We start from the raw sequence: 45596 nt of genomic DNA, 5'->3' as shown, positions 1-45596 counted from the left end.
GCCATGCTTCTGACTCAACTCCAGTACTTCGTCGCTCTCGCGCGCGAAGAGCACTTCGGCCGGGCGGCCGCGGCGTGTTTCGTCTCGCCGTCCACGCTCTCCGAAGCGGTGCGGAAGCTGGAAGTGGAACTCGGGGTGCCGCTGGTGCGTCGCGGACACGCCTTTGAGGGGCTCACTCCTGAGGGCGAGATGGCGCTGACCTGGGCCCGCCGGGTGGTCTCGGACCAGGAGGCGCTGTCCGCCGAGATCGCCGCGGCCCGTGGTCAGCTGACCGGGGTGGCACGGATCGGCACCATCCCGGCAGGTATCGCCCTGGCCACGGGGGTGGTGTCGGCCCTGGCCGATGCGCATCCGCTGGTGCGGGCCACCGTGCAGTCGGGCCTGAACAGCGAGGACGTGGTGGCGCGGCTGAGGGCCTTTGAGCTGGATGCCGGGATCATCCACCCGTCCGCGGCGGATGGTCCGGATCTGGTGACGGTTCCGTTGGGGGAAGTCACCAATGTGGTGGCGGCCGCCCCGGGCATGTTCCCCGAGGATCTGGAAGCGGTGACCGGCCGGATGCTCTCCGAGGTTCCTCTGGGCCTGCTCGCCACCGAGATGCGGGCCCGGCAGATCGCCGATGAGGTCTGGCGGGCCGCCGGGCTGCAGATCAAGGCCCGTATGGAGGCCGACTCCAACGAAGCGCTGCTCAGCCTGGTCACTTCCGGGCTGTGGGCCGCCGTCGTGCCGGAGACCGCGGTCGCAGCCCGCCGTGACGATCCCTCCATCCATGTGCTGCCGCTGATCGAACCGACGGTCTCCACCCCGCTGGCCGTGGTGCGCCTGGCCGGCAAACCCGCCCCCGTGCTGGTCAGGGCCCTGGGCGCCGCGGCGCAGGCCGTGCTCAAGGATCCACGCCGCGCCGCCCAAGCACGCCGCGGCGGTCGAGTGGTAGAGCGCATCAAGGAGGGATAAGGCGGCAGGTTCTACACGTCCGTCATCAGCTCGACCCCGGCATTGAACGTCAGTAACGGGTGCCTTCAATCGCTGGACAGCGTGGACTTAGGAGGTGATCAGCTGTGGTGTGCAGCGAAACGAAGCAGCAGAAGATCCGCGATGACGTCGGAGACGCCCTGCTGGTCCTGATCGGTCAGCCCATCTGGAACTCCATCGAACGGGCCGTTCAGAGCCCAAATGCCTCATAAAACGACATCGCCATGTGGGACTCGAACCAGTTCCTCTCAGCACTCACCAAGAACCAGCACTCACCTACCAAGCCCGAACCGCCCAGCAACTCCGCGATGCCCCCAGCACCACCACTGCAGCAGAAGGCGCCTTGGTGTTCATCGAGGCATTCATCTCGCGTCGCGACGTCCTACCGCTGCTGTCGGAACTTGTTTCCTGCCTCCAGTAAAGTCCTCACCACTCCGCCACAGAACTTTGCGACGGAGTGGTGAGCCGTCTATACGATCACCTCTTGAACGCACCAGCATGGGGACAACACCTGATCTCCGTTTCCCCATGCTGAAATTGAGGCGCCGTTGCGTCTACTCCCGCTGCAGGCGGTCCAGCGCCCGCGTGTCCGTCCGGTCACTGGTCTGCATTCGTTCCTCCAACATCGCACCTCCGACCGCGTACTTGTCGTATGTAACTTCGTCGATCAGCACGTGGACAGATTCGTTCGGAGCTCCCGTGCTGGACGCGAGCACTTCGGTAACTCCCTCCGCGATCTGCTTGTACTGCTCGGCCCGGTCGCCCGACATGAGGTCAGGGACGATAGCGATGTTGACGATGGGCATGTTTCCTCCTCGTGGATGGTTCAACCTTTCAAGGGTGTCGCGATCAGCGTTCCAGCGGAAGACGGCACTTTATGGTTAGGTACGAACCCAGAGGTCGGTAATGGTAAAAACAGACATGCCTGCAGGTAGGTACTGCGCAAAGACAGTGCGACAGAGGTTCGATCTCAGATCAAACTGACGTAGTCAGGCGAGGGTGCCGCAGACATCCCTCAGTCGATCGTGAGCGGCGCCGGCGGTGTACTGGGCAACGTGGGCATCACCCTCGCCTTGGGGGCTATGCTCGCGCGCCTGCTTTCGGCCTCGGGCGCAACCGATCGCCTGGCTGATCTGATCGTGTCCAGGAGCACGAGCCGTTCCCTGCCGTGGATGATGACCCTGGCTGCTTTCGCGATTGGCATTCCGATGTTCTTCGAGGTCGAGCTCATCATCCTTTTGCCCTTCATCTTCGGGGTCGCTGAACGCATCAAGCGCTCATCCCCTGGCAAGAACACATATATCGTCGTGGTCGCTCCGGCGATCGCCGCCTTAGCCACTCTGCACGGTATGGTGCCACCACGCCGGGGACCTCTCACCTCGGTTGCTGGCTTGCATGCAGGTCTGGGCAAGACGATTCTCGTGGGGTTCCTCTGTGCTGTGCCGACCGTGATCCTTGCCGGCCCGTTCTTTGCCCGGTGACTCTCCCGCCGGATGGTCATCGATCCCGAGTCTTCCCTCATCGCTCAATTCACCCAGCCAGAGAAGCCCGTGGCTTCGGGAGCAGGGGCCGGAGTTGCCGTCTCCGGGTTCCGGGGAAACTCCGGCTCCTCCCCCGCTCGCGCGCCCATCACCTGGGCTCTGGCGTGCATCCTGCTGCCGACTGTGCTGATGCTCCTGCAGTCCCTCGGCCAGATCTTCCTCGAGAAGAAGAGTCCAGCCCTCCAGGTCTTCGAGCTGCTGGGAAACCCTATCATCGCGATGCTGTGCGGTGTTCGCGTGGCACTGGCGACCCTGACCCGGACCACCTCGGGTGAGCACGTCCGCAACGCCGTCGGCGAGCGCCTCAAACCGGTCGTCGGGATCCTCATGATCATCGGCGCCGGTGGGGCCTTCAACAAGGTCCTGATTGATACCCACATCGGAGAAGCACTCGCACAGGCAGCCCAGCACTGGCAACTGAACGTACTGATTCTCGGCTGGCTTCTCTCCTTGATCCTCTCTACCGCTACCGGCTCCGCGACGGTCGGCATCGTCTCTGCCACCGGAATGGTCACTCAAATGACCGCCGCAGGCGCAGACCCCTGGCAGACGGCCCTTCTGGTCGTTGCCATCGGCGCCGGATCCATCGGCCTGAACTACGTCAACCACGCCGGATTCTGGCTCGTCAAAGAGTCTTTCGGAATGAACCTGGGCCAGGCAACAAAACTCCACACCGCGGTCCAAACACTCGTCAGTGTCATCGCGCTCGTCACAGTCCTACTACTTTCGGCGTCCTCCGACGAACAACCCAGTCCCGACCAACTTCCCGGTGACATAGGAATGCCCCCGACCAGCTATGGTCGGGTTTTGGCATTCCTATATCACCGGAAGGCGCTATCTATGGAGTGGCTTGGGGTGTTGTTCTGCACGGTACTTGCATCCACTTAGATTCAGGGTGCCCAAGTAAAGGGACGGTCCACGATCGGTTCAAATACAGATGCAGGGAGCAAGTGTTGCGTGAGATAGCTATGCCCAGTTCCAGCACCGACCGATCTCCACGCAGCCGAGGGCTACAGGGTCGCTGCTCCTCACTCTCGAGAAACCGCTCGATACTAAGCGTCCCGGCCATGAATATTCCGCCGCCCAGATTCGGGGACAAACCATGCAGAAAGAGAACCAACTGCTAAACCCATCAGCAGGAACGGGAAACCATCCGGAAGCGCGGCCATCGTAAACATAGATGCGCTCCAAATCTGGACGGCATAGAACATCAGATCAAGGACCCGTCGGATTATCGAATACCGTCTCATCCTAAGAAGTCGCCGCCCGAATAAAGCATGAACAGCCCATGCCGCTGCATTCAGGACGACCAAACCCACAAGCGCGAGGCTTCCCCCAAAACCAAAAGTCCGGCCGAAAGAGTTAGAAAGGCTAGAAGAATCGGAAAATGACAAAACTATGGTAGATAAGACGATGGTCGAAAGATAGACAAAAGATGCCATGATCAACCAAAGTAGCGGCTTGCTCAATCTCGTCCTACACTGCCTTTTCATACCCATCAACTCACGATACCTCAGGATCCAGGAATCAGTTGACCCATGACCAGAATTGCCCCTCACCACCAGGCACACCAGTCACTGCGCTAGTATAGTTGCTCAGCAACTTTGCCCAAGTATTCTTGGCTCCGATAAGGTAGACCGGCTGCGGCACTCCTCCTGGTGATTCATTTGTAATGTTTGCAAAGACCACAAATTTCATCTTCAGAAGCGACGCTTTTGGATCCCCTGGAGCCTTCTTATCACCGTAGAAATCGAAACTGATCATGGAGCCTGGGCCGTCGATGTGGCCGGGTCCGGAATTGAAGTTGAAGGCAAAGTCACCGTCAATGGTATTCCCAGCGGGTCCGTATTCTCCGGGAATGAAGTTCTCCGCACCGAAGATGCACGTAAAATTGTTTGTCGGAAAACCAGGCGCCAGCCTGACAACAAGAGGAAGAAGCTGCCCAGGACGAGGGAATGCCGCCGGTGCGCCTTCGACAGGGAAATAACAGTTGAAGCACGTGTGCATGCGTCCGTGAATATCGCGAGTGCTTCCTGCATAGATCTTAGCTGTCCATGTGTAGTTCCAGGCAGGATCTGCTACTACCGGGAAATTCGCAGAGGCCGGAACATCGACCTTTTGAACGAGGGTATTTCGTTCCCAGCGGTAGGTCGTGGGCAATGAAGTTCCGGATGAGTCACGAGCCCACGGAGCCATGATCGCCCCGTGTATATCTCCCTTGGAGTCCTCGATGTAGAAACTACCGTTGGCGCCAGAGACCGGATGTTCTCCAGACTTGAAGGAGAACGTAGTCCTACTTTCATAGGCTTGTTGGGGGCTCCCATAAGCCGTAACGATACGAATGCCGGCTGCCGACTCCACAACATATCGTGCGATATTAGGGTCTTTGCCCTTTGCGAGAATTATGGCGTCGTTTCTAGAGGATGCCTGGCTGGTTCCATCTAAGGCGACGGAGACCGATTGTGGGAGCGAAGAATCATCAGGCGAGACTTTGGCATTCACTTCGGGGGTGTCCGCCCGACCTTCTTCCGGTCCCACGCTCTGAGTCATGCTTGCAGCACTGTGCAGGTTCGTTTCTACGCTAGGCGTATCTCCCATCAGGATCTCGGGCGCCGTTGCAGAAAGAGTCGAGACCGGGTCATCAATAGACGGTTTTGAAACCGGAGTCGCGTACGCAGCAGAAGCCGCACCGCTGGCTAACATAAAGACTGCCAAACCTGATGCCACTGAAGTTCTCCAGGCCCTCAAACGGTGAATCACTCTTAATTCCTCTCACACTCTTGTAACGCGCATTCGGGTGCGCGATATATCGATACCCTACATGGAAACGACATTGCTTTTTCCAAATAGCATTGGTGCACCCAGGAAAAAAATGTCTTGATGACCGCACGGATGAATTAGCGCAGTAGGGTCTAATGCAGCAACTTCGTCCAAGAACAAAGACGCTTCACCTTGGATAGCATCAATATTTCCTAGTAACAGGCCAGCCATTCCAGTATTGCACAAATGTCCAACATATGCATGTCGCGCCTGTGGAAGGCAGCAAGGGCAACGCAGAACACACGCGTATCCCGAAACCCGGCAATCGACAACCCTCTCCGACCGGCCAACAAAACGAACCGGACATCGGGCGGCTTGCGGCCGTCGCCTCTCTATAGGCGGCCGCAAACACCCACTCCCCCGGCACCCGCGTGGCGGGACAGACTTCCCGCGGAGTTTTCGATCACGTGGTGCTGAATGGGGCTACGGCGGGAACGAGCGCTGGCGACTGTTCCTCTCCTGGGCGGGCGCCAGCATTTCACCTTCCTACGGTGCCGCCGTCGACGCGGCGAGATCTCACCTGCGAGATCCGGTTGCTCTGCAACCGGTCAGGAAGTGCCGGCTGTCGCGTGGACCCGGTGCCGACGCTTCCCGGATCCGTCGCGTGCGGCCGTGGTGGACACGTCGACTGCGCCAGGTAACGGTTCCCTGTATGCCGCCGTCCGGTGCTGGCGGCCACACCGGGCTATGGTTGTCCGGCGCTGCACTTGCGCTGGATGCGCTTGAGCCGCACCGTGCCCTGCAGCTTTGGCCTGCCGTCTCGCCCCCTCTACGTGACGGTCACTGCAGGCGCTGCCTCTGCCGAGGGCAAGTGCGTTGGCATCATCGGATACCCGTCACCGTTCCCAACCCGGTGTCTCCTGGAACACCTTCATCTACCCTGTGAGTCAGTGCCACTAGAAGGGAGTCGTAGTCACGAAGAAAAAGCTGCCTGACATCTTCAAGGCCATCGTGGGGGGTCGCCTCCGCCGCATTCGTCGGAGTGTTCGGCGCACCGCTTTTTTGCGCACCCCACGCTGGAGAACATCATCTTCATCCCTCTCATCGCCGTGCTCGGGCACCTCATCTGCCGCGAGGCCAACCGCACCATCGATTACTTCGCCAAGAGAGAATACCTCCAGAGCTAACGCATCCTCAGAGACGGCGGTGCCTGTCGACCACACCAGCCGCTCGAAGGACTGGGCACGCCGGAAGCGGGTTGCATACGGCGCCGCTCATTCCTGGGATTAGGGGACCGTTGCCCGTTCTGTTTACAGGAGTGGCCTCAGCATCGGGGAATTATGCTGAGGCCACAGGGAGATCGCAATCTCGTGTCCCCCCGCTCAAGGGACTCCACAAATGTGGGACAGGTTCCTAGGAGTTCCCTGGGGACCATTCACAGCAGTCTGCCCTGGCTGAGCTCTACACTGGCTCTTTGGAATGATGTAGGTGGCGGCCCCTCACCTTGCGCGGGGACAACTTGCGCGGGGATAACTTGCGCGGGGATAAGCGGGGCCACCACGAGATCCCTCGTTTCGACCTCAGGAATGCGTCAGGGGTTGAACTGGCATGCCGGAACAGCCCGACTTCTGGGGCCCACGTCAGATTCGTCCGTTCCGCAGCCATTCTGAATGGTTCCTCGTCAGGGTGGTCAGTTCTCTCCGGGTCGTTCGGTCCTTTCGTTTGGCTTCACTTTGACGCTGTCGGCGTGGATGCGATGTCGCTCTGTCACTTGCTGCCCTCGAAGCGGGCTTGGGAGAAAGAAGAACGTGTGAAGAAGCCCTTGGCCATCCTTGTCTGCGCTGCTGCGCTTGGCACTCTGAGCGGATGTTCCGTACCGACGGTAGCAAGCACGCAAGATAATACCGTCGCCCCGCAGACAAGCCAGTCTGCCCCTCCTCAAAACAACGAATCATCGTTTAAGTCCGAGGTTCTAACAACCCCGGAGCTGAAGATCTCGATCACCGATCACCGATCACAAGATTATCCAGCCCGGGGCTGCAGGGAACGAGTATGGGAAGAAGCCGGTCATCGCGTTCTGGTACAAGATCACGAACCTGACCGGCCAGAAGGTCAGCCCGATGACCTTCATCATGGATATCACCGCATATCAAGACAACGATCCGAACCGCGAAAACTAACTGAATGTGGCGGGCCTGCCGGACAATCGGTTCCTGCAGACGCAGTCTGAAAACATCAAGAAGGGTGGGACCGTCGAGAGCGCTGTCGCCTACGAACTTGATGACCTGAAGACCCCAGTAGACCTCGTAGCATCAGTGAATCTCGGCCTGGACACGATCGGGAAGGTCACGTATCTCCTGAAGTAGAGGTCGAGCACCGTTGCCAGCTTGTTGCCGTGGGGGTCACGGTAATGAGCGGCTGGTGACAAGTTGCCAGAACCGGGAGTCGACTGGCCACAACCGAACCGGATGCTCAGCCGAGCGACCTGCCTCACGAGACGAAAGCCCCGATCCGGACCCTACATAGGGCCAGATCGGGGCTTTCAGCGTCTGAGGATCAGGCGTGGGCCTTCTCGTAGGCCTCCACGATGTCCGCATGAATACGGCCGCGAGAGCTGACCTTGTAGCCGTTATTCTGGGCCCACTCACGGATCTGAGCCGTCTGGCCGTTCCGACTTGTCGGGCGGCCGGTAACCGACCTGCGAGTCGAGGCCCTCACCCGGCGGGCCGGACCAACATACAGCTCGAAAGCTTCGCGGAACTTCTTCGCGTTCTTCTCGGAGAGGTCGATTTCATAAGAGATTCCGTCCAGGGCGAACGGGACGGTCTCGGAAGCCTCGGTGCCGTCAATATCATCAATCAACTGAAGTTGAAGCCGCTGTGCCATGTGATTTCCTCTTTCCGGTTTCCAGTGCCCCCTGGTGTTGTACCGTCACCCATCCAATCACGGACCATGTTGACAACCTGGGTTCAATCCGCGATCCGCGGTATCTGAAAGATCAGACCTCCATCAATTCACCCAGCTCAAAGCACACACCACGATCGACACGGACGAAGAACTCGAATCTACAACTTGGCACCTGATCTACCACTGGTTCGAGTAGCGGCCGCCTAAAGCGCTCGAGGAATCTTTCCGACGTCGTCGCGTTCCGTGCGTCTGAGGCCCATCCACCCGTTCCAGAAGCTGGAAGGACCGCCGACCCGAGTCCTGAGCTGAGGTCGCGTTTCTCCCGGATCTGCCGAATCGAAAAGCAACGTTCCCCTGCAGAAGATCCCGACGGGGCCTATCCGGGGCGCCGTTGATCGCCTCAGCTGGCCAGACGGGTGGTCAGGCTCCGATGAAGGTGGGGGTGCCGTCTTTCCAGGTGTGCAGGATGTCGGTGGTGATGAGCTCGTCCGCTGGAACGGTCACGGGATCTTGTGCCCAGATCGCGAAGTCGGCGCGCGCCCCATGCCCGAGGTGCCCGGTGTCCAATTCACCCTGCGCCAGAGCGGGGGCGCGGGTGAACGCCCGCAGTGTCTCCTCTCCTGTGAGCCGCTGGGCAGGTTCGAAGACTTCGGCGTCGGGGTTCCCGGGGGTGCGACGCAGGCGTGCCCAGGCCATGCCGATGCGGGTGTCGTACTGGGCCACGGGCCAGTCCGAGCCGAAGACCAGGAGGGCGCCTGCGTTCAGGACGTCGCGGGTGCGCCAGGCTCGGTCTTGGCGGGCCGGGTCAAGACGCCGTGACCAGGAGTCCTGGCGGTCCGCGGTGCGCCATTGCATGTGGAGGGGCTGCATGGACGCGGTGATCCCGTGGGTCGCCAGACGGGGCAGGTCGACGTCGGCGAGGCATTCGAGGTGCTCGATCCGGTGTGGTCCGCGGCCGGGGGCAGCGACGCCCGCGGCCGAGTAGGCGTCGATGGCCGCTCCGATGGCTTTGTCTCCGATGGCGTGGGTGGCGATCTGGAATCCGGCATCGCTGTATCGTCGCACCGTCTCCGTGTACTCCCCGGGAGTGGTGTAGAACGAGTTCCCGCCGGCGCCTTCCAGATCGGGTTCGTACAACCAGGCGGTGCCGGTGTCGATCACGCCGTCCAGGAACAGCTTGATGAGGCCACCTTGCCAGTCCCGACCTCTCCGGGCCCCGGTGGTGATGATCGAGGCGAAGTCCTCGGGGGTCATACCAGGGCGGTGGTCTATGCCGACGACCAGTCGGACGGGCAACTCGCCGGTTTCTTCCATGGCCTGCAGGAGGTCGAGCTGGTGGTGGTCGCCGTTCATGATGGTCCCCCCGGTGATGCCCTTGGCGGCCAACGATCCGAGCAGTTCCCGTCCCAGGGTTACCCGTTGCTGCAGGGAACGAGGCGGGAGAGCTTGGTAGATCGGTTCGAACGCTGAGTCCTCTCGGAGTTCCCCGGTCGGTGTTCCCGTCTTGTCCACGACGATCACGGAGGCGTCAGGAAAGTGACGTGTGCCGGTGATTCCGGCGATCTCCAGGGCTTTCCGGCTGGTCAAGACGGTGTGTCCGTCGAACATCGTCAAGCACACAGGAAGGCCGAGGGCGGCCTCGTTGATGAGGTCGGCGTGGAGGGGTTGTCCTTCGAAGGCTGTGTAGTCCAGGTTCCAGCCCTGGAGCCACGGGACGTCGTTGCTGGACTCGGCGATCAGGCGAGTGGCCTCCCGGTGCAAGGCCCGGCGTAGCTGCTCCAGGGTGGTGATCCCACCGAGGTCCAGACTCGCGGCACGGTCCAGGCCCGAGATCGGGTGGATGTGACCGTCGATGAGACCCGGGGTGATGGTTGCTCCCTTCGCGTCAATGAGCCGGGTGCTGCTCCCGCGGAGTTCCTGAAGGTCTCTGGGGTCGGAGGCAAGTGCGATGACACGTCCGCCCTTGATCGCCATGGCTCGTGCGACGGGGGTCCTCGGGTGCATCGTGCGGATCAGCTCGGCGGAGACGATGGTGTCGGCGAACATGGAAAGTCCCTATCTCTAGATGGCGTGATGAAGAAGTCGTTCGGGCACGGGGTGAGTTGCGGGCCGGCTGGTGGTGGTCAGGATGCCCGGGCTGAGATGATGGCTACCGGTTCCTCGGTGAAGTCCAGGGCCTTGGGCCGGCGGCGGAATCCACGGGTCTGGACCAGGAGCAGCAGGACTCCGACTCCGGTCCAGATCAGTCCGGTGGTCAGGGCAGTCGACGTCAGGGAAGTCCAGAGCCAGACTGTCAACGCCAACCCGATCAGAGGTGTGATGCCGTAGGCGACGATCTCCCAGGCGGACCGGCGGCCCGGGCGGAAGAGCTTGGTTTTGATGACGGCGGCATTGACCATGGAGAACGCGGTCAAGGCACCGAAGTTGATCACCGAGATCGCGGTGTCCAGGTCAATGAACAGGGCGATCAGGGACACTGCGGCGACCACGGTCGCAGCCACAACCGGGGTGCGGGACTTGGGGTGCACGTAGGCGAAGACCCCGGGAAGGACCCGATCGCGTCCCATCGCGAAGAGCACTCGTGAGACCGAAGCTTGGGCCGCAGATCCGCCGAAGACCGAGCCGGCGACGTAGACGAACACGAAGAAGCTGGACATGAGCGTTCCTCCGACCATGGTCATCATTTCGATGCCGGCAGCGTCCAGGTTAGTCAGGGTCTTCCAGTCCGGCACGATCAACGATCCCGCCCAGGCGATGAGCATGAACACGCATCCGCCGATCGCCACGGTCGCGATGATCGCACGCGGCACGTCCTTGGTGGGTCGCTTCGCCTCCTCAGACATCGCCGACACCGCGTCGAAGCCTAGGAACGACAGCGCCAGCACGGAAGCGCCGGCCATGATGGGCCCGAAGCCGTGATTGGGGATGAACCCGGCCATGGGGTTCACGCCCGTGGGATGGTTCAGAGAGTAGATGATCGACAGGACCGCGAACGACAGAGCAGTGATCGAGCTGAGAGCCACGGCGATGATGTTCAGCCGCGCGTTGGCCGTGACGCCGATCAGGTTGAGCACCCACACGAACAGCAGAGACGCCAGGGTCCAAGCCCACTGCGGCAGGATCGGCCACTGCTCAGCGGCATAGATCCCTATCAGGAGGAAATTGATCATCGGGATCAGGATGTAGTCAATCAGCATCGCCCAGCCCGTCAGGAACCCGATGTGCGGACCGAAAGCCTCCGTAGCGTAAGAATACGCAGAACCGGCTTTAGGGTTCTCCCGCGCCATCACCGCATAAGCGACCGCCGTGAACAGCATCGCCACCGTTGCGACCAGAAACGCTGCGGGCAGGCGTCCATCCGTGATCTCCACACCCGACCCGTACACGGTGAACGCCGCACCCAACCCCAGATAGGTCAGCCCAAAAATGATCAGCACCGGCAAGGACAGACTGCGCGAGAGGGCCACGCGTCCCAGCTGGCTTTTCCGTTCCGACTTCATCGTCATCCCATTTCCCCGTTCATCGGCCACTACCTCAGCGCCCATACAGTGCCCAGCAGCCCCTCCCCCAACTTCCATGGGGTCTGTCACCACAGCGTTTAATTAATGGCGTTAATTAATTTGGGTTGAGTTTGGCACATGACCTGGAGAGCTGTCCATACTTGGACCATGTCTGCCTCGAAGAAGGATCCCGCAGTCACGGCCAGCGCTCGAACACCGCCCAGGACCATCAGTGGCGACGCGGCGCAAGGAGGCCGAGGCAGGGGGCGTCCGCGAAAAGCAGTGCTCGACCTCGACATGATCGTCAATGCCGCGCTGGAGGTCCTGTCGGAATCAGGTCTTGCCGAGTTCTCCCTCGGACGCATCGCGGCGAAGCTCGGCGTGAAGACCCCTGCGCTCTACAACCACGTCGATTCCAGGGCCGAGCTCATCGCACAGATGCGGAATCGAACCTCCTCCAACATCGACACCGCACCGTTCCTCGAGCTGCCCTGGGATGAGGCACTCGTGCCGTGGGCCTGGTCCTATCGGGCAGCGTTCACCATCGAACCGCATCTGACGGCGCTACTCGCCGTCGCTCCCCTTGGACCGGCGGACCGCTCGGTGATCAACAACGAACGCATGATCGACAGCCTTGACCGCGGAGGATGGCCGCTCGACGAGCAGATCTCCGTCATGGTCGCCTGCGAATCCTTCATCATCGGATCCGCACTGGACTCCCTCGCCGGCCCAGACAACCTCGCACTCCCCCACCACCCCACAGCGACCAATCCAGCGGAGGAAACAGCCCAGCGGCACTTCCCCGCGACACCGAAATACCTTGCAGCACTACAAGCGAGGGACGCTCGGGGAACTGTCGAAAACACCTTGCCGGCCGATACGGCATTCGAACTGGGACTGGAAGTCTTCATCGACGGACTCAGGGCAAGGCTCCAACGGCTCCGCGCCTGACCAGCACCGGCTGCTGGGCCACAACCTCTACACGGCCTGCGCCAGATTCCGCGTAATGGGAGCCTCGAGCACCACCTGGAGCCTGACCCCGAGGAGATTCGCCACTTCGAGCCTTACCGGCGGCGGGCCGCCTCCGAGCGTCTCGATGGCCACCGGCAAAGACTGAACCTGGCTGGTAACCCTGCGGCGCGCAGGCGTAGAGCGCGCACAATTATACCTCTCGATATTGGCAGTTTTGTCAAGTCGTTGCCCTGGCGAACCATCGTCTGATCTGCTTAGTCTGGGAAAAGTCCCGACAGGGGCTGACGTTCACGTACGTAACTTGAGTTGAGAGAATCGCTAGTGAAAAAGAACTGCTTCCCTGCCCTGATCACGCTCGCCGCGTTGGGGCTCTCGGCACTCGCCGGAACTCCTGCCGCACATGCCTACGCCCCACACAAAGGTCTCAAGCAGCCGCAGGCGTCAGAGAGCCAGGAGCACCTCCCGCCCACCGCCGCCTCGTCCGGGGATAAGCAGCTGCGTGTTGATGCGGCGTATCTCACCCCCGGCTCCTTCCAGGAAGCGGCGAGCGCCAACGTCAGGGGCGGCAGCACACAGTCCATGGAATCTGTGGTCTCGGCGCCGTCTTCACAGCCGCCAGACGAGATGAACCAGCTTGCCCAAAACCTGGCAGGATTCCATGACCTGCTCGAAGCGCACCAGGTCGAACACACGCAAGCAGCCAACGGAGACACAACGTACACGCTCGCCCCGGGGATCAGGCTGACCTACCTTCACGGATCAGAGTCCAGACAATCCACGGTCCAGCCCCAGGTCGGTGGCGGAGGGGATCCTTGGCCCTACTTCGAATTTGATTCAAACGAACAGCAGGCCCTCATTTCCGGATCAGCAGCAACCTTGGCCGGAGCGATTTGCGCTATAGCCGGCCCTGAAAGCGCCGGAGTCGGCTGCGCGGTGGGAGGAGGAATCGTGCTGACAATCGTTGGCATCGCAACAGCACACGGAGCCTGCCCGAACAACCAAATCATGCGCGTCTACCCCCTCCTGGGAGTTGCCGGCGTCAGCTGCCACTAACGACACCAAGGAATGAGGTACAGGCGATGAAACGACCCATCAAACCAGGACTGTTCGCAATCATCCTCACACTGCCACTGATCGGGGTCGAAATAGGCTCCCTGATCCGAGATGGCGGCAATCTTGCCCAGCATCTGGCGTTCTACATTGTTCTTGATGCTGCGGTGTTCACCGTGGCGTATTTTCTCTGGAGCAGAGCCCGGACGAGCAAGAACCACCATCGTCCATAGACCATAGGAAGGGCTTCACTTAGCCCGTGGGACGCTACCCCGATAGCTTTCCAAATGCTCTTCCCGGATGAGCACCTGGGTATGACTGTGGAGCACTCCACGCCAGAGTGCCCCACAGTCATCCGCCACATGGAAATCACCGGCACAATCAAGAGCAGCTTCGGACCAACTGAAACAGGTCTCGTCCGTCTCGCGGCAGGGCGTGACTCTGAGCTGCTGCTCCCAGAGCTCACGGTTCACTTCAGTGACGCCGTCGGGGATGGTACAGCCGCGACGGCGGCGGAACTCATCAAGAAGTTCAGCACCCCCGAGGTGGCGGCAAAGAACCTCGTCGAAATATCCGTTGTCCATGCGGAGAGCTACCGCAGCGCCTGGGCGAGACTGGGCAGGCAGCGAGCCTCAAGTTCTCCAGAACGCGATGCACGGCGGGCACCAGGGCGGAGCCGCCCAAGGTCAGGTGGTTGATTCGTCGTAGCCCTTCGTAGGCCTCTCGGCTTCTTGCGTGACGGCGGGCATCGAGTTGGCGTTGCCTCGCCGCATCAGGCAATCTGAGATCCATGATCCGTCCCGAGCTCACTGTCGCCGCCGTTCAGTTCGCCGCGGTCACCGGCGATGTCGCCGCGAACGTGCAGCAGACCCTCAGCAGCGCCCGGACAGCGCTGGAACACGGTGCGCGTCTGATCGTCTTCCCCGAACTGTCGCTGACGGGCTATGACCTGGGGCTCCTCAAGGACAGCGAATACTGGTTCGTCCCTGAAGATGTCCGGCTCGACCTGGTGCGCACACTTGCCGGGAATACCGGCGCCACCATCGTCGTCGGTGCGCCCGTGATTTCTGAAGGTGGGAAGAACATCGCGTCGGTCATGCTCTCCGGCGAAGGACCGGACGTGATCGCACCCAAAACGCATCTGCACGGCGCGGAACCCACCGTCGCCGAACCCGGACAAGGCCCGACAGTGATCGACTGCGGCGGGTGGCGGGTCGCCCTCGCTGTCTGCTACGACACTGCATTCGCCGAACATGCCGCCTCGGCGCGCTCCCAGGGAGCCGACATCTACGCGGCTTCAGTGCTCTACACGGAGGGCGAGGAGGAGGTGCTCGCGGAGCGTATGGCGGATCGCGCACGACACAACGGCCTGTGGTCCATCGCAGCCAACCTCGGCGGATATCCACTGGGGACGCGATCCGCAGGTGGTTCCGGAATCTGGTCCCCCGCTGGTCAGCCGATCGTCGCGGCAACTGGCCGCGACGCCGAACTCGTGATCGGCACGGTCACCTCACCGGCCGATCGCTGAGGATCCGCCCGGATCAGGCGCGGATGTCCTGCCTCACCGGCGGGGCCTGGTCCCGCATGGCGCGGCGGTAGAGGACCTCGAAGCCCACCCCGAGCACGACCACGGCCACCCCGATGCCCCACAGCACCGGGGCCAGCGCCTGCGTGTACACGTCGCCGTGACCCGGCTGCCCGGCCGCGACCTGATCCGCGATCCCCGCTGCGCCCGGCTGGGCACGGACCCCTGAGCTGAGCACCGCCGCGTAGAGCGCGACGAACAGCGCCTCACTCCCGATCCGGAAGAAGTTCAGGAGCCCAGCCGCCGTTCCGCTCCGCTCGGACGGGACGAAGCTCAACGCACTCCCATCGACGATCCCAAGGGGCAAACCGAAGCCGGCGCCGGCCAGGATCATCGGCAGCACGACCCACCACACCGGCACCTCGGGACGCAACGCAAGGAACCCGACCGCCGCGAGCGCGAGGCACACCAACGCCGCAAGACTGACCGCTCCGGCGTCGATCCGTGGATGTCTGGCCATGATCCAGTGGACGACCGGCGGGGCGAGCAGCACCGGAAGAGTCATCACCAGCATCAGCGCTCCCGCGCCCCCGGCCGTGAAGCCGTGGATCGCCTGTAGCGCCGCGGGCAAATAGGTCAGGAACGTCACGAACCCGACGGCACCCGCCACCGGGATCAGAACCATCGCGAGGAAGCCGGGATTGCGCAGCAGCCCTACGTCGAACAGTGGGCCTCCGGCGACCGGCGCCTTCCGGGGCAGCCGTCGGAGCGCGCGGCTGCCCGCCAGCGCTGCGAGGAGCACGACGGTGTGGACGACGAACACGGCACGCCAGCCCAGCAGCCCGATCAGGACACCGGAGAGACTGGGACCGGCTGCCAGTCCCAGTCCGTTGACCATGCCGAACGCAGCGAACGCCTTGGCCCGGGAAGGCCCTTCGTACGCCGAGTGGATCGTGGCGGTCGCTCCGGTGATGACGGCGGCCGATCCGACGCCGGCGAGGACGCGGGCGACGTCGAGCACCAGGAGCGTGGGACTGACCGCACTCAGGATCGACCCGAGGGCCACGGCGAGCACGCCGAGCGAGAACGCCCGCCCGGACCCGATCCGGTCGGCGATCGCACCCCACAGCAGCGTGCTCAGCGCGAACGCGATATTGAACCCGTTCACGATGCCCTGAAGGAGCAGGGGTTCGGCCCCCAGCTCGACCGAGATCGAAGGCAGGCCCACCGCCGTGCCCGCGATGGACAGCGGGATGACGAATTGGGCCAGCAGGATGACGGCAAGGACGGCCCGGCGGGGCGCCGTCGTGGTCGGTTCCGACTCTTCATTCACGGTCATAGAGGTAAGCCTTTGAACGGAGGTACGAGATATTACGAACCTATGATGCACGGCGCCGAAGGTATGATGCAAGTAGAACCTTGAGGAGGCGACAGCATGGCAGACGCAGAGGGACACCCTGAAACCGCAGAGATCGAGCTCGGTCATGTCCTCAGCGCACTCAGCGACCCGCTCCGGCGCCAGGTGATCCATGACCTGCTCCACAGCGAGCCGGGAGTGGAGCGGACGTGCACCAGCTTCGGACTGCCCGTCAGCAAGTCGACCCGCACCCACCACTTCCGGGTGCTTCGCGAAGCCGGGCTGGTCCGGCAGGTCGACCGCGGGAACATGCGCGGCGTCACTCTTCGCCACGAGGACATCGAGGAACGCTTCCCCGGGCTCCTCGGCATCATCGCCCAGGACAACGGCTAGCCGGCGCCGGCGGCCTCCCGAAACGAAATCTAATTCTCCGCACTTCACGTTGCGGTCCGTGCGAACATCACGTCCGCTCAATTTCCCCGTGCTCCGGCCAGTTCCTCATGGTCCGGCCAGCGCGCTGACAGTGGGGGTTATCCGGCATCCGTCAGCGCGATAGGGTCGAATGACCAGGCTTTCCCGATCACCGCCAGGCTTCTCGATCAGGAGCCGGAGAGGGTTTGATGAACAGTCACATCGGACTGCACCAAGACACGACCCCGAAGCATGCTGACTCTGAATTCCCGGCGCGCGAGTGGGGAGCCCGCCTGCGCGGCCCTTTCGAAGGTGACCACCCTGGAGCGTTCCAGGAGCCGTCAACGCGCCCGACGCCGCTGCGGATCCACGATGCGTTCGTGCCCTCCCCCATCACCTCCCTGGACGGACTTTTCGGACCGCAGCAGCAGGTGCGGGTCATGGCGAAGCTGGACCTTCTGCAGGTCTCCGGCAGCACCAAGGAACGCACGGCCGCGTCCCTCCTGGCGGGACTGATGGAGCGGGGCGAGCTGCAGCCCGGTGGCACGGTGGTGGAGTCCACGTCCGGGAACCTCGGCAGTGCCCTGGCACGCCAGTGTGCGCTGCTCGGTGTGCGCATGATCGCCGTCGTCGACGAGTTCGCCAATGTCGCGGCCCTTCAGGCGATGAAGGCCTACGGTGCGCGCGTGGTGCGCGTTCCCACTCCCGAGGACGGGAATCGCCTGCGCGCCCGCGTTCTGAAGGTCGCCGAGCTGCTGGAGGAGATCCCCGGAGCGGTGACCACCAATCAGTACGGGAATCCCGACAACGCGCGGGCCCACGATCTGACCACCATGCCCGAGTTCGTCTCCGCGCTGGGCGCGCCACCGGACCGGATGTACGTGGCCGTGAGCACCACCGGCACACTGCTCGGGTGCCAGAACGCGATCGAACGGGCCGGCTGGCCGACGGTCCTGGTGGCAGTCGACGCCGCGGGATCCGTGCTGTTCGACGGCGAGCGCGGTGAGCGCCGCCTGCCCGGCCTGGGCGCGGGGTTCGTCACCGAGCTGTCCAGGCACACCCGACCGGGAGCGGTGCGCCGGATCACCGAAGCGGACATGGTGAGGGGATGCCGGATGCTGGCCCGCCGCGAGGGCATCCTCTCGGGGGCGTCGACGGGAGCGATCGTCGCCGCCATCGGCCAGGACCTCGACGCGATGGAGGCCGGCACCACGGTGGGCATGCTGGTCCACGACGGAGGCCTGCCGTACCTGCCCACGGTGTACGACGACGATTGGGTGTCCGCGAACATCGGCGACGTCGATGCTCTGGACACGTCACTGGACCTGGCGAACCCCTTCACCGCTCGATGACGGTTGCTCCCCCTCTTCCTCTTCACGAAGCGCAGTGGTGCGACATTCTTCTCGTGGGAGCCGGGCCCAGGGCCATGGCGGCGCTGGCGGACCTGGACACGCGGCTGGCCGGCCTCGGCTCGCCCGCGCCGCGCCTCCGCGTCACCCTGTGCGATCCTGCCGCGCCCGGGCCGGGTGCGGTCTGGGATCCGGAGCAGCCTGCGCACCTGCGGATGAATGTCGACGCGCGGATCGTCGACCTGAGCTGCCCGTCGGTGCCCGACTCGTACCGGGCGTGGGAACAACGCCTGAGGCCCGGGACCGCCGGTGAGACCTTCCCGCCCCGTGCCTCCGTCGGGCGGTACCTGGCCTGGGCGTACGAACGGCTCCGTTCGTCTCCACGGCTGGACCTGCGGCACTGCGAAGGCCGCGTCACGGAGGTCACGCGCCGGGGCGACTACTGGCTCATCACCGCCGCCGCACCGGAGGGAAGCAGCGTTCACCGCGCGCCCGTCGTGCTCCTCTGCACCGGGCACGCGGACTCCGGCGGTCCGGATCATCGGCGGATCGCCGCCGGGGTCGGCGCCGATGCGTCCGCCCCGCTGACGGTGACCGGCGCCGCGCTGACGGCCATCGACGTCGTCCTCGACCTCACCGAAGGCCGCGGCGGAGAATGGAGCCTCACGCCGGCCCACGAACCGGAGTACGTTGCGTCCGGACGTGAGCCCCGGCTCATCACGCTGAATTCCCGGACCGAGGAGATGATGCTTCCGAAGCCGGCCACCGACCAGAGCCGGGTGATCGACGCCGTGCACCAGATCACCTCCGCTCTTCCCACGGCGGGGGAAGCCGACGACGCCTGGTGGATGACCCTCGCCGAGGGCGCGGTCGCCGCAGCACGGACCGCGGGAGTCGGGCTCGACCGCTCCGAACTGATGCACCACCTCGACCACGGATCCGTGACGGACCCCGCGGAGGAGCAATGGGCGCGGGGCCTGGCACGGGCGCACGGACAGCTCGACGGCGACCTCGCCTGGTGGTGGGGCCGTGCCTGGTCCGGAGCGTACCGGGACGTCGTCCGTTCCTTGGAGCGCGGCGAGCGCACGCCGGAGCTGTGGTCGCGATGGCGCCGGCGGGCCGCACGCCTGGAGAAGTGGGCGTTCGGCCCTCCCCCGGCCACCGTGGCGAAGCTGCTCGCCTTGCACCGTGCCGGCCTTCTGCGCGTCCGCATGACGCCGGCCGGATCGGAGACCCCGGCCACTGCGATCAGCGCGGTGACCGCGGGCCCCGGCATCCTCACGCTCCCCGCCGGATCGATCGAACCGCACGTCACCCACGACGAGCTCTGGGCCTCCTTGCTGGCCCGTGGCGAGGTCTCCGTCCGTCCGGGCGAACGGGGCGTCTTCACGCGCTCCGACGGCGTATGCGTGACGCTCACGGGACGCCCGTCGGTGGGACTGGCGGTCCTCGGCCGGCCCACGGAGGATCCTGTGATCGGCCACGACACGCTCAACCGCGCGCTCCACGAGGACAGCGGGCGCTGGGCCCAGGCGGTGGCAGACTGGACCACCGGCGGGTGGACCCCCGTAGCCACACTCCCCTTCCCCGACCATGAACGGAATTCACGATGACCACCTTGTGCCATGGCCGGCCACCGTTGACGGGGCGGACCGAGCCCTGGATGGAGGATCTGCTCGCGGACCCCGGGACGTGCGCGGCTCTGCTGGCCGAGCACGGCTCGCCGCTCAATCTGCTCGACTTCGGGCCGCTGCGCGCCAACATCGACGAGCTCTCTCAGGCGGGCGCGGCCCTCGGCGTCGACGTCGAGGTGTTCGTCGCCCGGAAGGCGAACAAGGCACTGTCCCTCATCCCCGCCGCCGTCGACGCGGGGGCCGGCCTCGACGTCGCATCCTATGCCGAGCTTCACCAGTGCCTCGAACGGGCCGTCGACCCCGACCGCATCATCGTCACCGCCGCAGTGAAGGACAAGGCTCTGCTGACGCTGGCCATCACCTCGGGCGTCATCCTCAGTCTCGATAATGTCGACGAGGTGGCCGATGTCCAGGCGATCGCGGCCGCTCAGGGCCGACGCGCCCGTGTGGCGCTGCGCCTGGCCGTGAGCCACCCGCAGGTCCCCGCCACCCGGTTCGGGCTCACCGCGCGGGCCTGGGCGGAGCAACTGGACGGATTCGGTGCGCTGCTGAGCATCGAAGGCCTTCACTTCCATCTCAACGGGTACGACCGGGACCATCGGGTGCTCGCGCTCGGTGAAGCGTGCTCGTTCGTCGACCGGCTCCGGGAGGCGGGGCATCCCGTCGGGTTCATCGACATGGGAGGCGGGATCCCCATGAGCTACCTCGAGGACGAGGCTTCCTGGCGGGCCTTCTGGAAGGCCCTCGCCGCGGACCCGGACGGCGCGATGACGTGGCGAGGCGACCGTCTCGGCCTCATCGATCCGGCGCTGGACCGCCCATCCAACGCCCTGTACCCGTACTGGCAGGAGGAGACCCGCGGGAACTGGCTGACCGCGCTGCTGACCACCCCGGTCGACGGCGGCACTCCGGCGGAGCTGCTGACGTCGCGGGCGCTCCGGCTGCGCTGCGAGCCGGGCCGTTCCGTCCTGGACGGGTGCGGCATGACTCTCGCGGAGGTCGTCTTCCGGAAGACCACGAGCGACGGCGTGCCGCTCGTCGGCTTGCAGATGAACAGGACCCAGATGCGCTCGACGTCGGCCGATGTCCTGATCGACCCCCGCTGGCTCCGTCCGGCCTCGGCAGCTGTCCCCTCCGACCCCTGCGAAGCCTTCCTGGTCGGCGCGTACTGCATCGAAGAGGAGCTCATCCTCCGGCGGCGTCTGAGTTTCCCCGAGGGCGTGGCGCGGGGCGACATCGCCGCATTCGTCAACACCGGCGGCTACCTCATGCACATTCTCGAGAGCCCCTCGCACCAGCTGCCGCTGGCGGAGAACCTCGTGCATCAGGACGGCGGATGGATCCTCGACGGCGACGCTTGACGCCGCGGGCGGACCCGTCGGCATGGGTCAGTGATCGCGGACCTCGTGGGCGCCGCTTTCCGTTCCGCGGCCGGACGGAGTTTGCGGGATCCGGCGAATCCCGCTCCTCCCGGCCGACAGGCTTTCGGCAAACCGCGAACAGGACTCACATCTGGTGAGCAGGTCATGCTCACACGCGACGACGTGCTCCAGAAAGCGTTCCGTGGCCTCCAGCTGGACCCGCTGCCGCCGGATGAGCTCGAGATGCCGTTCGATCGCGCCGAGCCTCTCCGGTTCCCGGCGATGCAGCACCTTCCGGATGTCGGCCAGGCTCATGCCGGCCTCCTGACACGCCTGGAGCACCCGTAACCGGTGGAGGTGTTCCTCGCCGTACTCGCGCTGTCCGGACGGGGCCCGGTCCGGGACCACCGCGCCGACGTCGTCCCAATGCCTGAGCACATGCACTTCCACGCCGAGCAGGCGGGCCACTTCCCCGATCCTCATAAGGGGATTGTCCCATCTTGACCTCAGGTCGACCTGAGGTTTTAGCCTCAAGACATGACGACGGAACTGCAGCTGCCGGAACCGCTCCACGTGCGACTGGACGGCGCGGACATCGCCACCTATGTGTGGGGGCCGCCCGAAGGCCGGGAATGCCTGGGAGACGTGGTGTTCTGCCACGGCACGCCCTGGTCCGCGCTCGTCTGGTCGGGGCTCGCCACACATCTCGGCAGCGCCTATCGGGTGCACCTCTGGGACCTGCCCGGATACGGCCGGTCCACCCAGGATCCGTCGGTGCCGGTCGACCTGGAGTCACAGATGTCGCGGTTCGCGCGATTGCTCAGGCATTGGGGGCTGGACAGGCCCCACGTCCTCGCTCACGACATCGGCGGAGCGGTCGCACTGGGCGCACACCTTTCCCACGGCAGCGAGTTCGCGAGCCTGTGTCTCTGGGACATCGTCACACTCGACCCCTGGGGCTCGCCGTTCTTCCGCCTCGTGGCGGACCATGCCGAGGTCTTCGAGGAGCTCCCTCCCGCTCTTCACGCGGCACTCGTCAAGGAGTACATCGCCGGCGCGGCGTACGCTCCCCTGTCTGCCGGGACGCTGGACGCTTTGAGCCGTCCCTGGCTCGGGACCCGGGGCCAACGGGCGTTCTACCGGCAGATCGCGTCGCTTCGTCCTGAGCACACCCGGCCCGTCGCGGACCGCCTGAGCGAAGTCCGCTGCGCCGTACATCTCGGCTGGGGCGAACGGGATCCCTGGATACCGGTCGAGCAGGCGGCACGGCTGAAAGAGTCGCTGCCCGGGACGGTGACGCTCCTCACCCTGCCCGACGTCGGTCATCTCGCCCCTGTCGAGGCTCCGTCGCTCGTGACTGGCGCCGTGAGTGCCTGGCTCGGACTCGGCATACCGGCCGATACCCTGGGACGATCACTTCGATCCCCCGAATGCCTGGAAACATCAGACGGGCGATCCGGACCGATGACCGGGTGCCCGCCGATCAATCACCGCCTTCGACGGTGATAACCCGTTCACGGTGATGACGGGAATTGCTGCGCCGTCACGTCGAGCAATGCCGAAGACCTCCGGATCAATCCTCGCGAGTCTTCGATTCCATGATCCGAGGAAAGGCCCGGGCAGGAGCCCGGCACCGCCTGTTTCCCCAGGACACCGCGGGTTTCTCCCGGATGGGATGACAGAAACAGCCAGGTTCACCTTGCGCCGTCGGCCCGGGAACGAAGAAATCGGATATTTCAGAAATTTCGGTATTCCAAGTACGTATGCGGGACCTTCTCGGCCCGAGGTTAGGCGACCTTTGATAATTGGCAGAAATAGCTGGCCTGCCCCTATAGTTCACACGAGTATTGTGAGAACTTTTGCCGCGCTTCGTGACGTTACCGCCGTGAGCGCCGCGGGTTCATTGAAGGGCCGCACGGAATGCCGCCCGTTTCTTGGAGGAAATCTTGAAGTCTGATTCGATCACCCCTGCCCGCAAGGGGCGCCTGCGCCGTCATCTGCCGATCGTGATCGCCGGCGCCGTCGGCTCGGTGGCGCTGGCACTCAGCATGTCCCCGACCCTGGCCGCCTTCACCGCCTCGATCACCAACAGCACCGACACGGCCGGCCTCGGCAGCCTGTCGATGCAGGAGGCGAACCAGGCCGGGACGATTCTGTGCAACAGCACGGACGGCGGTTCGATCTCCACGAACACGGCGACGTGCGCGACCATCAACAAGTACGGCGGAAACCTCGCGATGGTGCCCGGACAGACCGTCTCGACGCAGATCACCATCAAGAACACCGGCACCGTCCCGGCGTCGGCCTTCAACCTGAGCCCGGCCGCCTGCGCCCAGAGCAACAACGGCCCCGTCAACGGCACCGCGACCGATCTCTGCTCCAAGGTGACCGTCGTGGTGACCTCCGGATCCAGCACGATCTACAGCGGCACGCTGGCCGCCTTCAATGCTCCGGTGGACATCCTGGCCAAGACGGCGGCCGCCTCGGTTCCGGCCGGCAGCACCGTGCCGTTCACGTTCGCCGTGACGGTTCCCGCCGCCACGGGGAACACCTACTCGGGACTGCAGCTGAGCCAGCCGCTGACCTGGACGTTCTCCTCCTGAGGTCCGTCCCTTGAGCGTTTTGGTTCCCAGACGCCCGGCTCTCGCCCTCTGGGGGGCGGGGGCCGGGATTCTTTTGGTGCTCGGCGTCGCAATGTTCCTCCTGAGCGGGTACCGCGTCTTCGCGGTCACCACGCCCAGCATGGGGACCACGCTTCCGGTCGGTTCGCTGGTGGTGGTTCACCCCCAGCCCGCCTACGACGTCGGGGAGATCGCGACGTTCCGCGTGGACAGCCGCGTGTACACGCACCGGATCATCGCCGAGACGCCGCAGCGCTTGACCACCAAAGGTGATCTGAACGGGGCGGTCGACGGCTGGCGCGTGCCCACCACGGACGTCGTCGGCTCCGTGGTCTGGAGCGCTCGTGGTCTCGGCTGGGCCGTGCGGGCCCTTCCGTGGCTGCTCGGCGGCGGCCTGATCGTCGAGGTACTCGCCCGCTCACGCCGGGACAACCCGGTCTGGAAGCAGAGCGTGCGGCTCGGCGGCGGCTCGCTCGTGGTCGCGGCAATCTCCTTGTGGCTCCGTCCGTGGACCAATATGCAGCTGCTCGGCTACCGCCCGGCCGACTCCCGTGACGGCGTGCTGATGCACGTCGTCAACACCGGGCTCTTCCCCATGAGCGCCGGATCCCGGAGACTGAGCAGCGGTCAGGACGCCGTCACCCAGGTGACCACCACCAACGCGTCCGGCCACTACGTGATCAATCCCCTGCCGGCCCTGGAATGGTGGCAGCAGGTGCTGGTGTTCGGGGTCTGTCTCGTCCCGCTCGTCGTCGCCCTGCTGATACGCCCAGCGGCCGCCGGCGCCCCCGCACCGGCGAAGAACAGGCGTGGGGCGCTGCCGATCATCCTGATCGCCGCGTCGGCCGCGATCGCCGTCGCTCTCCTGAATGCGATGAGCACCCACGGAGCCTTCGGGGCGAGCGTGCGGAACAGCGCCGACGTCGCGGGAACCCGGACCTTCTTCACCTGCAAACAGGCGGAGGCGAACCTGGGTGCCGCGTCCACCTACGGCGCCTACGCTCTCGCCGCGGGAACGGCACGGAACGAGACGGACTTCTCCGGCAGCGGCCGAACCGGGAACTATCTGACGACGCCCACGACGACGGCGTCAACCGGATGCGCGCGCGACACCCCTGCCGTCTCGGTGTCCTTCCCCGGAAACCAGTGTCTCTCCCTCCCCGGCCTCAATGCCGGTCCGAACACCTTCTCCCTGGAGGCCTGGTTCCGGACGACCACCACGAGCAACGGCAAGATCATCGGCTTCGGCACCGCCGCCAACAGCAGCGCCGACGCCAACAACGACCGCCATCTCTACCTGGACAGCGCCGGAAGAATCGTCTTCGGTGTGTACCCGAACGCCGTGAGGACGCTCTCGACGGCCGCCGGGAAGAGCTACGCCGACGGCGCGTGGCACCACACCGTGGCGGTACTCTCGTCGTCGGGCATGCGGCTGTACGTGGACGGAGCACTCGTCGGGTCCAACACGGCGGTCACCACCGGGGAACCCTACTCGGGGTACTGGAAGATCGGATGCGGCACCCTCGCGGGGTGGGCCAACGGGGACGGGACGGGCTACAACGGACCGTCCTATTTCACGGGCTCGATCCAGTACGCGGCCGTCTACACCACGGCGCTGACCGCCGCCCAGGTCACCAGCCACTACGACGCCGGCAAATAGCCTGCGGCCTCCGGACGGAACCTGGCCACAGAGGGTCAGCCGAGCGCCCGAGGATGGGCCGCGGCATACACCTCGCGCAAGGTGTCGGCGGTGACCAGCGTGTAGATCTGCGTGGTGGTCACGGAGGCGTGCCCCAGCAGTTCCTGGACCACCCGCACATCGGCGCCGCCTTCCAGCAAGTGGGTGGCGAACGAATGGCGCAGAGTGTGCGGCGAGATGTCCCGTTCGATCCCGGCCCGCTCCCCTGCGGCCTTCAGGATCGCCCAGGCGCTCTGCCTGCTGATGCGGCTTCCCCGCACGTTCAAGAACAGAGCGGGAGTCCCCTTGCCCTTGGCCGCGAGCGTCGGCCGGCCGCGCACCAGATACGCCTCCAGGGCCCGCGCCGCATAACTGCCCAGAGGCACGACCCGTTCCTTCGATCCCTTGCCGAAGAGCCGCACCAGCGCCGGCCCGTCGGAGTCCTCACCTGCGAGCGCCAGGTCGTCCACGTCCAGACCCACTGCTTCGCTGATCCGCGCGCCGGTGGAGTAGAGGAACTCCAGCAGCGCGGCATCGCGCAGACCGGCCGGGGTGTCGGTCACCGCGGCTTCCAGGATCCGCTCGACCTCGGAGAACGGGATCGCCTTGGGCAGGCGCTTGCCGGGCATCGGCGGGCGGACCTCGTGGGCGGGATCGTTCACGGTGATCCCCTCCAGAGCCCAGAACTTGTGCAGCCCCCGGACCGCGACGATGGTCCGCGCCGCCGACCGGACGCCGAGCGCCGTGCCGCCGTCCGCGCCGTCGTGCAGCGCCTGGGCGAAGGCGCTCACATGGCGTCGCTCCACGTCATGCGGTCCGGCAAGACCTTCTGAGGCCAGGAAACGGGCGTAGCGGTTGAGGTCACGCTCGTAGGACTGCAGCGTGTTGCGGGCCAGGCCCCGTTCGACGGAGAGATGCTGAAGATACTGCCGGATGCCGCGTTCGACGGCGCTCGGCGGCGCAGCGGGCTCCGCGGCCGGAGCGGTGCTCTCCGCCGCGTCGGGGCCGGCGCTCGGGGCGCTCACCGGAAGTGGGGATGCGCGGTCCAGGACGCCTCGGCGGGACGGAGCCCGGCACCGCGCAGCGCCTCACCGGTCAGCCTCCCACCGCTCCGGGCCACTGCGGCTTGCAGCGCAAGGACGCCCACCACCGTGGAGACGTTGTGGATGTCCCCCGCCAGGATCGCGGAGACGACCTCGTCCAGCGGAACCCAGGCGTATTCGAACTCGGACTCCTCATCCGTGCGCACGTGGCGTTCGTCCTCGGGAACGGCGCTCAGGCCCGTCGCGACGAAGACCCGGAGCGCCTCCGAGGAGCCTCCCGGGGAATTGAAGAAGTCCACCAGAACATGCCACTCGGCGGCGCGGAGGTCCGCCTCCTCGGCCAGTTCGCGGGCGGCGGCATCGAGCGGCGACTCACCCTGCACGTCCAGCAGCCCGGCCGGAACCTCCCACAGGTCCATGCCCACCGGGTGGCGGTACTGCTTCAGGAGCAGGATCCGCCCCTTCTCATCGATGGGGATGATCGCCACGGCGCCCGTGTGGTCCACGTAGTCGCGCACCATGGTGGGGCCGCCGTCCGTAAGGGAGAAGGTGTCCGAGACGACGTCCCAGATCCGGCCGGAGAACACGGTCTTCCGGCCCTCCAGAGGCCGTGCGTGGACGGCATCGGCCAGCGTGCCACCGGCGTTCCCCTCGAGGTGTCCGTGCTGCTCGGCGCCGGGTGCCTGGGTCATGGTTCTCCTTCGTTCACCGGAGGTGCGCGACCGGCGCACCACCACTATCGACAATAGCCGCGCCCACGCCCCGGTGCCGCCATTGAGAACTGGGGAGTCCTGAACCGGGTGGCCGGCTTGGTGGGCTCAGGCCGCGAGATGGCCCGCCGTCGTCGAACGCTCAGTGGTCGCACTCCCCCGCGGCACGATGAGGAGGAGCGAGGCCGCGGTGCACAGCACCGCGCCGATGGCCAGCGGCAGGTCCAGCCCGTAGGCCGAGATGCCGATGGACGGCAGGACGAACAGCACGACGGCGACGACGGTCGCGACCGGGCTGACCCGGGTTCCCGCCGGTTCAGGCATCGGCTTCTCCAGCCGCGCCGTCCACAGTGAGATGACCCAGACCAGCGCGAAGACCGCGACCATCAGGATCGGGCGGGTCAGCCACCAGACGGCGGATCCCGGAGCGGGCATGGGAAGCGGCAGGAGAAGCTGGATACCGGTGAGGACGACGATGGCCGTGACGTGCCACAGATAGATCGTCATGAGCCGGGATCCCGCGGCGAATACCACGGCCTGCATCCAGCCCAGCCGCATGAGGGCGGTCAACGGTCGGCGCAGGAGGGTGAACAAGGCCGCCTGGATGGGGGCGAGGATGGCGATCGGCGTGGTGGGCGGCCATTGATTGCTCAGCATGCTGGTGGAGTAGGAGCCGAAGCCCACCAAGGCGCCGATGGCCAGGAAACCGAGAGCGATCACGCCCAGCAGCTGCCACCAGGCCAGCCGCGAGAACCAGCCGTCCTTCAGACAGAAGCCGATCTGCTGGGCGAAGAGCCAGACGAACGCCACATTGGGGATGCCGAAGAGCTCATCCCCGGTGCCGTAGCCGTTCAGGTCGATCTTGCCCAGGCCCAGGAACCAGATGCCGACCACCAGACGGATGACATCCACCACCAGCGCCGCCGCGAGGAGCAGTGCCAGCGTGAGCCAGGGCGCACGTTCATGCCACCGGATCATCCACGGCGCCAGGGACTGCACCAGAAGATAGGCGCCCAGGAACCACAGGACGGAACCGACGGGGACCTCGACCGCGCTCACCAGCGCCGGGTCCAGACCGATCACCTTGACCACCAGGAGCGCCGCGGCCAGGAAGCAGTAGAGCGGCATCGCCGGGCGGGCCAGCCGGGCCAGCCGCGAGCGGACGAAACGGCCCGGACTCTCGCCCCGGGCCTGCGCCGATTCCCAGCCTGTCCGGGCGGCGAACCCTCCCACCACGAAGAACAGAGGCATGATCTCCGCGACCCAGGAGACCGGCGCCACCCAGCGGGAGCCCGTCACCGGACTGTCGATGAGGGGCGAACCATCAGGATTGCGCCCCACGCCCACCAGGACGAGATGCACGAAGACGACCACCAGGACACAGGCCACGCGGGCGAGGTCGAGGGTGAGGTCACGCCCGGCTGGAATCACGGGCCGGGCTGCTGGGACTGAAGACTGACTCATGGGCCATAGCCTAATAGTCCAGTCGTTGGATTAACAAGTGCCGGAGAAGTGTTGATCACAAAAAGGGCGGGGGCCCGGTCCTTCGACCGAGCCCCCGCCCTTCGTGCGGAAGCCGTGATTACTTGGCTGCGGTCTCCAGAGCACCGGAGTGGACCAGCGCGGCCTGCACCAGACCCGCGAAGAGCGGGTGCGGACGCGTCGGGCGCGAGCTCAGTTCCGGGTGGGCCTGAGTGGCCACGTAGTACGGGTGGACGTCACGCGGCAGCTCGACGAACTCCACGAGCTTGCCGTCCGGGGACGTGCCGGAGAACACCAGGCCGGCCTCGGCGATCTGAGGACGGAACTTGTTGTTCACCTCGTACCGGTGGCGGTGACGCTCCCCCACCTCGGTGGCGCCGTAGGTCTCCGCGACCACGGATCCCTCGGCCAGCACGGCCGGGTACAGGCCCAGGCGCATGGTGCCGCCCAGATCGCCCTTGCCGTCCACGATGTCGACCTGCTCTTCCATCGTGGCGATGACCGGGTACTTGGAGTCCGGCTCGAACTCCGAGGAGGATGCGCCTTCCAGTCCGACGACGTTGCGGGCGTACTCGATGACCATGCACTGCAGGCCGAGGCACAGGCCCAGGGCCGGCAGGCCGGACTCACGGGCGAACTTGAGCGCGCCGAGCTTGCCCTCCAGGCCGCGGATGCCGAAGCCACCCGGGACGCAGATGGCGTCCACGCCGGCCAGGGCCGCCTTGGCGCCGGCCTCGGTCTCGCAGGTGTCCGAGGGGACCCAGCGGATCTTGACCTTGGCGTTGTTCGCGAAGCCGCCGGCACGCAGGGCCTCGGTCACGGACAGGTAGGCGTCCGGCAGGTCGATGTACTTGCCGACCAGGGCGACCTCGACCTCGTGACGCGGGTTGTGGACCGCTTCGAGCAGGGTGTCCCACTTGCTCCAGTCGACGTCCTTGAACGGGAGGTCCAGGGCACGCACGATGTAGGAGTCCAGGCCCTGGGCGTGCAGGGTCTTCGGGATGTCGTAGATGCTCGGGGCGTCCGCGGCGTTGATGACGGCGTCGCTGTCCACGTCACACATGCGGCCGATCTTCTCGCGCATGGCCATGGGGACCTCGCGGTCGGAACGGATCACGATCGCCTCGGGCTGGATGCCGATGGAACGCAGGGCCGCCACGGAGTGCTGCGTCGGCTTGGTCTTCAGCTCCTGGGAGGGGCCGATGTACGGGACCAGGGAGACGTGCAGGAAGAACACGTTGCCGCGCCCCACGTCCTGCCGGACCTGGCGCGCCGCCTCGAGGAACGGCTGGGATTCGATGTCGCCGACCGTGCCGCCGATCTCGGTGATGATGACATCGGGAACCTCGTGCCCGGCCTTCGGCTCGGCGGGCAGGCGCATACGGCGCTTGATCTCGTCCGTGATGTGAGGGATGACCTGGACCGTGTCACCGAGGTACTCGCCGCGGCGTTCCTTGGCGATGACGGTGGAGTACACCTGACCGGTGGTCACGTTGGCGGATCCGTCCAGATTCTCATCCAGGAAGCGCTCGTAGTGTCCGATGTCCAGATCGGTCTCGGCGCCATCATCCGTGACGAAGACCTCGCCGTGCTGGAACGGATTCATCGTTCCAGGATCGACGTTCAGATAAGGATCGAGCTTCTGCATGGTGACCGAAAGGCCACGAGCCCGAAGAAGATGGCCAAGACTTGAAGCAGTCAGGCCCTTGCCGAGGGAGGAGGCCACGCCGCCGGTCACGAAGATCTGTTTGGTGACCTTGCCGGAGTCCTGGAAGCGGGAATTTACACGGGAATTGGATCGCTGCACCACGGAGTTCAAGCCTATCACCCTTTGTCTTTCTCAGGCCATGGTCGATGCTGTGAACTGACGCGCATCGTCCAGAAGTTCCTGCGCGTGAGCACGCGCGGATTCGGATTCCTCCTGGCCCGCGAGCATGCGGGCCAGTTCCACCACACGGGTATCATCGTCGAGCACTTCCACATCGCTCGAGGTGAAGCCGCTGTCCAGATCGCCGTCGGCGCCCCGGACACTGTTCTTGATGACTCTGACATGCTGATTGGCGAAGGCCGCCACCTGAGGAAGGTGTGTGACCACCAGCACCTGGACATGACGGGCCAGCATGGCCAGCCGACGTCCGATCTCGACGGCGGCCCGGCCGCCGACCCCCGCATCCACCTCATCGAACACGAAGGTCGGCACCGGATCGACCTCGGCGAGCACCACCTCGATCGCCAGCATGACCCGGGAAAGCTCACCGCCGGAGGCACCCTTGCCGACGGGACGTGCCGGAGCGCCGGCGTGGGGCTGCAGGAGGATGGCGATCTGGTCCTGACCGTGCGGACCCGGCTCGGGCGCCTCCTCGACCTGGACGTGCAGCCGCGCGTCCCTCATGGCCAGCGCCGCCAGCTCCGCGCTGACACGCTCGGCGAGTTCGCCGGCCGCCCGCACCCGGAGGTCGTGAAGGTCAGCGGCCAGCCGGCTCAGCTCGGCCCGCAGGTTCTCGACCTGGACCTGCAGACCTTCGATGCGCTCCGAGTCGCCCTGCAGCTCGTCCAGCCGGACCCGCGACGCCTCCGCCCACTCCAGCACCTCATCGATGCTCGGCGCATACTTGCGGACGAGCTTGGACAGCTCGGCACGCCGGGCCTCCAGACCCGCCAGATGTTCCGGCCCCTCCGTTTCCAGCCCGGCCGAATAGTGGGCGAGTTCGGAGGCGATGTCCTCCAGGACCACTGCGGTCTCCGCGACGCGCGAGGCCAGGGTCTCCAGGGTGGGGTCGTGCTGGGCGACCTGTTCCAGCGTCCGCTGCGCGGCGGTGAGCAGTTGCAGCGCGTCACCGCTTTCGGCGTAGTCGTCGCCACTGAGCGTGCTCTGGGCGGTTCCGGCCGCGATCCGCAGCTGCTCCACGTGCGCCAGCTTCACCGATTCGGCTTTGAGCCGTTCGTCCTCCCCCGGTTCCGGAGCCACGGCGTCGATCTCGGCAAGTGCGGCCTGCAGCGATTCCGCTTCCCGGAGGCGTTCCCGTTCCGCGGCCTGCAGCTCCGCCAGGTCCTTCTCCGCCGCGCGGAAGGCGCGGTAGCAGTCCTGATAGGCGGTCAAAGCCTCGGCCAGGGCCGAGCCGCCGAACTTGTCCAGCGCTTCACGCTGGGCGGCTGCGCTCTTGAGACGGATCTGGTCCGTCTGCCCGTGGATCACCAGCAGGCGTTCGCCCACCTCAGCCAGCGCTCCGACCGGCGCGGAGCGGCCTCCCAGATAGGCCCGGGAGCGCCCCTCCATGCTGACGCTGCGGGCCAGGAGCAGTTCCGTTCCCTGGGCTCCGTTCTCGACCTCGGCGCCTGCCTCCTCCGCACGTTCCAGCGCGGCATGGCCCTCCGGCAGCAGCGCCGTCGCCTCCACACTGGCCGCCTTGGCACCCACCCGCACCGCTCCGGCGTCGGCCCGCGCGCCGAGCAGGAGCCCGACGGCGGTGACCACCATGGTCTTTCCGGCGCCGGTCTCACCGGTCACCACACTGAGGCCGGGGCCCAGCGGGAGCCTCGCCTCCGTGATGACGCCGAGGTCCCTGATGCGGATTTCTTCAATCATGCTGTGCTTTCGTCTCGTCTCCCCTGTGCGGCCATCCGGTCAGGACGGTTCACAGGTGTTTCGGGCTGGGCACCGGGGTGCTGGTCCGTGGTCCGTCCTGTGGTCCGTCCGGAGCCACGGGCCCTGAAGCCTCCCCCGGCCTGAGGACCGAATGGCCCAGGACGGGCTGTTCCACCAGCGGGACCTGGCCGGTGGGCATCGTGTGAGCCTGGTGCATGGGTCCGCGCCAGCCGCTGGTGGGCAGTTCGAACTTGCTCACGAGCCGCGCGGAGAACGGAGTCTGGTGCGTGCGTGCGAGCCGGACGGGGGTGTCCGAACGCGTCACCTCGATCCGGGCGCCGGGCGGCAGGTCCAAGGAGCGGCGGCCGTCGCACCAGAGGACTCCGTGGGCGTCGGTCCGGGTGAGGACCTCCACCGCGAGCCGGGAACGGGGCGAGACCACCAGCGGTTTGGCGAAGAGGGCGTGGGCGCTGATGGGCACCATGAGGAGAGCCTCCACCTCCGGCCATACCACCGGGCCGCCCGCGGAGAACGCGTAGGCGGTGGATCCGGTGGGGGTGGCCATGACCACGCCGTCGCAGCCGAAGGACGTCAGGGGGCGTTCATCCACCTCCATCACCACCTCCAGCATGCGCTCCCGGTTGCCCTTCTCCAGCGATGCCTCGTTGAGGGCCCAGGTGTGCCAGATGCGCTCACCCTTGACCCAGACCTGCACGTCGATGGTCATCCGCTCTTCGACCACGTAGTCCTTCCGGGCGATCCACCGGACGGTGTCCTTCAGATCCGCCCGCTCGCTCTCGGCCAGGAATCCGACGTGGCCCAGATTGACGCCCAGGAGCGGGATGTTGATCTCCCGCACCATCTCGGCGGCACGCAGGATGGTGCCGTCGCCACCCAGGACCATGCCGAGTTCGATCCCGTCGAGCTCACAGTCCTGGCCCAGGATCTCCGTGGGCGTGTCCCGGTCCCCGAAGTAGTCCTCCATGTCCTGGCGTTCGACAGGATTCATGACGGCGATCAGGCCGCTGGACGTCAGTTCCAGACAGGCTTCGCGGGCAGCCTTGAGGGACTCTTCGCGCCCCGTGTGGGCGAAGACGAGGATTCGCCGGCTCATACCCGCTCCTAGTGTGTCGGCCGGGCTAACGCGCCGGCCAGATGGTCGTCAGGAGTTCCGTCACCGTGGTCCGCGGGCTGGCCGGATCGATGACATCACCTGGGTCGATCTTAGGCATGTCGGTTCCGGCAGGCACAGCTTCGGTTCCGGCCGGGCGTGCCAGCCAGAGGAAGTATTCGTGATTGCCGTCCTGACCAGGGAGTGGGCTCTCCGCCAGGCCACGGAGCGCCAGCCCCGCGTCGACGGCGCTCTGGGCCACGCGGCCCACCGCCTCCCGGCGCTGCTCGGTGCTGTTCACCACGCCGGTGCGGGACAGCCGTTCCCTGCCGACCTCGAACTGCGGCTTGACCATGAGCACCAGATCGCCACCCGGCAGCGTGCACGCCGCCAGGGGCTTCATGACGAGGGTCAGCGAGATAAAGGACAGATCGGCGACGGTGAGTGCGGCCTCTCCCCCGATCTCGGCGGGCTTCAGGTACCGCACGTTCACGCCTTCGAAGACGTGCACCCGAGGGTCCCGGCGGAGCTGTTCGACCAACTGCCCGTGCCCGACGTCCACCGCCGCGACCTCACGGGCACCCGCCCGCAGGAGGACGTCCGTGAACCCGCCGGTCGAGGCGCCCGCGTCCAGGCAGCGCTTGCCGTCCACCGAGACCGCAGGGAACGCGTCCAGGGCGCCGCGCAGCTTATGGCCGGCTCGGGAGACGAATTCGGTGATGCCGCTCTCGGCGACCCTCAGCTCGGTCTCCTCCGTCACGTGCACGGAGGCCTTGCCGAGCATCTGACCCGCGCTGCTCACAAGTCCCGCGGAGATGAGCCGCGCCGCCTCCGTGCGGGACCGGGCCAGTCCACGACGGGTGAGCTCCTGATCAAGCCGGGTCATCGCGGCTGGATCCCGGGCACCAGAGGACCGTCCAGGAGGGAGCTGAGCGCATCGTGGATGCGGTCCAGCCCGGCGGGATGTTCCTCCACAGGCGCGTTCTCCAGTTCTTCCAGGGACGACAGCACCTGATCCACGGCCGGATCCTGCACCGGGCTCATCTCCTCGTCCGCGCGGTCATCCACTGCGGTCTCCTCGGCTTCCATCAGTCCCCATGGTAGCGACGTCACGGGTCGGACCGACACGTCACGGGCCGCGTCGTGCGGCCGTGGATCTCCGGGCTTCAGGAAGCCCGCCAGACCACTTCAGGATCGGTGGCGGTCTCCGTGTGGGGCACGGCGGACCACCAGGCGGCACATGCGGCACGCCAGCCGTCCAGCGAGTCCTCTGCGGCGGTGACCACCACCCGGTCGCCTTCCACGACGGCGACCGCCGCGCCGACGCGCCACACGCCGTCGTCGTTCACCGTCTCCGGATACGGGAGGTACAGCGCTCCCAGTTCCGCGATCAGATGGGTGGGGCGTTCCAGCGTGAGCGCGTTCAGGGCGTCGCGCGCCGTGTTGACGCCGGTCAGCACCTGGATCGTGGCGAAGCCGGCGCGGTTGCCGCCCAGGATGTCCGTGTCCAGGCGATCGCCGACGACGGCGGGACGCGAGGACGACAGCCGGGCCGCGGCCGCGTGGAACAGCGGAACCTCGGGCTTGCCCGCGACGACGGGCGTCACACCCGTGGCCGCCTGGACGGCAGCGACGAGGGTCCCGTTGCCGGGAGCGATGCCCCTGGCCTGCGGGATGGACAGATCGGTGTTGGTGGCCACCCAGAGGATGCCAGTGGCGACCGCGTAGGAAGCCTCCGCGAGATCCTTCCAGCCGAGTCCGGGGTCGAACCCCTGGACCACGGCCTGCGGATCATCCGTGGCCTGCCAGACCGGCTCAAGACCGACGGCGGTCACCTCCGCCGCCAGCGCGGTGCTGCCGGTGATGAGGACTCGGGAACCGGGTGCCAACCTTTCGGCCAGCAACCTCGCCGCAGCCTGCGGCGAGGTGACCACCTGGTCGGCCGTGGCCGGAGCGCCGAGCTCCCGCAGGTGCTCCGCGACCTGCTCCGGGGAGCGGGAGGCGTTGTTGGTCACATACGCCAGGCCCACCCCCCGGCCCGCGAGCTGGGAGAGGGCCTCGACGGCGCCCGGGATGGCGGACGGGCCGGCATAGACCACCCCGTCCAGATCCGAGAGAATCGCGTCGAAACCGTCGATCAGGGCGGAGGAACTCGGCTGAGTCATGCTCAGCGGTCCTGAGCGGCGCCCTCGGAACCGTCTTCCGGCTCCTCGGCGGACCCATCGGCGTCTTCTCCGGAGCCTTCCTCGGCGGCGGGCTGCTCGACCAGGCCGTCAGCCTCGTCGATGAAGACCTCGGTCTCGTCCTCCTCGGCCGGATCCGCGGAGTCAGCCTCGTCGGTGTTCTCGGCGGAGTCGTCGGCGTCCTCGTTCTCGGCGTCCTCGTTCCGGACCGCCTGGCGGCGTTCGTCTTCCTCGTCGTCACCGACCAGGTCGAAGATCTCCGGCTCGGCGAACTGTCCGACCCCCAGGGCCTCCTCGGCGACCAGTGCCTGCCGGGCCCACCGGGTGGCCTCGTCTTCGCGCCCGGCGGCGACCAGAGCATCGGCGTAGGCACGGAACAGACGCGGGCTGTAGGAGAAGGCGCGGTTGATGTCCAGCTGCGGGATCTCCAGCTCGGCCAGTGCCGCGGCGAAGTCACCCTTGTCCGCCTGAGCACCCGAGGCGACGATGGCGAGCTCCACCTTGCCGGGGGCGTCCAGGTCCTGGGCGTCTTCGCTGTGCGCCAGCTCCAGTGCCTTGTCCGGACGGCCGAGACCGCGCTCGGAGTCGGCCATGAGCGGCAGGTGCACGTTCGAGCCGGAAATGCGGCGGAACGTGCGGAATTCGCTGAGAGCCTCGGCGTAGTGACCCGCCGTGTAGGCGGTGACGGCGACGGCCTCACGGACGGACGCCAGGCGACCGGCACGACGGCTGGCGGCGAGCGCGTGCTGGTAGGCCAGCTCGGCGTCCTCCTCCAGGTAGCGGCCCGCCATCACGAGGTGCTGCGCCACGAACATGCCGTTCCGGCTCTCGAGAGTGCGCAGCTCGCCGAACGTGGCGCGGTCCAGCTCGCGACCGGTGACATCCTCGTCGATCTCCGGCGAGCGCTCGCGGTCCGGGCGGTTGGAGGAACGCAGGTCGGCAGGGTTGATCGAGCGGCCGAAGGAGTCACGGGGCCCGTTCCCGGAGTCATCCCGGCGGGAGAACGAGCGGCGATCATCGTCGCGGCGGTTGCCGCCGCGGTCATCACGGTCACGGCCGTAGCCTTCGCGCTGGGGACGGTCGCCGTAGGTGCGGCGCTCCCCGTCACGCTGCGGACGGTCACCGAAGGAGCGGCGCTCACCATCACGCTGCGGACGGTCACCGAAGGAGCGGCGCTCACCATCACGCTGCGGACGGTCGCTGTACGGCTTGCGGTCACCATACGAAGGACGATCGCCGTCACGCTGGGGACGGTCACCGAAGGAGCGGCGCTCGCCGTCACGCTGGGGGCGGTCACCGAAGGAGCGGCGCTCTCCATCACGCTGCGGGCGGTCACCGAAGGAGCGGCGCTCACCATCACGCTGCGGGCGGTCACCGAAGGAGCGGCGCTCACCATCACGCTGCGGGCGGTCACCGAAGGAGCGGCGCTCACCATCACGCTGCGGACGATCGCTGTACGGCTTGCGGTCACCATACGAAGGACGATCGCCATCACGCTGCGGACGGTCACCGAAAGGCTTGCGGTCACCATACGGACGACGCTCACCATCACGCTGGGGGCGGTCGCCGAAGGAGCGGCGCTCGCCATCACGCTGCGGACGATCACCGTAAGGCTTACGGTCACCGTAGGGACGGCGTTCGCCGTCACGCTGCGGACGATCGCCGTACGAGCGGCGCTCTCCGTACGAAGGACGATCATTGTCGCGCTGCGGACGGTCGCCATACGGGCGACGCTCGCCGAAGGAGCCGCGCTCGCCTGCGCGATCGTCACGACCGCGGCCGTAGCCTTCGCCCTGGGGACGGTCACCGTACGGGCGACGCTCACCGTCACGCTGCGGACGATCACCGAAAGGCTTGCGATCACCATACGGGCGACGCTCACCGTCACGCTGGGGACGGTCGCCATAGGGCTTCCGGTCACCGAAACCGCCACCACGCTCGCCGTCACGGGAGTTGCGGTCGCCGAAAGGCTTGCGGTTGCCCTGCGGGCCGAAATTCCGGCCGCTTCGCCGGCCGCCGTCGTGCTCTGCCATGGTGGATTCCTCCTTGTGCGAGCCGACCAGCGCCGCACGCAGTCGATCTCTTCGCCTCTTTGGTTTTTCCCCGGGACTCCGCCCGGCACAATCCCTTCCATTCTAGGCGACGGGAAGGCCGTGAGCCGCGCCACTCCGCGGCACGACGACGCCGGACAAGACACTGCCGGGGCACGCTGCGCAGCGTGCCCCGGCAGTCCCCCGGCCTCGCGGCCGGCCGGAACGTTTCAGTCGTGCGGCGTCAGCGGGCGGCCTGACCGAGCTCCTCTCCCGTGACCTCGGCGATCTCCTCGTCCTCCATGCGGACGCTGAGGGGCCTGCGGAAGAACCGCGTGATGACGAGCAGGACCACGAAGCCGGCGCCGAGCCAGACCGCGCCGTACAGGCGGGCTTCGTCGGACAGGAAGTACCAGAGCACGCCGGTCAGGATCATGCCGATCACCGGCAGGACCATGTTGCGCAGGATCGCGGCCGGCCCCTTCCTCTCCTTCTTGATGAACACGAAGTACACCACCACCGTGACGTTCACGAAGGTGAACGCGATCAGGGCACCGAAGTTGATCATCGAGGCCACGAAGTCCAGGGACAGCGGGATGGCCAGCAGGGACACCGCGCCGACGAAGAGGATGGCGTTGAACGGCGTGTGGGTCTTCGGGTGGATGAAGGAGAAGAACCGGGACACCACGCCCTTGCCGTTGCGGCCCATGACGTAGATCATGCGGGACACGGAGGCGTGGGAGGACAGGCTGGAGGCGACGGCCGCCGCGAACGATGCCGCGGTAAAGAGGATCTGGAAGAACTGGCCTCCCACCTTCAGAGCCATCTGCGGCAGCAGGGACTCATCGGTGTTCTCGAATCCTTCCACCGTGGGGAACGTGGCCTGGCTGAACCAGGCGGCCACGAAGAACACCAGGCCGCCGATCAGCAGAGCGATCACGATCGCCCGGGGCACCGTGTTGGCGTCCTTGGCCTCTTCGGAGTACATGGTGATGGCGTCGAAGCCGATGAAGGAGAAGCAGACCACCGTGGCGCCCGCGATGACGGCGCTCGTGTCCACACCGTCGTGGAAGAACGGCTGCGAGGTGAACGGAGTGCCGTTGCCCATGCCGTTCTGCATCGCGTTCCAGGCCAGAACCAGGAACACCACGATCAGCACGGTGGAGAACACCACGAGCAGTCCATTGATGCGGGAGGTGCTGGTCATGCTCCAGAGGTTCAGCAGCGTGATCATCGCGACGTAGAGCACCACCCAGATCCATTCCGGAACATCCGGGAAGAGCGAGGTCAGGTAGGTCCGGACGATCAGGGCGTTCACCAGGGGCAGCAGCAGGTAGTCCATGAGGGACGTCCAGCCCACCAGGAAGCCGACATTCGGATGAATGGTTTCCGAGGTGTACGTGAACGCGGAGCCGGACGACGGGAAGACGCGCGTCATGCGGCCGTAGCTGATCGCGGTGAAGAGCAGGGCGATGAGGGCCACGAGGTAGGCGGTGGGCACGACGCCGTTGGTCTCTTCGGACACGATCCCGAAGGTGTCGAAGACCGTGGTGAGCGTCATGTAGCCGACGCCGAGGCCGACGATCGACCACAGGCCGAGCGTTCGCCTGAGGCGAGGAGTGTTCTGGGACATCTTGGGGAGACTTTCTTGTGGGGAGGCGGACGGTCCCTCGCGGAGACCGCCCGGTGTGACCGGAAGGTTCAGCCGAACCGCTGGACCGGTCCGGGATTCTGCCGGGTGGTGTTCCGGCCACTGGCGAAATGTGTTCTACGCCACACCGAGACGATAGTCGTCCGTCACCTCCAAGGGAAGAGTATTTATGAATGACGTTCAAAAATTTTTGAAACCGTCACGCCACCGAAACACTGGATGATCCGTCCAGGGTCCGTCGCTTCCGTCCACTGCGCGCTCCCCGGCAAGCTCCCTAAGGTGTGTTCCACACGCTCCATCCGATCCCCAGCATCACCCCGAGAGGACGGCCTCCATGACGGCACAGGACGGCTCACTGCCACTGGAGGGGCTCGTCGTGGCCGATTTCTCCCGGGTCCTCGCGGGCCCCCTGGCCACCATGACCCTGGCGGATCTGGGTGCCACCGTGATCAAGGTGGAGCGCCCCGGATCCGGCGACGACACCCGGAGCTGGGGGCCGCCGTTCTCCGCCACCGGCTCCACCTACTTCGAAAGCGTCAACCGGAACAAGCAATCGCTCTGTCTGGACCTCGGATCCGAGGAGGACCGCGGACTCGCCCGCGAACTGGCCCGCCGTGCGGACATCCTGGTGGAGAACTTCAAGCCCGGCGGCATGGAGCGGCTCGGTCTCGGCTACGAGGAACTCGCCGCGGAGAACCCCGGCCTGATCTATGCCTCCATCTCCGGGTTCGGCACCGCAGGCGGCGCCGGGCTCATGGGTTACGACTTCGTGGTCCAGGCCCTGGGCGGCCTCATGAGCATCACCGGCGAAAGCGACGGTCCGGCCATGAAGGCCGGGGTGGCGCTCGTGGACGTGCTCACGGCCAAGGACGCCACCCTGGGCATCCTCGCCGCCCTCACGGCCCGGCACCGGCACGGACGGGGCGCTCATCTCGAAGTGAATCTCCTCTCCAGCCTCCAGGGGGCGCTCGCCAATCAGGCACAGGCCTACCTGGGCGCCGGGGTGGTTCCGGGCCGCATGGGCAATGACCACCCGTCGATCGCGCCGTATCAACTCCTGAACTGTGCCGATGGCCCGCTCGCCGTGGCCTGCGGCAACGACACGCAATTCGCACGGCTCGCCGGTCTCCTCGGTTTGGACCCCCTCGCCACCGATTCCAGATTCGCCACCAACACCGCACGGGTGACCCACCGGCAGGAACTCACCCGGCAGCTGGAATCCGTCCTGGCCACGGACACGGCCGCCGCCTGGCAGCAGGCGTTCAGCGCCGCGGGCATCCCCGCAGGCCGGGTCTGCGGGATCGATGAGGGAATCGCCTACGCCGAGGAGCTGGGCCTCGAGCCGACCATCGACGTGCAGGACGCGACGGGGGCCACCGTGGGCCGCCAGGTGAGACACCCGATCTCCTGGACGCCGTCATTCCCGGCCAGAACCCAGGCCCCGCCGCTCCTCGGTGAGCATTCGGAACGGCTCCGGGAGTGGCTCCGCAGCTGATCCGGCTCAGGAGCCTTTGAGGGACAACCAGAGATTCGCGGCCACATCCGGATCGTCCAGTTCGGCCTGCAGCAGCCGCTGGGCGATGCCGATGCGGTGACGCAGCGAATTCCGGTGGATGCCCAGCTCACGGGCCGCGGGCTCCCACTGGCCGCGGTTTCGGAGGTAGCACTGGACCGTGGCGAGCAGATCACCCCGGTCGTGGGCGCGCAAGGTCTCCACCCACCCCGCGGCCCGGGGATCGAGCGGACTCACCGGGGGCCGGGTCAGAGCCCCGGCCGGGGCCTGCGCGAGCACCTCCCGGAGCGATTCGAGGCGTCCAGGAACCTGAGCCGGCGTGAGCGGCGCGCTCAGCACCGCCCGCACGACGACGCCGGCCCCCTCCCCCGGCGCCCGGTCCGCCGGGAACCGCACGGCGTCGTCGTCGACCAGGCAGATCTCCACGCCGCCTTCCGTGCAGCGCAGCCGCAAGGCTCCCGCATCGACGGCCGGCCCGCCGTCGAGGGCGCCAAGCACTGCCGACACCTCGCGGTCCGGAACCCCCGTGGGCAGACCCTCCAGAAGCAGCAGCCGGATGCGGCCCGGCGGCAGGGTGACGCCGACATCCGCGGCGAGAAGACGCGCCGCTTCCAAGTGTCCCCCGGCCACCAGCCGTGCGACCGCGGAATGCAGAAGTCCCGTGCGCCGCTCGGCCTCCTCATCCTGCTGCGCCTTGAGCGAGAGCAGCACGCAGACGGTCTGGATCACCTGACGGTCGGCACGGGTCAGGGTGCGGCCGGCCCCGATGGCCAGCACCCCCGCGATCCGCTGCCCCACGAGCACCGGATGGGCCACCACACCCGTGCCATGCACCTGGAAGGTGGCTGCCGAACGGAGCCCTCGCAGGTTCAGCCGCGCGGTCTCCTGCTGCAGCTGGGGCAGGAGGGGCCGGGTGCTCTCCGGCCAGATCGTGGGCCGTTCCTCCTCGGCGGGGAGGTAGGCGGCCCAGCCTCCGAGCGCCTGGGCCAGAGCGCGGACCACCGAGGAGAGGGCGTCCGGCCGTGCGGCGGCACGGGCCAGCGCGGTCTGGGTTCCGAGGCTCGCCACCAGATCGGACTGGCCGAGCCGGGCCACGAGGTCCCAGTACGCGCGGGAGACGTCCATGAACGGGATCCCGTCCGGGACCACGAGAAGTTCCAGGCCGCGCTCCCGGCAGGACCTGACCAGGGCGTCGGGCACCTCGTCGAGCCCGGCGCCGAGGCCGAGCCCGAGCGCCGAGACGCCGTGGTGGGCCAGGCGCGCCACGTACTCCTCGGTCCGGCGGCCGGGCCCCTGGAACGGGATCCCCGTGGTGAGCAGAAGCTCGCCGCCTTCCAGGTAGGGAGTGGGATCCCCGAGCTCCGAGATATGCACCCCGGAGACGGTACGCGCCGCCGGCGGCTTGCCGTCGAGGGTGGTCAGGCGGGCTCCGAGGGTGGTCTGCATCTGGGCCAGGCTGATCATCGTGTCGCTTCCTTGCGCTCCGGGTGACGGCTCGTCGGCGGAGCCTGGTCATTTCAACCAGAAGACACTGTAATCGAGTCGAACCGACCAATGAAGCCGATTCCCGCGCTCAGTACCGTGGTGCTCATGACCGCCGTCACACCCCAGGGAGAGACCATGAGCATCTACGACCTCGTCGACATCGATTCCCTCTACACCCCCGCAGAGCTCGCTTTCCGGGATACCGTCCGGGAGTTCGTTGACCGGCGGATCCGTCCCGACATCGCTCGCTGGTACGAGGACGCCGTGTTTCCCGTGGAGATCATTCCCGAGATGGCACAGCTCGGCCTGCTCGGCATGCACCTGAAGGGCTACGGCTGCCCGGGCCGGACGGCCGTGGAGTACGGCCTCGCCGCCCTGGAGCTGGAAGCCGGAGACTCGGGCCTGCGCACCTTCGTCAGCGTGCAGGGTTCCCTGGCCATGAGCGCCATCCACAAGCACGGCACCGAGGAGCAGAAGAACGAGTACCTGCGCCGCATGGCGGCCGGCGAGATCATCGGCTGCTTCGGCCTGACCGAGCCGAGCGCCGGCTCCGATCCGGGCGGCATGAAGACCTTCGCGCGCCGGGAGGGCGAAGAGTGGGTGATCAACGGATCCAAGCGCTGGATCGGCCTGGCCACGCTCGCGCAGATCGCCATCATCTGGGCCATGACGGACGACGGCGTCCGCGGCTTCATCGTGCCCACGGACACTCCCGGCTTCACCGCCACGCCGATCCAGCCCAAGCTGTCCATGCGCGCTTCGGTGCAGTGCGACATCGAACTCAGCGAGGTCCGGCTCCCCGCCACCGCGCTGCTCCCCGGCGCCAAGGGGCTGCGCGGCCCGTTCGAATGCCTCAACGAGGCCCGCTACGGGATCGCGTGGGGCGCCATGGGTGCCGCCCGGGACAGCTACCTCGCCGCGCTGGAATACTCCCAGCAGCGGCTCCAGTTCGACCGCCCTCTGGCCGGCTATCAGCTGACGCAGGAGAAGCTCGTGAACATGGCGCTGGAGATCAACAAGGGCCTCCTCCTGGCGACGCAACTGGGCCGCCTCAAGGATGCCGGCAAGCTCGCCCCGCACCAGATCTCGGTGGGCAAGCTCAACAATTGCCGTGAGGCCATCGAGATCTGCCGGGAGGCCCGCACCATCCTGGGCGGCAACGGCATCACCCTGGACTACTCGCCCCTGCGCCATGCCAACAATCTGGAATCGGTCCGCACCTACGAAGGCACCGATGAGGTCCACACCCTGGTGCTCGGCAACCACATCACCGGCGTCCCGGCGTTCCGCTGAGCACCGCGCGGTCCGGAGAGGAGTGAGATGAGCACCACACTGCAGAACTACATCGGCGGGATCTGGCTCGACGGCGACGGCGCGCCGCTGGAGAGCAGGAACCCGAGCCGCCCGGACGAGCTGGTAGCCTCCGGGCCCCAGGCCTCCGAAGATCAGACGCGCGACGCCGTAGCTGCCGCCCGCGCGGCCTCCCCCGCCTGGGCAGGCACCCCCCTGGCGGAACGCGGCGCCATCCTCCTGCGTGCCGCGTCCGTGATCGAGAGCCGGGCCGAGGCCTGGGGCGCCGAACTCGCCCGCGAGGAAGGCAAGACCCTGCCGGAGGGCAAGGGCGAAGTGCTGCGCGCCGCTCAGGTGTTCCGCTATCAGGCGGCCGAAGCCGAACGCGACGCCGGGGCCGTCTTCCATTCGCCCCGCGCCGGCGAGCAGATCCTGGTGACCAGGAAACCGCTGGGCGTGGTGGCAGTCGTGACGCCGTTCAACTTCCCCATCGCCATCCCGGCCTGGAAGATCGCGCCCGCGCTGATCCATGGCAACACGGTGGTGTGGAAGCCGGCCAGCACCGTGCCCCTGCTGGCGATGCGCCTCGCCCAGGCGCTGGATGAGGCAGGCCTCCCCGCAGGGGTGCTCAACCTGGTCCTGGGGTCCGGGTCGCTCGGCGATGTCCTGGTGGACCATCCGGATGTGGACGGACTCAGCTTCACCGGGTCCACGGGTGTGGGGCGGACTCTGGCCGGGCGCTCCGCCGCACGGGGCGTTCCGGTCCAGGCGGAGATGGGAGGCAAGAACGCCGCGATCGTCCTGGCCGACGCCGATCTGGACCTCGCGCTCGAACAGGTCCTGCTCGGCGCCTTCCGGTCCAGCGGTCAGAAGTGCACCGCGACCTCCCGCTTGATCGTGGAGGACGCCATCGCGGATGACTTCCTGGCACGGCTCACTGCTCGTGTCGCAGCTCTTCGCGTCGGCGACCCTCTGGAGGCCGGCACCGATCTCGGGCCAGTCATCACCGCGCAGGCACGGAATGCCATTCTGAAGTCTGTCGACGACGCCATCACCGGAAGTGCCCGGCTGCTGGCGGGAGGTCCGGAAGCCGCAGTCCCCGCGGAAGGCCACTTCGTGGCGCCCACAGTCCTCGAAGTGTTCGGCGACTCCGTGCTGTGGCGCGATGAGCTGTTCGGGCCTGTGCTCGCAGTCCGCAGGGCCTCAGATCCGGCGGAGGCGTTCAAGCTCGCTGACGACTCGGAATTCGGTCTGTCCGCAGCACTGTTCACGCAGGACCTCACCCTGGCTCTGGAAGGACTGGAGACGCTCGACGTCGGCGTGCTCCATGTGAACTCCGAATCCGCCGGCGCCGACCCACACGTGCCGTTCGGAGGTGCGAAGAAGAGCGGATACGGACCCAAGGAACAGGGTCAGGCGGCACGGGAGTTCTTCACCCACACCACAACCGTCTACCTGCGGGGCGGCCGCGCCCGGCCTTGAGCCGGCCCGTTGACAGCAGCTGCCGTGTAGCCCGGAACCGTGGGGCCGGGGTGACGTCCACGGAGATCCGAGGAAACACCGACGATCACCCGGCCGACGGGCCCAGCGGTCTTCACATGTGGTGTCAGGACCCCTGACACCACGGTGGTTAAACAGGAGAGGCCCTCACCGGGTGGTGGGGGCCTTTGCTGTTGGTGGTGTGGCTGTGTGGCTGGTGCTTGGTGTTGGTGGTTAAAGCAGTGATGGCCCAAGCGTCGTTGCTTGGGCCACCCTTTGTGGTTGTGTCCGGCGGTGTCCTACTCTCCCACACCCTCACGAGTGCAGTACCATCGGCGCTGTGGGTCTTAGCTTCCGGGTTCGGAATGGGACCGGGCGTTTCCCCCACGCTATGA

At 66.3% G+C, this 45596-nt stretch carries 39 protein-coding genes, 1 rRNA gene and 2 pseudogenes; 20 read left to right on the top strand and 22 right to left on the bottom strand.

The window, feature by feature from the left end:
* Both AB4Y75_RS15585 and AB4Y75_RS15580 read left to right on the top strand, forming a co-directional pair.
* The coding region (locus tag AB4Y75_RS15585) for a LysR family transcriptional regulator (protein ID WP_441436795.1) at positions 1–954 on the top strand (954 nt) is incomplete at its 5' end.
* 107 nt (positions 955–1061) lie between these two features.
* On the top strand, positions 1062–1184 hold the full coding sequence (locus AB4Y75_RS15580) for a hypothetical protein (RefSeq protein ID WP_441436794.1): 123 nt from the start codon (positions 1062–1064) through the stop codon (positions 1182–1184).
* A 342-nt stretch (positions 1185–1526) separates the two neighbouring features.
* Here AB4Y75_RS15580 and AB4Y75_RS15575 read toward each other — a convergent pair whose 3' ends face one another.
* Positions 1527–1778, bottom strand: a complete 252-nt coding sequence (locus AB4Y75_RS15575) for a 2-hydroxymuconate tautomerase (RefSeq protein ID WP_441436793.1) — start codon at positions 1776–1778, stop codon at positions 1527–1529.
* A 198-nt stretch (positions 1779–1976) separates the two neighbouring features.
* On the opposite strand from AB4Y75_RS15575, the pseudogene AB4Y75_RS15570 reads away from it, so the two are divergent.
* Positions 1977–2453 (top strand): annotated as a pseudogene (locus AB4Y75_RS15570) (GntT/GntP/DsdX family permease); the annotation flags it as partial.
* Between the two features lie 12 nt (positions 2454–2465).
* Positions 2466–3401: a GntP family permease gene (locus tag AB4Y75_RS15565; RefSeq protein ID WP_441436792.1), complete on the top strand. Its 936-nt coding sequence runs from the start codon at positions 2466–2468 to the stop codon at positions 3399–3401.
* A gap of 639 nt (positions 3402–4040) precedes the next feature.
* Here the strand turns inward: AB4Y75_RS15565 and AB4Y75_RS15560 are convergent.
* Positions 4041–5063: a hypothetical protein gene (locus tag AB4Y75_RS15560; protein ID WP_441436791.1), complete on the bottom strand. Its 1023-nt coding sequence runs from the start codon at positions 5061–5063 to the stop codon at positions 4041–4043.
* On the opposite strand from AB4Y75_RS15560, the gene AB4Y75_RS15555 reads away from it, so the two are divergent.
* Both AB4Y75_RS15555 and AB4Y75_RS15550 read left to right on the top strand, forming a co-directional pair.
* Positions 5062–5268, top strand: coding sequence for a hypothetical protein (locus AB4Y75_RS15555; RefSeq protein WP_441436790.1), 207 nt, complete (start codon positions 5062–5064; stop codon positions 5266–5268). The two genes, AB4Y75_RS15560 and AB4Y75_RS15555, sit on opposite strands and share 2 nt — an antisense overlap.
* A 2011-nt stretch (positions 5269–7279) precedes the next feature.
* Positions 7280–7639 (top strand): annotated as a pseudogene (locus AB4Y75_RS15550) (DUF5067 domain-containing protein).
* A 190-nt stretch (positions 7640–7829) separates the two neighbouring features.
* Here AB4Y75_RS15550 and AB4Y75_RS15545 read toward each other — a convergent pair.
* The 3 genes from AB4Y75_RS15545 to AB4Y75_RS15535 form a co-directional block, all read right to left on the bottom strand.
* Positions 7830–8159, bottom strand: coding sequence for a histone-like nucleoid-structuring protein Lsr2 (locus AB4Y75_RS15545; RefSeq protein WP_441436789.1), 330 nt, complete (start codon positions 8157–8159; stop codon positions 7830–7832).
* 441 nt (positions 8160–8600) lie between these two features.
* The gene (locus AB4Y75_RS15540; RefSeq protein WP_441436788.1) at positions 8601–10226 is read right to left on the bottom strand and encodes an amidohydrolase; all 1626 of its coding nucleotides are present in this window, start codon (positions 10224–10226) and stop codon (positions 8601–8603) included.
* Between the two features lie 77 nt (positions 10227–10303).
* A complete protein-coding gene (locus AB4Y75_RS15535) occupies positions 10304–11686 on the bottom strand; it encodes an APC family permease (RefSeq protein WP_441436787.1) in 1383 nt (460 codons plus the stop codon).
* A 276-nt stretch (positions 11687–11962) separates the two neighbouring features.
* Here AB4Y75_RS15535 and AB4Y75_RS15530 point away from each other — a divergent pair, with 276 nt between their 5' ends.
* Positions 11963–12631, top strand: a complete 669-nt coding sequence (locus tag AB4Y75_RS15530) for a TetR/AcrR family transcriptional regulator (RefSeq protein WP_441436786.1) — start codon at positions 11963–11965, stop codon at positions 12629–12631.
* A gap of 27 nt (positions 12632–12658) precedes the next feature.
* Here the strand turns inward: AB4Y75_RS15530 and AB4Y75_RS15525 are convergent, their stop codons facing one another.
* The gene (locus tag AB4Y75_RS15525; RefSeq protein ID WP_441436785.1) at positions 12659–12784 is read right to left on the bottom strand and encodes a hypothetical protein; all 126 of its coding nucleotides are present in this window, start codon (positions 12782–12784) and stop codon (positions 12659–12661) included.
* Between the two features lie 189 nt (positions 12785–12973).
* Between AB4Y75_RS15525 and AB4Y75_RS15520 the strand changes: the two genes are divergently transcribed.
* Both AB4Y75_RS15520 and AB4Y75_RS15515 read left to right on the top strand, forming a co-directional pair.
* On the top strand, positions 12974–13705 hold the full coding sequence (locus tag AB4Y75_RS15520) for a hypothetical protein (protein ID WP_441436784.1): 732 nt from the start codon (positions 12974–12976) through the stop codon (positions 13703–13705).
* 26 nt (positions 13706–13731) lie between these two features.
* Entirely contained in the window at positions 13732–13935 is a 204-nt protein-coding gene (locus AB4Y75_RS15515; RefSeq protein ID WP_441436783.1) for a hypothetical protein, read from the top strand.
* A gap of 15 nt (positions 13936–13950) precedes the next feature.
* Here AB4Y75_RS15515 and AB4Y75_RS15510 read toward each other — a convergent pair whose 3' ends face one another.
* A complete protein-coding gene (locus AB4Y75_RS15510; protein WP_441436782.1) occupies positions 13951–14286 on the bottom strand; it encodes a hypothetical protein in 336 nt (111 codons plus the stop codon).
* A gap of 206 nt (positions 14287–14492) precedes the next feature.
* Here AB4Y75_RS15510 and AB4Y75_RS15505 point away from each other — a divergent pair, with 206 nt between their 5' ends.
* Positions 14493–15230 (top strand): carbon-nitrogen hydrolase family protein, encoded by a 738-nt coding sequence (locus AB4Y75_RS15505; protein ID WP_441436781.1) that lies wholly within the window; start codon positions 14493–14495, stop codon positions 15228–15230.
* Positions 15231–15243: 13 nt separating this feature from the next.
* Here the strand turns inward: AB4Y75_RS15505 and AB4Y75_RS15500 are convergent, their stop codons facing one another.
* The gene (locus AB4Y75_RS15500) at positions 15244–16566 is read right to left on the bottom strand and encodes an MFS transporter (protein ID WP_441436780.1); all 1323 of its coding nucleotides are present in this window, start codon (positions 16564–16566) and stop codon (positions 15244–15246) included.
* Between the two features lie 96 nt (positions 16567–16662).
* On the opposite strand from AB4Y75_RS15500, the gene AB4Y75_RS15495 reads away from it, so the two are divergent.
* From AB4Y75_RS15495 to AB4Y75_RS15480, 4 genes are all read left to right on the top strand, one after another.
* Positions 16663–16977 (top strand): ArsR/SmtB family transcription factor, encoded by a 315-nt coding sequence (locus tag AB4Y75_RS15495; RefSeq protein ID WP_441436779.1) that lies wholly within the window; start codon positions 16663–16665, stop codon positions 16975–16977.
* A gap of 398 nt (positions 16978–17375) precedes the next feature.
* The gene (locus AB4Y75_RS15490) at positions 17376–18347 is read left to right on the top strand and encodes a pyridoxal-phosphate dependent enzyme (protein ID WP_441436778.1); all 972 of its coding nucleotides are present in this window, start codon (positions 17376–17378) and stop codon (positions 18345–18347) included.
* A gap of 53 nt (positions 18348–18400) precedes the next feature.
* A complete protein-coding gene (locus tag AB4Y75_RS15485; RefSeq protein ID WP_441436777.1) occupies positions 18401–19957 on the top strand; it encodes an FAD/NAD(P)-binding protein in 1557 nt (518 codons plus the stop codon).
* Positions 19954–21339, top strand: a complete 1386-nt coding sequence (locus AB4Y75_RS15480; protein WP_441436776.1) for an alanine racemase — start codon at positions 19954–19956, stop codon at positions 21337–21339. The genes AB4Y75_RS15485 and AB4Y75_RS15480 overlap by 4 nt, the downstream gene beginning before the upstream one ends.
* 27 nt (positions 21340–21366) lie before the next feature.
* Here the strand turns inward: AB4Y75_RS15480 and AB4Y75_RS15475 are convergent, their stop codons facing one another.
* Complete coding sequence (locus AB4Y75_RS15475) at positions 21367–21822, bottom strand: MerR family transcriptional regulator (protein WP_441436775.1); 456 nt, start codon at positions 21820–21822, stop codon at positions 21367–21369.
* Between the two features lie 54 nt (positions 21823–21876).
* On the opposite strand from AB4Y75_RS15475, the gene AB4Y75_RS15470 reads away from it, so the two are divergent.
* From AB4Y75_RS15470 to AB4Y75_RS15460, 3 genes are all read left to right on the top strand, one after another.
* Positions 21877–22845: an alpha/beta fold hydrolase gene (locus tag AB4Y75_RS15470; RefSeq protein WP_441436774.1), complete on the top strand. Its 969-nt coding sequence runs from the start codon at positions 21877–21879 to the stop codon at positions 22843–22845.
* A gap of 440 nt (positions 22846–23285) precedes the next feature.
* Positions 23286–23942, top strand: coding sequence for a hypothetical protein (locus AB4Y75_RS15465; protein WP_441436773.1), 657 nt, complete (start codon positions 23286–23288; stop codon positions 23940–23942).
* Positions 23943–24018: 76 nt separating this feature from the next.
* Entirely contained in the window at positions 24019–25620 is a 1602-nt protein-coding gene (locus tag AB4Y75_RS15460) for a LamG-like jellyroll fold domain-containing protein (RefSeq protein WP_441436772.1), read from the top strand.
* Positions 25621–25655: 35 nt separating this feature from the next.
* On the opposite strand, the gene xerD is transcribed toward AB4Y75_RS15460, so the two are convergent.
* The 11 genes from xerD to AB4Y75_RS15405 form a co-directional block, all read right to left on the bottom strand.
* Positions 25656–26663 carry a site-specific tyrosine recombinase XerD gene (xerD, locus tag AB4Y75_RS15455; RefSeq protein WP_441436771.1) on the bottom strand — a complete coding sequence of 336 codons (1008 nt, stop codon included), beginning with the start codon at positions 26661–26663 and terminating at the stop codon, positions 25656–25658.
* Complete coding sequence (locus AB4Y75_RS15450) at positions 26660–27373, bottom strand: NUDIX domain-containing protein (RefSeq protein WP_441436770.1); 714 nt, start codon at positions 27371–27373, stop codon at positions 26660–26662. Before AB4Y75_RS15450 ends, xerD begins: the two co-directional genes overlap by 4 nt.
* 126 nt (positions 27374–27499) lie before the next feature.
* Positions 27500–28855, bottom strand: coding sequence for an acyltransferase family protein (locus tag AB4Y75_RS15445; RefSeq protein ID WP_441436769.1), 1356 nt, complete (start codon positions 28853–28855; stop codon positions 27500–27502).
* Between the two features lie 118 nt (positions 28856–28973).
* The gene (locus AB4Y75_RS15440; protein WP_441436768.1) at positions 28974–30701 is read right to left on the bottom strand and encodes a CTP synthase; all 1728 of its coding nucleotides are present in this window, start codon (positions 30699–30701) and stop codon (positions 28974–28976) included.
* 12 nt (positions 30702–30713) lie between these two features.
* Complete coding sequence (gene recN / locus AB4Y75_RS15435; protein WP_441436767.1) at positions 30714–32459, bottom strand: DNA repair protein RecN; 1746 nt, start codon at positions 32457–32459, stop codon at positions 30714–30716.
* Positions 32460–32508: 49 nt separating this feature from the next.
* Positions 32509–33573, bottom strand: a complete 1065-nt coding sequence (locus tag AB4Y75_RS15430; protein ID WP_441436766.1) for an NAD kinase — start codon at positions 33571–33573, stop codon at positions 32509–32511.
* 25 nt (positions 33574–33598) lie between these two features.
* On the bottom strand, positions 33599–34456 hold the full coding sequence (locus tag AB4Y75_RS15425) for a TlyA family RNA methyltransferase (RefSeq protein WP_441436765.1): 858 nt from the start codon (positions 34454–34456) through the stop codon (positions 33599–33601).
* Positions 34453–34659 carry a hypothetical protein gene (locus tag AB4Y75_RS15420; RefSeq protein ID WP_441436764.1) on the bottom strand — a complete coding sequence of 69 codons (207 nt, stop codon included), beginning with the start codon at positions 34657–34659 and terminating at the stop codon, positions 34453–34455. The genes AB4Y75_RS15425 and AB4Y75_RS15420 overlap by 4 nt, the downstream gene beginning before the upstream one ends.
* Positions 34660–34736: 77 nt before the next feature.
* Entirely contained in the window at positions 34737–35735 is a 999-nt protein-coding gene (locus AB4Y75_RS15415) for an HAD-IIA family hydrolase (protein ID WP_441436763.1), read from the bottom strand.
* Positions 35736–35737: 2 nt separating this feature from the next.
* On the bottom strand, positions 35738–37786 hold the full coding sequence (locus AB4Y75_RS15410; RefSeq protein ID WP_441436762.1) for a hypothetical protein: 2049 nt from the start codon (positions 37784–37786) through the stop codon (positions 35738–35740).
* Between the two features lie 241 nt (positions 37787–38027).
* Entirely contained in the window at positions 38028–39416 is a 1389-nt protein-coding gene (locus AB4Y75_RS15405; protein ID WP_441436761.1) for an APC family permease, read from the bottom strand.
* A gap of 352 nt (positions 39417–39768) precedes the next feature.
* Between AB4Y75_RS15405 and AB4Y75_RS15400 the strand changes: the two genes are divergently transcribed.
* Positions 39769–40929 carry a CaiB/BaiF CoA transferase family protein gene (locus AB4Y75_RS15400; RefSeq protein WP_441436760.1) on the top strand — a complete coding sequence of 387 codons (1161 nt, stop codon included), beginning with the start codon at positions 39769–39771 and terminating at the stop codon, positions 40927–40929.
* A gap of 6 nt (positions 40930–40935) precedes the next feature.
* Here the strand turns inward: AB4Y75_RS15400 and AB4Y75_RS15395 are convergent, their stop codons facing one another.
* Entirely contained in the window at positions 40936–42411 is a 1476-nt protein-coding gene (locus tag AB4Y75_RS15395; RefSeq protein WP_441436759.1) for a PucR family transcriptional regulator ligand-binding domain-containing protein, read from the bottom strand.
* 156 nt (positions 42412–42567) lie between these two features.
* Here AB4Y75_RS15395 and AB4Y75_RS15390 point away from each other — a divergent pair, with 156 nt between their 5' ends.
* Together AB4Y75_RS15390 and AB4Y75_RS15385 are read left to right on the top strand one after the other, a co-directional pair.
* Complete coding sequence (locus tag AB4Y75_RS15390; protein WP_441436758.1) at positions 42568–43725, top strand: acyl-CoA dehydrogenase family protein; 1158 nt, start codon at positions 42568–42570, stop codon at positions 43723–43725.
* A 27-nt stretch (positions 43726–43752) separates the two neighbouring features.
* Positions 43753–45204 (top strand): aldehyde dehydrogenase family protein, encoded by a 1452-nt coding sequence (locus AB4Y75_RS15385; protein WP_441436757.1) that lies wholly within the window; start codon positions 43753–43755, stop codon positions 45202–45204.
* Positions 45205–45487: 283 nt separating this feature from the next.
* Here AB4Y75_RS15385 and rrf read toward each other — a convergent pair.
* A 5S ribosomal RNA gene (rrf, locus tag AB4Y75_RS15380) occupies positions 45488–45596 on the bottom strand; the annotation flags it as partial.

The organism is Arthrobacter sp. RAF14 (genome assembly GCF_052114185.1).
GTDB lineage: Bacteria > Actinomycetota > Actinomycetes > Actinomycetales > Micrococcaceae > Arthrobacter_E.
This window is presented reverse-complemented; position numbering and strand designations above follow the sequence as displayed.

Excerpts from the sequence above, each read along its gene's own strand:
- AB4Y75_RS15515 (WP_441436783.1), top strand. The coding sequence starts at position 13,732 with ATGAAACGACCCATCAAACCAGGACTGTTCGCAATCATCCTCACACTG.
- AB4Y75_RS15405 (WP_441436761.1), bottom strand. The coding sequence starts at position 39,416 with ATGTCCCAGAACACTCCTCGCCTCAGGCGAACGCTCGGCCTGTGGTCG.
- AB4Y75_RS15420 (WP_441436764.1), bottom strand. The coding sequence starts at position 34,659 with ATGGAAGCCGAGGAGACCGCAGTGGATGACCGCGCGGACGAGGAGATG.
- AB4Y75_RS15495 (WP_441436779.1), top strand. The coding sequence starts at position 16,663 with ATGGCAGACGCAGAGGGACACCCTGAAACCGCAGAGATCGAGCTCGGT.
- AB4Y75_RS15535 (WP_441436787.1), bottom strand. The coding sequence starts at position 11,686 with ATGACGATGAAGTCGGAACGGAAAAGCCAGCTGGGACGCGTGGCCCTC.
- AB4Y75_RS15445 (WP_441436769.1), bottom strand. The coding sequence starts at position 28,855 with ATGAGTCAGTCTTCAGTCCCAGCAGCCCGGCCCGTGATTCCAGCCGGG.
- AB4Y75_RS15425 (WP_441436765.1), bottom strand. The coding sequence starts at position 34,456 with ATGACCCGGCTTGATCAGGAGCTCACCCGTCGTGGACTGGCCCGGTCC.
- AB4Y75_RS15565 (WP_441436792.1), top strand. The coding sequence starts at position 2,466 with ATGGTCATCGATCCCGAGTCTTCCCTCATCGCTCAATTCACCCAGCCA.
- AB4Y75_RS15385 (WP_441436757.1), top strand. The coding sequence starts at position 43,753 with ATGAGCACCACACTGCAGAACTACATCGGCGGGATCTGGCTCGACGGC.
- AB4Y75_RS15560 (WP_441436791.1), bottom strand. The coding sequence starts at position 5,063 with ATGACTCAGAGCGTGGGACCGGAAGAAGGTCGGGCGGACACCCCCGAA.
- AB4Y75_RS15505 (WP_441436781.1), top strand. The coding sequence starts at position 14,493 with ATGATCCGTCCCGAGCTCACTGTCGCCGCCGTTCAGTTCGCCGCGGTC.
- AB4Y75_RS15575 (WP_441436793.1), bottom strand. The coding sequence starts at position 1,778 with ATGCCCATCGTCAACATCGCTATCGTCCCTGACCTCATGTCGGGCGAC.
- AB4Y75_RS15510 (WP_441436782.1), bottom strand. The coding sequence starts at position 14,286 with ATGGACAACGGATATTTCGACGAGGTTCTTTGCCGCCACCTCGGGGGT.
- AB4Y75_RS15540 (WP_441436788.1), bottom strand. The coding sequence starts at position 10,226 with ATGTTCGCCGACACCATCGTCTCCGCCGAGCTGATCCGCACGATGCAC.
- AB4Y75_RS15450 (WP_441436770.1), bottom strand. The coding sequence starts at position 27,373 with ATGACCCAGGCACCCGGCGCCGAGCAGCACGGACACCTCGAGGGGAAC.
- AB4Y75_RS15400 (WP_441436760.1), top strand. The coding sequence starts at position 39,769 with ATGACGGCACAGGACGGCTCACTGCCACTGGAGGGGCTCGTCGTGGCC.
- AB4Y75_RS15470 (WP_441436774.1), top strand. The coding sequence starts at position 21,877 with ATGACGACGGAACTGCAGCTGCCGGAACCGCTCCACGTGCGACTGGAC.
- recN (WP_441436767.1), bottom strand. The coding sequence starts at position 32,459 with ATGATTGAAGAAATCCGCATCAGGGACCTCGGCGTCATCACGGAGGCG.
- AB4Y75_RS15415 (WP_441436763.1), bottom strand. The coding sequence starts at position 35,735 with ATGACTCAGCCGAGTTCCTCCGCCCTGATCGACGGTTTCGACGCGATT.
- AB4Y75_RS15500 (WP_441436780.1), bottom strand. The coding sequence starts at position 16,566 with ATGACCGTGAATGAAGAGTCGGAACCGACCACGACGGCGCCCCGCCGG.
- AB4Y75_RS15395 (WP_441436759.1), bottom strand. The coding sequence starts at position 42,411 with ATGATCAGCCTGGCCCAGATGCAGACCACCCTCGGAGCCCGCCTGACC.
- AB4Y75_RS15555 (WP_441436790.1), top strand. The coding sequence starts at position 5,062 with ATGCTTGCAGCACTGTGCAGGTTCGTTTCTACGCTAGGCGTATCTCCC.
- AB4Y75_RS15475 (WP_441436775.1), bottom strand. The coding sequence starts at position 21,822 with ATGAGGATCGGGGAAGTGGCCCGCCTGCTCGGCGTGGAAGTGCATGTG.
- AB4Y75_RS15430 (WP_441436766.1), bottom strand. The coding sequence starts at position 33,573 with ATGAGCCGGCGAATCCTCGTCTTCGCCCACACGGGGCGCGAAGAGTCC.
- AB4Y75_RS15545 (WP_441436789.1), bottom strand. The coding sequence starts at position 8,159 with ATGGCACAGCGGCTTCAACTTCAGTTGATTGATGATATTGACGGCACC.
- AB4Y75_RS15480 (WP_441436776.1), top strand. The coding sequence starts at position 19,954 with ATGACCACCTTGTGCCATGGCCGGCCACCGTTGACGGGGCGGACCGAG.
- AB4Y75_RS15410 (WP_441436762.1), bottom strand. The coding sequence starts at position 37,786 with ATGGCAGAGCACGACGGCGGCCGGCGAAGCGGCCGGAATTTCGGCCCG.
- AB4Y75_RS15390 (WP_441436758.1), top strand. The coding sequence starts at position 42,568 with ATGAGCATCTACGACCTCGTCGACATCGATTCCCTCTACACCCCCGCA.